Source organism: Meiothermus sp. (genome assembly GCF_037443965.1).
In the GTDB taxonomy this organism is placed as follows: domain Bacteria; phylum Deinococcota; class Deinococci; order Deinococcales; family Thermaceae; genus Meiothermus.
The window spans coordinates 1-54,771 of record NZ_JBBINI010000026.1 but is presented as its reverse complement, the minus strand read 5'-3'; the positions used below and the strand labels follow the sequence as shown (position 1 = coordinate 54,771).

Genomic DNA, 54,771 nt, shown 5'->3' with positions numbered 1-54,771 from the left:
AAAAGGCCAGGCGGTACTCGAGGGGCCGCGCACCGGGGAGGGCAAAAGCCTGCTCACATAAAGCTCCGCGATAGGTATGGTAGACCAGCATCCCCTCGCCTATGGCATAGAACAGCGCTCCTTTACCCACGTTGTCTATGTTGAGCACCAGGGCATCGGGTGGAATCCGCCCCGAACGCGCCAGGTATTCGGCACCCTTGGCCCCCACCTCCTCGCTGCCGGTCAGGGCCAGGATCACCCGGAAGTCTGGCAGGGGGTTTTGCGCCAGCTCCTCAAACAACCCCACCGCCACCGCCACCCCGGTCGCATTGTCGTTGGCCCCGTTGACGTAAGGCTCGCGCAGCTCCCGCAGGGTCAGAAGGGCCGCCTGCACCAAAAAATAGAGGCCCAATACCTGCGAAACCCAGGGCAGCAGAGCCCCAAAGGGCAAGACCGTTGCAAAAGCAGCATTGGCCAGAAAATTGCGCCGGAAAAACTGCACCTGCCGGGGATGGTAGAGAAAAAAGGTTTTGGCCGTGTCATAGTGGGCCATCAAGACCAGGGTTTTGCGGCCCTGGCCGGTCTGAGTGAGCAAATTTTGCGAAGGGTAGCGGTCAAACCAGCTCCGCCAGGGCACCCACCAGCCGGAGAAATGCGCCCAGAAGCCATACGTTCCCAGCAGTGCCAGCCACCATAGACCCAGCCCTCCACCCAAGGCGAGCAGCAGGCTGATCAAAATCAGCTCGGGGCCGTAGCTACGGGGTGCTTTGAAGGGCTGAACTTCCACCGGATGACCCGAAATTTCCTGTCCCTCGGCGGCCAGCCGGGGCCGCTCGAGGTAGGCTTTGAGCTTGGCTGCTGCCAACGCCTCCTGGGCGGTAGCACTCCCGCGGTGCGGCAAGGCACAAAGTTCTTCCCACAGTTGACGCACGTCCATAGCATAAGGCCGAAGACGAAATACAAACCGCCAGCGGCGTATCGCTTTCGGCCCAGCACTCGTCCTAGCGGGCATAGTCGCTACCGGCAGCCGTAGCTGCTACGGGTACTGCACCCTGGGGTTTGGCAGTTGGGTCTCAGGGTTTGACAAACTTACTATGGCAGAGCTTAAACTTGGGCACATGGGCAAGAAACGGCGGGAGGAAAAACTCAAGCGTAAAGGACAACAGCGTACCCCCCTTTCAGGCCGGGACATGCTGCGCATATTTCCCAGCCTGTTGCTGCGGGCGTTTATTGTGGTCATGCCCCTAACCCTGCTGATGACCATTCTGGGCGGCAGTGGGGTCACGTTGTTCAACAATTTCTGGGTGCAGATGGGGGCTTATCTAGCGGCCTACCTCGTGTTCAATAAGTTCATCTTTGGCCCCATCCGCAACTATCGTCCAGCACAAACCAATCCGCCCAAAGCAAAGTAATACGCATTCCGGCAGTTTCGTTCACTTCTGAAAGCCTAAAAGATACTGCCGGAATGCACCCTTGCTCCCTTCGGTCGGCTTGAACCCCCCACCTTTGATTACACCCAAAGGTGAAGGATTCAGGCGGAAGCGGAATAACTGGGCTAAATGCGCTTGGCGTCGGCCCAGAAGCCTTCCAGGTCGTAGTATTCGCGGGCATCGGCGCTCATCAGGTGCACCAGAACCGTGCCGTAGTCGAGGAGCACCCAGCGCGGGCTGGGGCCTTCGACCTTGTTGGCGCGGATGCCTTCGTCTTCTTGTAGTTTTTCGCGCACGGCCCGCTCGAGGGCTTGCAGGTGCGGCTGGGAAGTCCCGGTGGCGATCACGAAGTAGTCCAGCGAGTCGGAAACGCCGGTCAGATCCAGCGCCATCACATTCTCGGCCTTCTTGTCTTCCAGGGCTTCTTTGATGTGTCCAATCAGGGTTTTGGGTTCAATGGTTTTGACCATTCGTCCTCATTGTACATGAGCCAGGCCCATATCCTGGCTGCTTTGGGCCTAAGGGTTCGTCAAAAAGTCTTCGTGCAGCTTCGCCAAGCCTCATGGTAGAGGCTCTGCTTATCGCGCACTTCACAGACGCTGCCGCCCGGTGGGTAGCCTAGAAAACCGCTTCTGCGTGGCCTTGAGCGCCGGTGTGCTCTTAAGCAACTACCCTATTATACGCATTTCGGTAGTATCGTTCACTTTGACAAGCCTAAACGATACTACCGAAATGCTTTTTTACTCCCTTCGGTCGGCTTGAATCCTTCACCTCTGACTGCGTCCTACGGTGAAGGATTCAAGCGGAAACGGTATTACCCAAGGTTGCTTCGGCGCCTGGTACAGCAATAAAGGAGAAACCGCGCCTACTGCCTGACCTCGGGAATATATTCAAATTCGTGCCGTCCAAAGCGCACCGTATCGCCCGCCCGCACCCCGTTGGCCTTCAGAACCTGTTCAACCCTATAGCGCTTGAACAGTTCCTGCAAATAGCCCGAGGCTTCCATCAGGTCACCCTTGAGCCGGTCGAGGTGGCGCTGCACCTGGGGGGCCTCGAGTTCAAATACCCCTTCTTCCGCTTGGGTCACCTTGATGTATGCGGTTAACTCGGGTTTGGGTTTGGGCTCTGCCATGGTTGGTTTGGGCGCTGCTTTCACCAAGGCGAAAAGAGCCTCCACCAGTTCAGATAGTCCCTGGTGGGTCTGGGCAGAGGTGGGCAGCACCGGCAACCCGGTTTTGCCCAACTCGCTTACCAGGGCCTGTACCTCTTCAGGCAGCAACAAGTCGCTTTTGTTGAGGGCGATGAGGGCTTGGCGGGAAAGCAGTTGGGGGTCGTAGGAACGCAGTTCGGCCTGTAAGGTTTGTAGGGTCTGCACCGGCTGGTCGGCAACATCCAGCACGTAGAGCAAGACTCGAGTGCGGGCGATATGGCGCAGGAACTCCAGCCCCAGGCCCTTGCCTTGCGCGGCCCCTTCGATAATGCCGGGGATGTCGGCCATGGTGATGCGCTCGAGGTCGCGCTCAATTACGCCCAGGTTGGGGGAAAGGGTGGTGAAGGGGTAGCTGGCAATTTTGGGCTGGGCATGGGTCAGGGCGGCCAGCAGGCTACTCTTGCCGGCGTTGGGATAGCCCACCAGCCCCACATCGGCCAGGAGCATCAGCTCGAGGCGGAGCTTGCGCTTCTCCCCTTCCTCGCCGGCCTCGGCAAACCGGGGTGCTTGCCGCGTGGGGGTCACAAAACGGGGGTTGCCCCAGCCACCCTTCCCTCCCTTGGCCGCCACAAAAGTCTGGCCTTCCTCGATCAGATCGGCCAGCAGTTCGCCGGTCTCGGCATCGTAGACCCGGGTTCCCCGCGGTACCTCAATAACCAGGTCTTTGCCCGACTTGCCAAACAGCCCTTTACCCATCCCGTGTTGACCGTTTTCGGCTTTATACACCCGCTTGGAGAGGTTGGAAAGCGAGTCCACCTGGGCCAGCGCCCGCAGAATAATCGAACCCCCATCGCCCCCATCGCCGCCGTCGGGGCCACCCTTGGCGATAAAGCGCTCCCGCCAGAAGCTAATGCAACCATCGCCCCCGCGCCCGGCGGTTACGGTAATCTCGAGGATATCCCTGAACATAGCTGAATGCTAAATAGTGAAGGCCGAAAGCTAAGGCAAGCTGCCTTTGGCCTTCAGCCTTGGGCTATTGGGGCTTAATCGCCAGCCTTGGACAGTTCAGCCGCCTTGACCCGGATAAAACGGCCCATACGACCCTTGTCGGCGAACTCCACCACGCCATCCACTAGGGCAAAAAGCGTGTAGTCGCGGCCCTGCCCCACGCCTTCGCCGGCCCGGAACTTGGTGCCGCGCTGGCGTACCAGCACGTTACCAGCCTTGACCACCTGACCTTCAAAACGCTTGACCCCCAAGCGCTTGGCCTGGCTGTCACGCCCGTTTTTGGTTGAACCTAGACCCTTCTTATGTGCCATAGTGTGCTCCTTCAGGGCGCTGATAGCTCATAACAGATGGCTAGAAGCCATCGGCTATCAGCAACTAAGCGCGAATCTCCTTCACCACAATCTCGGTATAGGGTTGGCGGTGGCCTCGCTTGCGACGGTAGTGAATTTTGGCCTTGAACTTGGCGACCACCACTTTCTTACCCTTGCCGTGATCCACCACCTCGGCTACCACTTTGGCACCGGGTACCGTGGGGCTACCCAACACCGTCTTCTCGCCCCCCAGCATCAAGGCATCGAATTCCACTGTATCGCCAGGGTTGGCCTCGAGCTTCTCTACACGCAGCTTGCTTCCAGCTTCTGCGCGGTATTGTTTGCCGCCCGTTTTGATAATTGCGTACATAACCACACTCTCCAGTTAGCCGTCCGGGATCTAGATGCAATCCAGCAAACGGCTCGGGTCTTTTGACCCAGCCAACTGTCAACTATAGCGGCTATGGCGAATTGTTTCAAGAGCTTGGGTTCCAGGCCTGAAAAAGCAATCCGCTGCCTGGGCAATTGATTGTGCTTACGATGGATCGTACTTACCTCATTTATGTTGCTCGGCAGAAGCCACCTACAGCTCGTCAATACCTACTCCCGTACAGGAACAGAAATGTGGCAAACGCGATAGGCCGACCCCCTATCTCACAATTTCACTGTGCAGACACCCAAAACCTGGGGTTAAAAGTCTATGACTAGCCATAATCTTGTAGCACTTTCCGGTGCCTGGAATACTTTATCGCGGTTCCTACAATTACGCTGCAGGCGGTGCGGAGTAATTTATCCAATATAGTAAAAACCGCTGTACTGGGTATTCGTGGAACCGCTCTAAGTTGGCCTATCGTCCTGTCAACTGCCTTGGCCCATTAAGAATCTGGTAATCAATACTCGACACAACCATACAATGACACCCGGCTCGTTGCATCGTTGCCAAATCTGAACCAAGAAACCCCTACTCTAGCTCTATACTTCGCCCAAACAGGGGCCTATGATTTCTTTTCAACGTTTGTCGCTCGATCAGGTTCCTTGGGATGCCCTCGAGGCCTTTCCAGATCGGGTTATTTTTCAAACCCGACCCTGGCTCGAGTTCCTCCGCCGTACCCAGGGAGCCCAGCCAGTGGTCGCGGCCATACAAGAAGATGGGCAACCGGTTGGCTACTTTACCGGTGCCATCCTCAACAAATATGGGCTCAAAATCCTGGGGAGCCCCTTCAAGGGTTGGGCAACTTCCTATATGGGCTTTAACTTGTCAAAAGGTGTGGCTCGTTCAAACTATCTGGAAGCCCTGGCAGGCTTTGCCTTTAGGGATTTGGGGTGTGTGCACCTCGAACTCGTAGACCGTCACCTCTTTGCAAATCAGGTCACATCTGGCTACACCCAAAGCCAGTACATCACCCACGAAATAGATCTGCGCCAGAACGAGGACACTTTGTGGGGCCGTATGAGCCGCAGTTGCCGGGCCTCCATTCGCAAGGGGGAGAAAAATGGTCTGGTGATCGAGGAAGCCAGCGATCTGGACTTTGCCCAGGACTACCACGCCCAGCTCAGAGCTGTGTTTGCCAAGGTTGGGCTGGTACCTACCTACTCCCTGGAGCGTGTGCAAGAACTCATCCGTTGTTTGCAACCCACCGGAAACCTGATGCTGCTGCGCGTACGCACCCCCGAAGGCAAGTGCATTGCCACCGCTATTTTCCTGGCCTACAAGGGCTATCTGTATAGTTGGGGCAGCGCCAGTTGGCCCGAAGAAAACCACTGGCGGCCCAACGAGCTTGTAGACTGGTATGCCATGCGCAAGTGGAAAGCCAGGGGAATGCACACCTACGACCTGGTAGGCCTGGCCGACTACAAGCGCAAGTACGGTTCCCAGGATGTCTCGATCCCCTACCTGATGCGCCCCCGTTTTGGCTGGGTGCTGCACCTGCGCGAGGCCGCCAGACAAGCCCTGCTGATACGCCAGCGGCTCACGGGTAGGCTGGGAAAAACACCTTAAAATGATTTTTTTCTGGGCTGCGCCTTTACTCGAGCGCCTCCACCAAGCCCACCGTTTGGTTGTCCTGGTTGTAGGTAATGCGCAGCACGGGGCGAACCCCCTGCAATACCTGGGGCAGCCAGTAGGGCACGTCGGCCCACATCTGATCCAGGGGCAGTGCATCAAGGCCAAACCACTTAGGGCAAACCTCGCTGGATTCCTCGGGCTCGCCATCCCAGAACTCGAGGCGAAAGACGTGCGCCAGGCGGTTCCAGTCCGGAGAGGCCGGAAACACAAACTCCAACCGGGCCGCATACCAGAGGTTGTGGGGTTTGGCCATCAGGCGCGACTCCTCCAAAAGCTCGCGGATGGCCGCCATCACCAGGGTCTCACCCGGCTCGAGCTTGCCGCCAAAACCCACGTACTTGCCCGCTCCAAACCCGGTTTTCTTTAACCCCAGCAAGATACGGTGCTGGGGCCGATCCAGCGGCAGCACCAGCACATTGGTCAGCATCACTCCCTCGAGGCCTGACGCTTGCGCAGCAGGGCCTGAAAGGTTTTCATGGCCCCCAGTGCGTTGGGAAACCCCACAAACAGCGCCGACTGGATGATGGTCTCGCGTACCTCCTGCTCGGTCGCACCGTTGCGCAGGGCCCCCTCCAGGTGGGTGGCAATCTCCTTGGGCGCGCCCAGGGCAATCAGGCTGGTGATGGCCAGCAGTTCGCGGGTCTTCAAGTCCAGGCCGGGGCGGGCCAGCACCTCTTCGTAGGCGAAGTCGCGGATGTAGGCATACAGGTCGAGGTCTACCTCGCCCAGGTTTTGCTCGATGGCTTCGAAGTTATCCCCCCAGATGGCCTTGCGAATGCTCATGAGGGCCAGTTTCTAGGTTCCATGGGCCGGGCGTCAAGGGCCCAGCGCTACAACCAGTCCGCCCGGCCCGTAGCGTATTCGATCACCCAGGCCAGATCACCCACCGCATTGGGGTTCTGCCGATACGGGTCGAATAGGATGGGCCGAACCCCGGCGGCCTTGGCTCCGGCAATGTCATCCTCCGAGTCGCCCACGTGGATGGCCTGCTCGGGCTGCACTTGCAGATGGCCCAGCACGATCTGGAAAAACCGCGGGTCGGGCTTGGCTACCCCCTCCAGCGCCGAGACCCCCACATAGTCGAAGAAATCGGCCAGGCCTATGGCCCGCAAAACCCCCGGCAGCGTCCAGTCCCAGTTGGAGACCACCCCCAGCTTGAACCCCAGGCCCTTCAGCTCACCCAGCACCTCTTTGGCCCCCGGCGTGAGCGGCCAGACGTGGGGGCTCTGCCAGTGTTCTTTCAGGTAGTCGGCCACCTCGTCGGCGTAGGCCCCCAGCCCGATGCCGTTCATAATCTCCCAGTGAAAGGCCCGCCAAAACGAGAGGGCCGTGGCCTCGTCGGTGGCGCTCATGTGATGGTCGGAGTAGTGGGCGTAGGCGTCTTGGATGGCTTGGGGGAGGCTTTGTAGGTCGGCTCGGTGGGCAAGGCCCTTGGCTTGCAAAATAGGCCATAGCCAGTACCTGGGGTGTCCTAGGATTAGCGTATCGCCCACATCGAACAACACCGCACGAATCATGGCTCCAATACTAACCCAGCAGGATGAAAACTTCGGAAAGCTGGCGGTTGCCCCTGCCCGCAGGGCGTGATAGGCTCATGGCGTTGTTCACTAGATTGTCCTGCGAGGCAATGACGAGCAGCAAGTGATCCCTGGTGAAAAAACCCGAATCCCGTCTCCTTTACCCCACCACGGAGACGTGTGGTGCCAGATCGAAACCCGGTCTGGCGGTCGTCTGTACCGATAGGCTATGATTGAACGTTATCAAACCCCAGAAATGAAGGCGCTGTGGAGCGAGGCCCGCAAATACCAGGTGTGGGCCGAGGTCGAAATTCTTGCGATGGAAGCCTGGGAAAGCCTGGGACAGATTCCGGTTGGCACAGCCCAGCGGTTGCGCGATGCCTTGCAGCAAAAGCCGATTGATGCGGCTTTTGCTCGACGGGTAGACGAAATCGAGACCGAAACCCGACACGACATCGTGGCATTTACCCGTGCCCTCACCGAATGGATAGGGGGCGATGCCGAAAGTAGGAGCGCAGACGTAGCCCGCTGGCTGCACCTGGGTCTGACCAGTACCGATGTGGTGGACACTGCCCAAAATGTCTTGCTGACCGAAGCCCTGGGCTTGGTCAAGCAAGAACTCGAGCAAACCAAATACGCTCTGAAAACCCTGGCGTTGAAGTACAAGCACTTGCCTGCTGTAGGACGCACCCACGGGGTACATGCCGAGCCCACCAGCTTTGGCCTGCGCTTCTTATCGTTCTACGCGGCCTTGCTGCGGGATACGGAACGCTTGGAAAAAGCCCGTAAAAGCATTCAGGTCGCGATGATTTCAGGTTCGGTGGGAAACTATGCCCACGTGGAACCGGCGGTAGAGCAGTGGGTTGCCCAGAAGCTGGGCTTTCAGATAGAGCCGGCCTCGACCCAGGTCGTGCCGCGTGACCGGCATGCCGAACTGATGGGTGCGCTGGCAATTTTGGGGGCCAATATCGAGCGAATTTGTGTGGAATTGCGCCACCTACAACGCACCGAGGTATTGGAAGTCCAGGAACCCTTCGGCTACAAACAGACCGGCTCTTCCTCCATGCCGCACAAGAAAAATCCGGTAGCCCTAGAGAACCTCTCGGGGCTAGCCCGGCTGCTGCGCTCCAACCTGCAAGCCGAGCTGGAAAATGTGGCCCTCTGGCACGAGCGGGACATCTCCCATAGCTCGGTAGAACGGGTCATTCTGCCCGATTCCACCACCCTGGCCCACTACATGCTGAGTCGTCTGAAGCGGATTTTGAATGGTTTGGTGGTCTACGAAGAAAACATCGCCCGAAACCTGCACCTGACCAGGGGGCTGGTTTATTCGCAGCGGGTTCTGGGTTTCTTGATTGAGTCGGGTATGGACAGAAGCACCGCGTACGAGGTAGTACAGCGCAATGCCCTGCAAAGCTGGGAAGGTGGCCAGGAGTTTAGAGCGTTGCTGGAAGCCGATCCCGAATGCACCCTGAAGGGCCAAGCGCTGGCCGCGGCTTTCGATCCCAGCTATTTTCTACGGCATATAGAGGTTATCTATGCACGCTTTGGGCTTTAGGGCAGTTATCGCAAATGCCCCGCAGGCAGGCAACCATTTGCCAGTGGGGGTAAGTGTTTATAGGAAAGGTAAATGGGGATAGTATGAAGTGACCGACCATCCTTCGAGGCGCACTTTCGAATGTGAGGTTTTGATGGAAAAACTGTACGAGGGCAAAGCCAAAATCATCTATCCTGGCCCAGCGTCTGGCACTGTCCGGGTGTTCTTCAAGGACGATGCCACCGCTTTCAATGGGCAAAAGCGGGCCCAGATTGCCGGCAAGGGGGTGGTCAATAATCAGGTTTCCTCGGCGCTGTTCCGCTACCTGGAAGATCAGGGCATTCCCACCCATTTCATCCGCCAGCTTTCCGAAAACGAAATGCTGGTGAAAGAGGTGCAGATCGTTCCGTTGGAGGTGATTGTGCGCAACCGCACCGCCGGAAGCTTCTCCCGGCGCTACGGGGTGGAGGAGGGAAGGGAACTGCCCTATCCGCTGGTGGAATTTTCCCTCAAAAACGATGCCCTGGGCGACCCCTTAATCGAGGGCGATGCGGCGCTGGCGCTGGGATTGGTCAACGGAAGCGAACTATCGCGTATCAAGGAGTTGGCCCTGAAAATCAATGCTTTGTTGAAGGACTATTTTGCCCAGCGCAAACTCGAGCTAATTGACTTCAAGCTCGAGTTTGGCAAGCTGCTACACTCTGCGGCCCCCACCGACGAGCGCGGTGCCATTGTGTTGGCCGATGAAATCTCACCCGACACCATGCGCTTGTGGGAGTTTGGAACCGGTGAAAAAATGGACAAAGACCGCTTCCGCCGCGACCTGGGCGGGGTGGAGGAAGCCTACCAAGAGGTGCTGCGGCGGGTGCTTTGGCCGGAGCAACCTTCGACCTGAGACCCGTGACGTGTGACGAGCGACCTGCTATGAAATACCATGCAACCCTTCTGATTGAGCTCAAAGACGGTATCCTCGACCCCCAGGGGCGCGCCGTGGAAAGTGTGTTGAAGAGCCTGCAGTACCAGGCCGAGAACGTGCGGGTAGGGCGGGTATTGGAGATGGAACTCGAGGCGGCCAACGAGTCGGAAGCCAGGGTCACTGCCCATCACATTGGCAAGGCTCTGGCCAATCCAGTGATGGAAGTGTTCGTGGTCGAAGCGATAAAGGAACTGGCATGAAAGTCGCGGTGATTCAGTTTCCTGGCTCCAACTGCGACCAGGACGCGGTGTGGGCACTTCAACAGGTGGGGCTCAAAGCCGAGCTGGTCTGGCATACCGCGACCAAGCTGGAGGGTTTTCAGGCCGCCCTCCTGCCCGGTGGGTTCTCGTACGGCGATTACCTGCGGGCAGGTGCTCTAGCCAAGTTTTCGCCGGTGATGCAGGAAGTGCGTCGCATGGCCGAACGCGGCAACCCCGTGGTGGGCATCTGCAATGGTTTTCAGGTGCTCACCGAAGCAGGGCTGCTGCCGGGGGCGCTGCTGGCCAACACCAACCTGCACTTCACCTGTAAAGAGGTGTTTTTGCGGGTCGAGCGCACCGACCTGCCCTTCACGGCTGGCTACAAACCAGGGCAAGTTTTGAAGATTCCCATCGCCCACGGCGAGGGTCGCTACTACGCCGATAGCGAGACCCTTGAAAGGCTCGAGCAAAACAACCAGGTGGTCTTCCGCTATGCGCCAGATCCCAGCCCTAACCCATCGGTAGGGGAAGGTTTTAACCCGAACGGTTCCCTGAACCATATTGCAGGCATCGCCAATGAAGCAGGAAATGTGCTGGGTATGATGCCCCATCCCGAACGGGCTGTGGAAAGCGCCTTAGGTTCTGCCGACGGACTGCCATTTTTTACCAGCCTCAAGCAAGCCCTCGAGGTAGTGGCTTGAGGCTGGTCATACACGTTTTATGGAGGTAATGGCATGACACTCCGAGCGATCACCTTCGACTTCTGGGGCACCCTCTTCACCGAAGGCCCGGAATACGCTGGCCATGTCAAAAACCTGCGCAATGAAATCTTGCTGGACGCCGCCTCCGAAGCTGGCGTACCCGCCGAGCCCGCTGCCGTGATGGAGGCCTGGCGGCAAGCCGCCCTCGATTTCGATACGGCCTGGATGGCCGAGCAGGTGATGACCCCCTTTGACCGGGTTACCCGTATCTTTGGCTACCTGGGCCTGCCTTACGATGAAGGTCAGGTAGCCCTCACCACCCAGCGCATCGTCGAAGCGGGCCTTCAGGGCAGCCTGATCCCACTGCCTGGGGTGCTCGAGGCCCTGCCCAAGCTGGCCCAACGCTATACCCTAGGCATCGTTTCGGACACCGGCGTTTCGACCGGGCGCATTTTGCTCGAGCAACTGGGGCGCCACAAGCTACGTGACCTTTTCAGTGGCTTTTCCTTCTCCGACGAGACCGGGGTGGTCAAACCCAAGCCCGAGGCCTTCTGGGTGGCCCTAGACGAGATGGGAGCCAAACCACAGGAGGCTTTGCACATTGGTGACATTCCCCGCACCGACATCGCCGGAGCCTTTCAAACCGGCTACCCCTACGCCGTACTCTACACCGGGCACATCCACCGCAATGGGCAGCCCGAGCCCACCGCCCGCATTGGCAATCACCTGGAACTGATTTCGCTGCTAAAAGATGTGATCGGACAACCTCCGAGGGCCATGTAATGGAAGAAACCCTCCACCCCCTGAAAGAAACCGGCATCCCGCTGAGCGAATACCAGGAGATCGTCCGCCAGTTGGGGCGTGAACCCAACCGGCTGGAACTGTATCTGTTCAAGGTGATGTGGAGCGAACACTGCTCCTACAAAAACTCCCGCCCCTTGCTGCGCCTTCTACCCAAAGAAGGCCCTTCGGTTTTGCAGGGCCCCGGCGAAAACGCAGGGGTGGTGGATATCGGTGAAGGTTGGGCAGTGGCCTTCAAAATCGAGAGCCACAACCACCCCTCCGCCGTAGAGCCGGTACAGGGTGCGGCCACCGGCGTGGGGGGCATCATCCGCGACATCATGGCGATGGGCGCCCGGCCCATTGCCCTGCTGAACTCGCTGCGCTTTGGCAAACTGGAAGGCCCTGAAAGCGACCGCACCCGCTTCCTGGTGCGGGGGGTGGTAGAAGGCATCGCCCACTATGGCAATGCGATTGGCGTACCCACGGTAGCGGGGGAGGTCTACTTTCATCCCGACTACCAGGACAATCCCCTGGTCAACGCCATGTGTGTAGGCCTGCTGCGGGTGGACGAGCTTAAGAAAAGCCGTGCCTCACTCTCGCGTCCAGTTTACTATGTGGGCTCCAAAACTGGGCGCGACGGCATCGGGGGGGCAGCTTTTGCTTCGGAGGAACTCTCCGAAGAAAGCGAGTCCAAACGCCCCAGCGTGCAGGTAGGCGACCCCTTCATGGGCAAGCTAACCCTGGAAGTGACCTTGGAGGCCATCCGGCAAGACCTGGTAGAGGGCGTGCAAGATATGGGGGCTGCGGGGCTCACCTCCTCGCTTTCGGAGATGGCCCACAAGTCGGGGCTGGGCCTTGAGTTAAACCTCGACCTCGTACCCAAACGCGAAAGCGGCATGAGCCCGCTGGAGCTGATGCTTTCCGAGTCACAAGAGCGCATGGTGTTGGTGCCCCGTCCAGGCAAGGAGCAAGAACTCGAGGCCCTCGCTCTTCGCTGGGGTCTGGATGCCGTTCCAGTAGGCACCATGATCGCCGAGCCGGTGTTCCGCATTGTTTCGCAGGGCCAGATAGTGGCCAATGTGCCCACCCGTGCGCTGGCTGACTCGCCAACCTATGTGCGCGAAGGCCAGGAAAACCCGGCTAAGGTTGCGCTGAGGGCGATGGACTTGAGTCAGTTGCCTATGCCGCAAAACCTCGAGGAAGTGCTTCTACAACTCCTAGCTTCACCGAACCTGTGCAGCCGGGCTCCAGTCTTCGAACGCTACGACCATCAGGTTGGCACCAACACTGCCCTCGTCCCTGGCAAAGGCGACGCAGCCATCGTGAGGGTTAAGGGGACAAACCGTGCCGTTGCCGTTAAGGTGGATGCCAATCCCCGCTACAGCAAGCTCGCGCCCCGCTTAGGGGCCATGCACGCCCTGGCTGAGGCCGCCCGCAATGTGAGTGTGGTGGGGGCGCGGCCCCTGGCCTACACCGATGGTCTCAACTGTGGCAACCCAGAAACACCCCACGGCTACTTCGAGCTTTCCGAAACCATCCAGGGCCTGGCGGAGGCCTCGAGGGCCCTGGGCCTTCCGGTGGTCTCGGGCAACGTCTCGCTCTACAACGAAGGCCCCAACTACCGCATTCCCCCCACGCCCATGGTGGGGGTGGTGGGGCTGTTGGAGAACCTCGAGCACCGCGCCGAGATGGGGTTTAGAAAAGCAGGTGAGTTTATCGTGTTGATCGGCAACAAGGAGGGCAGCTTTGGGGGTTCCGAATACCTCTGGGTAGCACACCGCCTCGAGGCCGGAAGCCCTCCTCCCCTCGACCTAGCTCATGAAGCCAAAGTCCAAGCCGCTATCCGCGATCTCATCGAGCGGGGCTGGGTCCAAACCGCCCACGATGTAGCCGAAGGCGGGCTGGCGGTGGCCTTGGCCGAAATGTGCTTCCCCTACGGTCTGGGTGCCACCATCGAGATTCGTAACCCAGCCCGGCCCGATGCCCTGCTGTTTGGCGAGGCTCCGGGCCGCATCCTTTTCACGGTAGATCAAGCTAAGCTGCAAATGGCGGTGAAGGTATTGGAAACATTCGGGCTCGCTCACAAAATCTTAGGCCAGGTTGGGGGCGATCAGCTCACCATCCTGATGCCCAAACAACGCCTGCAATGGAGCCTCGAGTCGCTACGTGCAGCTTGGGCAAACACCTTGCGGGAGGTGCTGCCATGAGGTCTAGCCAGAAGCAGAGAGCCAAGAGCAAAGAGCCCATAGTGGAATCTGCCCATAGCCCTACGCCCTCAGCCCTCAGCGACGCTGATAAGCCCCGCGAAGAATGCGGCGTCCTCGGTCTGTGGTCGCCCGAGCCGCTGCCTGTGGCCCATCTGCTGCAACTAGGGCTTTTTGCTCTGCAACACCGGGGGCAGGAAGCAGCTGGCATCTGTGTTTCCAACGGGCTGGATCTGGTAATCGAGAAAGACCTGGGGCTGGTAACCCAGGTCTTCGACGAAGCCCGGATGGAGCGGCTGCAAATCGAGGGGGCTAACCTGGGGATCGGGCATACCCGCTACTCCACCACGGGTTCCAACCTACGCTTCAACGCCCAACCCCTCAATGTACGAAGCTCCAAGGGGATTCTGGCCATTGCCCACAACGGCAACTTCGTCAACGCACTGCAAATCCGGCAGGAGCTTCTAGAACACGGTGCAGTTTTCCAGACCACCAACGATACGGAGGTGATGATTAACCTCATCGCCCGTTACGCCAAGCTTAACCTAGTTGAAGCGACCGCCCGGGCCATGCGCGAGTTGACCGGCGGTTTTAGCGTGGTGCTGATGGATCGGCACACCGTGCTGGCCCTGCGAGACGGCAATGGCGTGCGTCCTCTAATCATCGGTAGGCTACCAGGTGGCGGCTGGGTCTTCGCCTCCGAGCCACCGGCCCTCACCCTGATGGGGGCGGCCTTTGTACGCGACATACGGCCGGGCGAGCTGGTCTGGGTGGAGTCGGGGGAGTTGCGCTCCTTGCAGGTGCTCGAGCCCCACCCCACCCCCTGCGCCTTCGAATGGATTTATTTTGCCCGGGCCGACGCAACCCTGGACGGCATCCCCACCCACCCCGCGCGCATCCGCATGGGCGAGGTGCTGGCCCAGGAAGCCCCCGCCGAGGCCGACCTGGTGGTGCCGGTGCCCGACTCCGGGATTGGGGCGGCCATCGGCTACAGCCGGGCCTCGGGGATTCCTTTCGACTACGGCCTGCACAAAAACCCCTATGCGGGCCGCACCTTTATTCAGCCCACCCAGGAGATGCGCGACCTGAAGGTGCGGCTCAAGCTGGCTGCCACCCCGGTGGTCGCGAGCCAGCGGGTGGTGCTGGTGGACGACTCCATCGTGCGGGGCACCACCTCCGGGCGCATCGTGCAACTGCTGCGCGAGGCTGGGGCCGCCGAGGTGCACGTGCGCATCTCCTCGCCGCCCATCAAGTTCCCCTGCTACTACGGCATTGACACCGCGGCCCGCAAGGAACTGGTGGCCTCGACGCACTCTGTAGAGCAGATCCGCCAGCTCATCGGGGCCGACTCGCTGGCTTTTTTGAGCGAGTCCGGGGTGCGGCAGGCCATTGGGGGGCCGGTCTGCCTGGCCTGCTTCAATGGGCAGTACCCGGCCGGCCAGCCCGAGGAAGAGGTGCGCAAAGAGGCGCTCGAGCAGGCCTGATTACGTGCTATCCTATCCAGCGTGAAACGGGTTTTTTCTGGCTTTCAGCCCACCGGCGACCTGCACATCGGCAACTACCTGGGTGCGATGGTCAACTACATCGCCTTAGGCGAGAAGCTCGGCCAGGACGCCATTTACTGCATTGTAGATTACCACGCCCCCACCAACCCGGCGGCCTACGACAAAGACCTCCTGCGCCAGCGTACCTTCGATGCGGCGCTGGTGAACATCGCAGCCGGGCTCGACCCCAACAAGGTGATTCTCTTCGTGCAGTCGCACGTGCCCGAGCACACCGAGCTGGCCTGGATTTTCACCACCCAGACCCCCTACGGCGACCTGACCCGCATGACCCAGTTCAAAGACAAAGCCGCCAAGCTCGAGTCGGTTCCGGCGGGGCTCCTGATGTACCCGGTGCTGATGGCCGCCGACATTCTGATTTATAAGGCCGACACCGTGCCGGTGGGCGACGACCAGACCCAGCACCTCGAGCTCACCCGCGAGATTGCCCGCCGCTGGAACCAGGAGTACGGCGAGACCTTTCCGGAGCCGGAAATCTACCTGAACCCCCACGCCCCCCGCGTGCCCGGCATTGACGGCAAGGCCAAGATGTCCAAGAGTGTGGGCAACACCATTGGGCTTCTGGAGGACGAGGAGAGCATCTGGGCTAAAATACGCACCATGCCCGACGACCCGGCCCGCATCCGGCTCTCCGACCCCGGCGACCCCGAGCGCAGCGTGGCATTCAAGTTTTTGCAGTACTTCGCCCCGCCCGAGCTGGTGCAGGTGCTGCGCGAGGAGTACCGCCGACGGGGTATCGGCACTTTAGTGGTCAAGCAGCTTCTCATGCAGGAAATGATGAAAACCCTGCGGCCCATCCGCGAACGCGCCGAGGAGCTACGGGCCCACCCCGACCGGGTGCTGGGGGCCCTCGAGGAAGGCACCGCCAAAGCCCGCCGCATCGCCCAGGCCACCATGGAAGAGGTGCGCGACAAGTTTGGGCTGCTCCGGCCCAGGGGCCGGACTTCCGGAACACCAGCACCCGTAAAAGTGGCCTCCAAGTAAACCGTGATTACCCTACGCTTCGAGCAATTCAGCGGAACTCCCAAGGAGCTTTCCGAGCAGGTACGCAAGGGCAAGATTGCCGCCAAAGACCTGCCGGTGCTGGCCCTCACCGAGCAGGCCCTGGCCCAGGTACAGGCCCTGGGACTTTCCGAGCGGAGCGAGCTGCTGCCCATCCTGGCCGAGCTGGTGCTCTTCAAGCTGCGGGCCTTTGCCAAGCGGCCCCAGGTAATGCTGGCCGATGACGAAGAACTCCCCGAGGAGAGCGGCCCGGCTTTCCTCGAGACCCTAATGGCCCTTGAAGAAGCCATCGCCTTTCTCGAGCAACGCTCGCGTGAACGAGCCCGCGTGCTGGCAGTACCCGCCTCACCCCTCCCCAAAGATCGCCGCCTGCGCCCCATGCCCCTGCAAATGCTGGTGCGGGCCGTCGAACCCTTTGCAAGGCGGGCCGAGTTACTGCTCGAGCCCGAGACCTTTGGGTTGCGCGAAGCCTGGGAGCGCATCAAGGGCTTTTTGTGGGGCCTGCGCCGGGCCCTGTTTGGACAACTGCCGCTGCGGGGCTGGAACGAGCAAACCGTGGCGTTTACCGCACTCCTGGAAGCCAAAAAGCAGGGCGAGGTGGAACTACGGCAGCAAGAGAATTTCGGGGCGCTCGAGGTCGAGCTCAAAAGCGGCCACTAAGTTGCGCCAGGGTAGATGGGCCAAACCTGCGGAATCGGCAAGGCGTACCTGGCGCAATTCCCCACTGATCTTTGGGGATCGGATCTCATACCGTTTCCGCTTGAATCCTTCACCGCCCGCCGCAGTCAGAGGTGAAGGATTCAAGCCGACCGAAGGGAGTAGAAAAGCATTTCGGTAGTATCGTTTAGGCTTGCCGAAGTGAACGATATTACCGAAATGCGTATCACATTTCAACTATGGAGACACTTAGTGCTTCGCCAGGTGAGGACACGCCATCCCAGTCTGCCACCCTAAGGGGGTTGTCCCACTGAATAGGGGGTATCTAACTGCTTGTTCACGAGAACTACACCGAGGGCTGCTGCCTGATTCATTATTTGGGAATCGGCACATCGGCCTGGAGCTTCATTTTGTCGTCAATGGTCTCGACGTGGATTTCCAGATTCTTCTCATCCGGAAAATACCGCTTCAGCACGGCCATCAGGTCTTGTTTGAGCTGCTCCACCATACCGGGGCTCAGGTGGGCGCGGTCGTAGGCCAGCACCACCTTGAGGCGGTCTTTCAAAGTATCCTTGCTTTTGCGCTGCCAGGGCCGCATCATCTACCCCCAAACAGCCGCCGCAGGGTGCCCAGAAAACCCGGCGAGTCGTTCAGAGGGGCAAAAGGCACGTCCTCGCCCCGCACCCGCTGGGCAATCTCGACAAAAGCCTTGGCCGCTCCGCTGCCGTTCTTGAGCACCAGCGGCTCCCCCTGGTTGGAGGAAACGAGCACCCCTTCGTCTTCGGGCACGATACCAATAGGCTTGATGCCCAGGATTTCCACCACATCCTCCACCGAGAGCATGTCGCCGCGCTGCACCATCTTGGGGCGTAGGCGGTTGATGACCAAAAAGTTCTCGCGGATTTCGCGGGCTTCCAGCATCCCGATAATCCGGTCGGCGTCGCGCACGCTCGAGACCTCCGGGTTCACCACCACCAAAGCCCCCTCGGCGGGGGTGGCGGCGGTCTGGAAGCCTTTTTCGATGCCGGCGGGTGAGTCAATGAGCACCCGGTCGAAGCCTTCCTCTTCTAGCAAGGCCTTGACTATCTGGCGGAACTTTTCGGGCTCGAGCGCCTCCTTGTCCCGGGTCTGCGAGGCGGCCAGCAGGGCCAGCCCCTCGATGCGCTTGTCGCGGATAAGGGCCTGTCGCAGCTTGCACTTACCCTCGATCACGTCAATCAGGTCGTAGACCACCCGGCCTTCCAGCCCCATCACCACATCCAGGTTGCGCAGGCCCACATCCACATCCACCACGGCTATTTTTTCGCCTAACCTGGCTAATCCTGCGCCCACGTTGGCCGTGGTGGTGGTCTTCCCTACCCCACCTTTTCCCGAAGTGACCACAATTGCACGGGCATTCACGCTAAATCCTCCAATGATTCTAGCCAGACAGGCTTGGACTGCTAAAAGCTGGGACTAGTATACGGGCAACGGGGCCATATGTCAGGCTAAGGTTCGCCCTTGGTTAAGACTGCTGGCTTGCAGCAATCCAGTCCAGACCCTGCTGTCCAAACCATCTACCCACTACCTGTATGCCCACCCTCTCGCACAGGTACAAAACTCTCTACTCACCGCCCGAAGCGGATTGAATAGTAAGGACTGGATGAGGCGAACCCAAGCGTTACAATCAGTATATGTCCGACCCCAAGAACCAGGAATCAGGTCAAGGCGACCTCAAACCAGACTGGAAAGACTTTATTGCATTGGTGATTGCAGCCTACTCGATTCTGCTACCCCCGTTGTTTTTGATTATTGGGGCAGCGGTGCTGGTATTGGTGGTGCTGTACGTGGTCTTCTAAACCATCCGGCTTTGGGGTCTCCCTCAGAGTATGGCGCTATCACCCAGCCCCGGCCTTGGTTTTTAGCCCATTTGGCTTTTGGATGCAAAGTTAGGACGAGGAGGGCTTATGCAAGCCACAGTTGAACACCTGTTCGAGTCGCTGCCCGAGGGATACAAAGATCGTCTGGGTCGCCCTGGACAGTATCCCTTCACCCGTGGGGTCTACCCCAAGATGTATACCGATCGCCCCTGGACGATGCGGCAGTACGCAGGCTTTAGCAGCGCCGAAGAATCCAACGCCCGTTACCGCTACCTGCTTTCGCAAGGCCAGACCGGGCTTTCGGTGGCTTTCGACCTACCCACCCAGCTCGGAATGGATCCCGACCACCCCTTAAGTGTGGGTGAAGTGGGTAAAGTAGGGGTTTCGATTGCTTCCATCGAGGACATGCGAACCCTGTTGGACGGTATTCCCCTGGATCAGGTCACCACCAGCATGACCATCAATGCCCCGGCCAACATGCTGCTATCACTCTATTTATTGGTAGCGGAAGAACAAGGCGTGACCTGGGACAAGGTAGGTGGCACCATCCAAAACGACATCCTGAAGGAATATATCGCTCGCGGTACTTATATTTTCCCACCCAGCCCTTCTATGCGGCTGATTACCGATGTTTTTGCCTTCTGTGGAGAAAAGGTGCCCAAGTGGAACACTATCAGCATCTCGGGTTATCACATCCGCGAAGCAGGCTCCACTGCCGCGCAGGAAATTGCCTTTACTCTCGCCAACGGCAAGGCCTATGTTCAGGCGGCCATTGAAGCCGGATTGGATGTGGATGCCTTTGCGCCCAGGCTTTCGTTCTTCTTTGCTTCGCACAACGACATCCTCGAGGAGGCCGCCAAGTTTCGCGCAGCCCGGCGCATGTGGGCCCACATCATGCGCCAGGAGTTCAATGCCAAAGACCCCAAGAGCTGGATGCTGCGCTTCCACACCCAGACCGGGGGCTCCACCCTGACAGCTCAAGAGCCCCTCAACAACGTGGTACGCACGGCCTACCAGGCCTTGGCAGCGGTATTGGGCGGAACCCAGAGCCTGCACACCAACGCCTACGATGAAGCGCTGGGTCTTCCCACCCAAAAAAGTGCCTTGCTGGCCTTGCGTACCCAGCAAATTTTGGCCTATGAGGCTGGTGTGACCCATGCAGTAGACCCTCTGGGGGGCAGCTTTTACGTGGAGCACCTGACCGACCAGCTCGAGGCGCAGGCGCAGGGCTACCTCGAGCAAATTGCCAAGTTGGGAGGAGCCGTTGCGGCAGTAGAGGCGGGCTTCTTCCAGCAGGAAATCGAGGAATCGGCCTGGGAATTCCAGCGTCAGGTGGAGAGTGGTAAGCGGGTAATTGTGGGCATCAACCAGTTTAGTAACCCCGACTCCCCGCTCAACGAACACACCCCGGTGCAAAAGATCGGCGACGAACTGGGCAACCGCCGCAAGGCCCAAATTCAAGCCTTCCGGGCCAAACGCGACGGGCAGGCGACAGGCAATGCATTGGAAGCTCTGCGCCAAGCCGCCAGAGGCCAGCAGAATCTGATGCCTTATATTCTGGATGCATTCCGCCGCCAGGCCACCCTGGGCGAGATTTGTGGCGTTCTGCGTGCCGAATGGGGTGAGTACCAGCCTTCGTACTGAGAGGCAGAGAGGAGAAATAGTATATACGCAATGTGCTGTGAACTATGAACTAAAGACCTCCGGTGACAGTCTTTTGCTCCCCCTTTTCTCTTCCCATTGCTCACTCCTCCGTTACTTAAGCCTCCCTTTAGCCAGCCTTCACACCAGACCCCAACCCAATTGGGCCTAATGGTTGAAGAATGGCTTGGCTGAGACCTTGGTGGATCATGGGTGGGGTTGCCGCCCTTGCGGCCTTGGTGGTTGGTGGTGGCCTGTGGGTGCGAAGTAAGGGCATCCCTCAGCCTGGGCGTACCGACTCCCAAAGCCCTTACCGTACCTATACGGCCACCGGACAGGTCATGAACGTGAAGGCCCTGGGAGCCAATGGCTGTACGGTACAGGTCAAGCTACATCAATGGGTATCTGTGAGTGATGGCTTCACTTTGGCCGAGATGCCCCAAAGGGGACAGCTTTACACTATAGGAGCTAATGCCGAGCAGTGCATGGCTTTACAGGTTGCCCTGGCTTCACTGGGCGATCCCGAAGACCTCGAGAGTCCCCGCCACATCTACTACAAAGCGGCCCAGTTGCGCTCGGGGGAGTGGCACATGGCCGAAAATCCCTCAGCCCCGGTCGGCTGTGGGGGTTTGTAACCAGCTAGAGCGGTTCCCACCAATACCCAGTACAGTGGTTTTTGCCGTACTGGGTAAATTACTTCGCACGCGGTGAGGAGTAATCGTGGGAAACGCGACTAGAGCCTTAACTCGTATAGCGCCACGTGCAGGGGGTAGCCCATACGGGTCACCCGCTTCTCCCCCACATAGACAAAGCCCAGGCCCTCGTAAAAGCTGCGCAGCTTCGCACGATTAAAGTCGGTGTCTAGGCGCAAGAAGGACAAACCTTCCGCCCTGGCCCGCTCCTGGGCCCAGGCAAGCATGGCGGCGGCCACCCCCTGCCCGGCAACCTCTCGCCGAACCGCCACCTTGTGCACAAACGCCGAGATTCCGGCGGGAACCTCGGGCCAGAAGAGGGGGTCGGCGTACTGGTAGATGAGCGTGCCCACCGCCCACCCCTGCCAATAGGCCAGGAACAGCTCGCCCTGCCGGGCCACCGGGCGGAGTAGTTTGGGGGTGAGCTCCTCGAGGTGCCAGAGGGTCTCGCCCCGTGCCATGAGCCACCGGGCGGCTTCGCTGAGGATATCAGAAGCCACCTCGACTTCCTCCACCGAAGCGGGCCGCATCTCCACCCTCAATCCCGCCCCCTGGGGTCGAGCACATCCCGCAGGGCGTCGCCCAGCAGGTTAAAGGCCAGCACGGTGAGCAGAATGCCCATGGCCGGCGCGGTGGGGGCCCAGATGGCCTCGGCGATATAGCTGCGGGTCTCGGAGACCATGGCCCCCCACTCCGGGGTGGGCGGCTGGGCCCCAAAGCCGATAAACGACAGGCCCGCAGCGGTCAGGATGGCCCCGCCCACATCGAAGCTGGCCTGCACAAAGACCGGCGTGAGGGTGTTGGGCAGCAGGTGGCGCAGCATCAGGCGCCCCTGCGAGGAGCCCAAGGCCCGCGCTGCCTCCACAAACTCGCGCTCCCGCAGGGCCAGCACATTGGCCCGCACCAGCCGGGCGTAGATGGGCCAGCTTACCAGGGCCACCGCAATGATGGTGTTGTTGAGGTTGGGCCCCAGCGCGGCGGCAATGGCCATGGCCAGAATGAGCGAGGGGAAGGCAAAAAAGATATCGGTCACGCGCATCAGCAGGTTGTCCCAGCCCCCCCCCAGGGTGCCGGCCAGCAGCCCCACCGCTACCCCAATCAACACCGCCAGAATCACCACGCCAAACCCAACCCGCAAGGAGATACCCGCGCCGTGGGCCACCCGGGCCCAGACATCGCGGCCCAGTTGGTCGGTGCCAAGCCAGTGTTCTGCCGAGGGCGGCTGCAGGCGCTGGGCGATGTTCTGGCTGATGGGGTCGGGCGCGATGACCGGTGCCAGCAGGGCCACCAGCACCAGCAAGACCAGCAAGAATAGCCCAATCAGGCCCCCTGGGTTGCGCAAAAAGCGGCGCAGCGGGCGGGATGGGCGTCCGGCAGGAACTACAGCAGCCATGGGTACTCCGTCGGGTTAGGCATAGCGGATACGAGGGTCGAGAAAGGCATAAAGCAGGTCCACGATCAGGTTGATGAGGGCATACACCAGCCCCACCAGGAGCGTAACCCCCATCACCGCGGGGAAGTCCAGGCTGGTGGCCGACTGGGTTACGTAGCGCCCGATGCCGGGCCAGCTAAAGATGGTCTCGGTCAGCACGGCACCGGAGAGCAGACCGCCCAGCAACCCACCCAACAAGGTGAGCACCGGCAGCGAGGCGTTTTTGAGGGCATGGCGAAAGATCACCCCCCTGCCCGGAACCCCTTTGGCTCGAGCGGTGCGGATGTAGTCCTGCGAGAGCACCTCGAGCATGGTGGCACGGGTCATGCGGGCCAGAATGGCCGCCGAAAACAAACCCAGCACAAACGCCGGCAGCACCAGGTGGCGCAGTGAGTCTACGAAGGCTGCCCAGTCCCGTGCCAGAAGGGCATCCAGACCCATCAGGCCGGTGAGCCTGGGCGGGGGAAAGGTAAACCCATCTAGCCGCCCCTGCACCGGCAGCAAATCGAGCTGTCGGGCCAAAACATACTGCAGTAACACCGCCAGAAAAAACACTGGGGTGGCTCCACCGATGAGGGCCAGGATGCGCACCGTCACGTCGGTGGCCTTGTTCTGTTGCAAAGCGGCCAGGATACCAGCGGGCACCCCCAACAACAGGGTCACCAGAAAAGCCGCTACAGAGAGCTCGAGGGTGGCAGGAAAAAACTCCTTCAGGTCCTCGACCACCGGCCGCTGGGTGCGCAGCGAGTTGCCCAGGTCACCGGACAGCAGGCGGCCCATGTAAATCAGGTACTGCTGCCAGATGGGTTTATCTAAACCGTAACGTTCCCGAAATTCCCTAATCTGCTCCTCGCGGGCGTTGTCCCCCAGGGCAGCAATGGCGGGGTCAATCGGCACCACGTTGGCGATAAAAAAGGTAGCAAACGTGACCCCCCAGACCACAAAAACCACGAAGAAAAGGCGGCGGAAAAAGTATGAAAGCATATGCAGGGTTTAGGGTTCGGAACCCAGGGCCCCACCGGCACCCTGCGCCCCGAACCCTAGGGTTGACTTAGGGCAGTTTGCTGATGTTCTCGAAGCGCACCTGGCCCTGGGCGTTGCGCACGTAGCCCTCGACTTTGACCGAGAGGCCCAGCGGAACTGCAGGTTGGTAAAGCACAGCGTAGGGACCGTTTTTGAGCACGTAATCGGTCAGGAGACGGTAGAGGGCAACCCGCTTGGCCGGTTCGGTTTCCAGGGCCGCCTGGTTGGTTAGCCGGATGGCCGTGGGATCGTTCCAGACGTTGCGCCAGGCCAGGCTGCGGGCCTCGAAGTTGGCCCAGGGGGTGGCGTTGCCGTCGGGGTCGGGGAAGTCGGGGCTCCAACCGACCAGCACCATCTGGTGGTTCTGGGCCCGGTAGGTGCGCAGCACCTCGGCGTTGGCAATGGCCTTGACGTTGGCCTTGAGCCCACTCTTGGCAAAGTCGGACTGGATTTTGGCGGCAATGTCCGCGCAGGGAATGCCCCCACCGCAGATACCCGTGCTCACCAGAAGTTCGAACTCGAGGCCGTTGGGATACCCCGCCTGGGCCAACAGGCGCTTGGCCCGGGCCGGGTCGAAGGTGTAGGGGGTACGGGGGTCGTAGCCCAGCAGCCCTTTGGGGATGAGGGTCTGGGTCTTGGTGCCGTTGCCCTGCACCAACCCGTTCACCAACTCATCCTGGTTGATGCTATAGCGAACCGCGTCGCGCACCAGCTTGTTGGCAAAGGGGCTGCCCTCCTTGACGTTCATGCCCAGGTAGTTGAGGCGCAGGCTGTCGGCCTTGAGGGTTCTGAAGCGGTTGTTACCGGCCAGGGCCCGCAAGGCTTCCGGGGTGAGCCCCTCGGCAATATCAATCTCGCCCGACTCGAGCGCCGTGCGCAAAACAGCCGGTTCCTTGATTTCCCGCAAGATAACCCGCTGCAGCTTGGGCTTGATACGGGCGTTGGGGTTGGCCTCCAACAACACCTGCGAACCCCGATCCCAGCGCACCAGGCGGAAGGGGCCCGAGCCAGCGGAGTTGTTGGTGAGCCATTCTTTGCCAAAGTCGTTGCCCTTGGCGTTTTTCTGCACGGTCTCGGAGTCCACAATGCCGCCGATATTAAAGGTCAGAATCGAAAGGAAGGAACCCGGCGAGGCGGTTTTGGGGATGCTGACCACCACCGTATAGTTGTCCACGGCCTTGGTGGCCCCCGGCTTCAGTTGGGCAATCTCGGTGAATAAGAAAGAACCTGGCCCCTTGATTGCAAGCGCCCGTTCAAAGGTATACACCACATCCTTGGCTGTCACCTCGTTGCCGCTGGAAAACTTGCTGCCCCGGCGTAGACGGAAGGTAATTTCCCAAGAATCCCGGCCCCGATCTACCTTCCAGCTTTCGGCCAGTCCTGGCTTAAGCGTGGAGAGGTCGGCCCCCTCATACTTGACCAACGTTTCATAGAGATTGTCGGTAACCAGGCCACCGGAAAACTCGTAGGAAACCTGGGGATCCATGGTGATCAAGTCGGACCAGTCCCCGCCATAAATCAGGGTCTGGGTGCGGTCTTGGGCTAGGCTACCGCCAAGGCTGAGGGCTGCTATCGCTGCAACTAGTTTGAAAAGCTTCATTGAACCTCCTTTCGATATGTCGCAAACAATACCGATAAACACACAGTAGGTCAAGACACAGAAATAACCCGAGGCACTACACTAGGCCTAATGCCTTGGGATATCCTGAAAACCTTCGCCTGGCTGAGTTTGACCGCTTTTGGGGGCCCGGCGGCCCATTTTGCCATTTTTCAGCGGCTGCTGGTCGGGGAAGGAAAATGGGTAAGCAAAGAGCAATATTTGAAGATGCTGGCCGCCGTAAACTTGATTCCTGGCCCCAACTCCACCGAAACGGCGATGTTGCTGGGTCATGCCAAGGGTGGACAGTGGGGTTTACTGTTGGCTGGTTTTGGTTTTATTGTCCCAGCAGCCCTGGTGACTTTGGCCTTGGTAGCACTGTATCGGGAGATCGCCTCCCTTCCGCTCATACAGGGGGTTTTCCTGGGACTCAAGCTGGCCGTGGTGGCCCTGATTGTCCAGGCCCTCTGGGATCTGCTACCCCACCCGCAAAAACAGCCCCAAACCTGGATGCTGGCCCTGGCCGGGCTGGCGATGGCGGGGCTGGGTTTAGTGGAATGGGCTGTGGTGTTGCTGGTGGGCTTACTGATGGTGCTGGGCAGAAGCACAAAAATGCTGAGCGTGGAACCCCTCAGCCTGTTCTGGTTTTTTTTGCTGGTGGGCTCCACTCTGTTCGGCTCGGGCTATGTGTTGATCGGGCTGATGCAGGAGATGGTAAGCCGGGGCTGGCTGGGCTCGAGCGACCTCCTGAACGCCCTGGCCCTGGGTCAGATCACACCGGGGCCCCTGCTAACCACAGCCACGGCGGCAGGCTACCTGGCAGCAGGCATCCCTGGAGCGGTGCTCTCAACCGCTGGCATTTTTTTACCCTCGTTCATATTTACCTTTCTGGTGGCCGGCCTCCTGCACCGCTGGCAGGGGCATCCCATCGCCGAGGCCTTTTTGCAGGGAGCTTCTGGAGCGGCCCTGGGACTCATTGCCTGGGCCCTGTGGCTACTCGGACGCGAAACTTTGGTGGGCTGGGCAGAGCTTCTTGGGGCTTTGCTGGCGCTCGGGCTTCTGCTGCGCAAATTTCCCCCTATTCCCTTACTGGGACTTTTTGGGCTGGGTGGCGCACTGTGGAGCGCTTGGGTGGTGGGCTAGACATCGCACTTTTTGGCAAACGCCCAGAGGGATCGAACCCCATTCCAGCAATCCGGACACGGGTTCCCACAACTGCATCAAGCAGCGGAAAACGCTTGATGGCAACCCTAGATAACCGCTGTCATACCGTTTCCGCTTGAATCCTTCACCGCCCGCCGCAGTCAGAGGTGAAGGATTCAAGCCGACCGAAGGGAGTAGAAAAGCATTTCAGTAGTATCGTTTAGGCTTGTCAAAGTGAACGATCTACCGAAATGCGCATCAAAACAGAATCCGAGAGTGTCTACCCTCGGATTCTGACTGTTTTGGGCTTGGTGGAGCCGAGGGGATTCGAACCCCCGACCTCTTGAGTGCGATTCAAGCGCGCTCCCAACTGCGCCACGGCCCCAAGCGTTGTTTAGTGTAGCCGGGAGCCGTTCGGCTGTCTAGCCTTCCTTGACCCGCACCTCGATCCGGCCCCGGCGGTCGCGCACTTCCAGCTTGGCCTTGGCCCGACCTCTGCGGTACTCGGACTTGTAGCGGCCATCACCGGCCTGATATTTGACTCTTGTCCAGCCGCGGGCCACCAGGTCGCGGTGGTGGTAGGCGTACACCTCGGCCGCCCGGCTGCTGCGGTAGACCACCACAATCCCCTGGGGTTCAGGCATCCGCTCCACCACCACGAGGCCCGGAACCAGGGCAATACGGATGTCGGCGCTGATGGTGAGAGTGGGTGGGGGCGGGGCCTCGAGCGTCACCCGGATCTGGGCCAGGGCTATTGAGCTCAACACGAGCACAGCAACAAACCATTTCATGGCTTCTACCATAAGCCTGTGGAGCCCATGCCCATATGTGAAGGACGTTAAGAGAAGCCTTAGGTTCGGGTCTGGCAGCACTCAACCAGAGGCATAGGGAATGGGCTGCTAGAATAAAACCCAATGAACGATGTCTGGGATATGCTGAACGAGCCCTTCCCACAAGAGGAGCTGCAATGGCGCATTGAGGCCCTGTCCAAAGACAAGAGGCAGGCCCTGGTGACCCCGTATGTAGATGCAAGCGCCGTGCTAGACCGGCTCGACGAGGTGGTAGGCACCCAGGGCTGGCAGGACAGTTACCAGGTGCTGCACACACCCCCGCCAGGAGCAGGCGGAACCTACGCCGTCAAGTGCCGGCTAACCGTGATGGATGTTTCCAAAGAGGATGTGGGTGAGGGCGATAGCCTCAAGGCGGCTTTTGCCGATGCCCTAGCGCGGGCTGCGGCCAAGTTTGGCGTGGGACGCTACTTGTACCAGGACAAGCAGTGGGTGGATCACGACCCCGACACTGGCCAGTTCAACCCGCCCCGTGTAGAAGTGGGGGCTCCGGTGTATCGAGGCCGACCTGCCGGGGTTCCGGCCTCGGCTCCCGAAGCCCATAGAGCAAGCACACCTCCCACAGCCGAGGCCAAACCCGAACCCCAGGAGCTGATTGACCGCCTGATCGAACGCCTCAAAGAAGCCGGGTTGGGCAGGCAGGCGGCTCAGATTGTGATGAAATATGGGGGGTATGGCAAACAACCCGACGAAACCCGTAAACTCTACGGCGAGTTGCGGGCTTTACTGAAAGGTCAGGCTTCTTGAGCAAAGGATACCAGTGATTAAGGTTATTGCCATCGGAGACCTGCACGCCGACTTTCCCAAGTTGTGGCGGGCTTTGAAGAACTCGTTTGCCGTGGGGGAAGACTGGCTGCCTTCCGACCCCCTCAAGCGGGGCACCTACCGGGTGGTGATGATGGGCGATCTGGTGCATCCCAAGCTACTGGCCGACTACCGCCGCCTGACCGGGCTCGAGGACTACGACCCCAACAACCCCGACCACATGCGGATGGCAGCCAGGGCCCAGATTCGAGAACTGATGCGCATCAAACGCTTTCAGGAGGCCGCCCCCGAGCACATCACCATTCTGCTGGGCAACCACGACCACGCGGCCATGACCGGCGATCTGGTGCTGGGCAACGCCCACCTCGAGCACAAAGAGTTTCACCCCGAGTTGGGCGGGGTGGAGTTTCCCGAGGATTTGAAAAACTGGTTTCAGACCTTTCCGGCTCAAATCAATTTGTACGGCGTCAATTTCGCCCATGTGGGGCCGGTGCCGTGGCTCCAAACCTACGATGAAATGTTCTATAGCGGGCGTGAAGCCAAGGAATGGTGGCTCAACAACGCCGATTATGTCGAGCGCATGGGTCACCGCTTTGGTGTATATGGTCACACCGTGATGAAAAATGGCATCTTGATCAAGGACAAACTAGCTCTAATTGATGCCCTTGACCAGGATCAGTATCTGGAACTAATTCTCGATGACGACAAGCTGGACTGGGAAATTGTGGAAATCCCGCCTGTGGGTGCAACCATTCAGTAAAGAGGGGAAAAGCTACCACATAAGGTCGAAAGTGATCGCCGGTTTTTCCCTCTTCCCTGACCTTCTATCGTGAACCTTACCTCACCCAAAGTTGTTCGGGATCTACTGAGCCGCTATGGCCTACGTGCCGACAAGCGTTTCGGACAGAATTTTCTGGTCGAGCGGGGCTATCTGGGGAAGATTGTCGAGGCCGTTGACTTTGAGCCAGGCGAGACAGTCTACGAGGTAGGGCCTGGCTTGGGAACCCTCAGCAGAGCCTTGGCCGAAGCAGGTGCGAAGGTAATCAGCCTCGAGATGGATTGGCGGCTGGAAGCCGTCCATAAAGAGACCCTGGCCGGGCTCGATGTACAGGTTATCTGGGGGGACGCGCTGGCCTTTGACTGGAGGGCGTTGCCCCCCCAGGGCCTATTCGCTGGTAATCTGCCCTACAACATCGCCACCCCCCTCATCACCCTATTGCTCCTTTCAAACCGCTTCCGCCGCATTGTGGTGCTGGTGCAGAAAGAAGTTGCGCTGCGCATGACCGCCCGGCCCAGCACCCCCGAGTATGGTCTACTCTCGTTGCGGGTTCAGTACCATGCCCAGGCCCGGCGCATTGTAGATCTGCCTCCAGGAGCTTTCTTTCCGCCCCCAAAGGTAACCAGCTCGGTGGTTTGCCTCGAGCCCAACTCCAAACCCGACCATCCGGCCTTGTTTCGCCTGATCGAGGCGGCCTTTGCCCAACGGCGCAAGACTTTGTTCAACGCGCTCAAGGCAGGGGGTTATGCCCCCGACCGAGTTGCACAGGCCCTGCTGACCCTTAATCTTTCGCCCCATGTGCGCGGCGAAGCACTGAGCTTGCAGCAATTTGAACAATTACTCGCTAAAATCAGCTAAGCCTTCTCCTTGATAGCGATTTCTCATATGGTTGAGGTAGGCTATCTTATATCAGTTCAACATGCAGCTAAACTGTGGTAAATCCTGCAAGTGGGAAACGGGGGCTGGGAGGCCGGGATGCGGTTTTTTGTCGTAGGGGATGTATCGGTTGACTTAATCTACTTTCTCGAGCGAATCCCAGAGCCAGGCGAGGAGGTTCCGGCTCAGCGGGCCCTTATGAAGCCCGGGGGCGCGGGAGGAACTCTGGCTGCACACCTGGCCAGCCTGGGCAACAAAGCCTATCTGGCCAGCCGGGTGGGGGACGACCCTTTCCGAAGCGTGGCCTTGTGTCAGTTGGAAAAAGTGGGGGTAGACCTCAAATACCTGCAGGTAGATCCGGAGCAGACCACCTCTTCCATCCTGATTTTGCTGGTTCCAGGGGGCGAGCGCTCGATGATCTCGGCAGGAGGTGCCAGCCGCTTTCTGGACGCAGCCGAGTTCAAGGCCAAGGCACTGGATCAGATAGATGCAGTGGTGTTTTCGGCCTATGCCTTCGTGGGAGGCCCACAGCGACAATATGCGATCAATGCCTTAGATGCTGCCCGCAGACGCGAGTTACCCATCTTTGCCGATCTTGGCACAGGCGCAGTGCGGGCTGCCGGCAAGGAGTTGCTGGACATCCTGCGTGGTGTGCCTTACCTGCTGATGAACCAAGTGGAGCTATTGGCCCTGACCGGCACATCTTCCATCAGCGAGGGGGTAAACGAACTCAAGGGCTGGGGCCTCGAGACCGTCATCGTGAAGGTGGGAGCACTGGGTTCGATTGTCATCACCCCCACCCGGCAGGAACTGGTAGAACCCTATCCCCTCGAGGAGGTCGTAGACACCACCGGCTCGGGCGATGCTTTCACCGCTACCTTTGCCCATGCCATTCTGCAGGGCAAAGACCCCTTTGTGGCCGCCCGCCTAGGCAATCTGGCCGGCTCGCTGGCCGCCACTGCTATAGGTGGGCAGGGTCGCCTCATTACCCAGGACGACCTTTTGCAGGCCCGGTAGGCTTTAGCCAGCCAGTACAGAGCTTTGCCGGCAATTTCACCCCGACGGCTAGCTTTCAAAAGTGAACAATACTGCCGGAATGCACTCCTACTCCCTTCGGTCGGCTTGAACCCTTCACCTTTGATTACACCCAAAGATGAAGTGTTCAAGCGGAAGCGGTATTAATCGCCGAGGTTCAAGTATCACGCGCTCGAGTCTGCCTTGCTTGTAGACTCATATTTGCAGTGCTCAACCACACAAACACAGCTACAAGCACCACGCTGTGCATGCGTGGGTTGCACAAGAGGGGTGATAAATGAGGCGCGTAGCTGCAGCATGGCTCTTGTTTATTGGTCTGGCTTTTGCCCAGTCATTGCCTGAAGTGCCCGCAAGCGAAGTCCAGGCCTTTGTGGCCCAGGCCCAGCGGGGCGGGCGGGCGGTGTTGCGCGCAGGCATCTATCGGCTTACCCAGCCGCTGACTCTAAACAATCCCGTCGAGTTGGTTGGAGCAGGAAGCAATCAAACGGTGATCACTTCCACAGCAGAGGGGTATGTGGTCAGCTTTCGCGGAGGCGGTAAGTCCAGCGCAACCGGCCTTGCATTTGAGTATCAGGGCAAGGCCCAGGCCTACGTGGTTGATGTTCAGGCAGGCGATGTCACTTTTTCCGATGTGGTAGCGACTGGAGCTGTCCGTGACGAGGCCAGCCGCCGGGGCGGTTCGGGGATTATCGTACGCAACAACAGCGTGGTGTTCATAAACAAAAGCGCGTTATTCAAGAACGGACTCGAGGGCGTGGCCGTGTTGGATAAGAGTCAGGTTGTAATCAAGGACAGCGATCTTTCAGAGAACGTTGGAAGCGGCCTATCCTTATACGACGATAGCGCCGGACAGGTAGATAACACCCTATTCGAGCAGAACAAAGCCAGCGGCATAGAACTGTTTGACCAGAGCAGGCTAACCCTGGAAAACAGCGACCTCCAAACGAACGGCGAGTTTGGCTTGTATGTGGCGGATGCCGCCAGCGCGACAGCCAGAGAGAACTCCATTCAACAAAATACCTTTAGCGGCGTGCTGGCTCGAGACCAGGCCCAGGTGACCCTGGAAAACAACGACATCCTGAGCAACAAAGAGGCTGGCATTTTTTGTTTGGGTCTGGCCACAGGCTTCATCCGCAATAACCTGATCGAGAAGAACGCAACCAACGGCATCAGCGTTAGCGAGAAAGCCCGTGTGCAGGCCATCAACAACCTTGTTCGCGGCAACGCCGAGTTTGGGCTTTTTGCTGATAAAGAAGCGGTAGTAACCGCCTCGCAGAACACCATCGAGTCCAGCGGCTACAGCGGCATTTTAGCCCGCGACAACGTACAGGCCATCCTCGAGCGCAACCTTCTGCAAAACAACGGCGAACACGGGATTTACTTCGTGGGCAATGCGGGGGGCCGGGCCCAGGGCAACGAATGCAAGCAGAACAAGCTCACCGACCTCTATCTGGGAAAGACCAGCCAAACTACCCTGGGCGAGAACGCCTGCAAGCTCGAGCGGCAGCCGTAGGCTATCGCACTCTTCACAGCCGTTGCCTCCCGGACGGGAGGCAACTGTGCTGTACTGGACTCATACGCATTTCGGCAGTATCGTTCACTTCGGCAAGCCTAAACGATACTACCGAAATGCTTTTCTACTCCCTTCGGTCGGCTGGAATCCTTCACCTCTAACTGCGGCGGGCGGTGAAGGATTCAAGCGGAAACGGTATCAGCAATCGAGTTTTGAGTGGCTCAATAAATGTGAAGAGTGCTCGAAGTTGGGCCAGGGTAGATTGGCAAAACCAGCGGAATCGGCAAGACGTACCTGACGCAATTCCCCGCTGATCTTTGGGGATCGGATCTCGCATTTCAACTATGAAGACACTTACAGGCCGGATGTAAAATACCGCCGAATGGCCTCGAGCAAAGCCAACCCCACAGCCCCGCTTTTTTCCGGGTGAAACTGGGGAGCCACCACGTTGCCCTGGGCAAAAAGCGCGGTAAAGCAGGTGCCGCTGTAGTCGGTGATACCTACGCTGCCTTCCACCAGCGGGGCGAAGTAGGAGTGCACAAAGTAGAAGTAGCGGTCCGACAGGTGCTGGAAGTGGGCGCTGTACTCCACTGTATTCCACCCCATCTGCGGCACCCGCGCTGCCCGGAAGCGGGTCAGCCGGCCCCGCACCAAGCCCAGCCCGGCGGTTTCGGGGGCTTCCTCGGAGCCTTCAAACAGAATCTGCATACCCACGCAAATGCCCAAAAAGGGCTTGCCCCGGGCAATATGCCGGCGTACCCCCTCCTCGAAGCCGGAGGCCTGGAAGGAGCGCATGACCTGCCCAAAATGGCCCTGCCCCGGCAGCACCAGCAGGTCGTGGGCACCCACCTGACGGGGGTCATCCGAGACCGTGACCCGGTAGCCCGTGGCTTGCAGGGCCTTGGCGGCACTGTGCAGGTTGCCCGAACCGTAGTCAATCAGGAGGGTCTTCATGGGGCTACAGCACTTCCTTGGTGCTGGGCAGGTCGGGCCGGGTGAGGCGGGTGGCCTGGTAGAGGGCCCGGGCCAGGGCCTTGAAGGCGGCCTCGAGCACGTGATGGGCTTCCCGGCCGGCCAGGAGCCGCAGGTGCAGGGTGAGGCCCGCGTGGTTGCACAGCCCCCGCAAAAACTCCCGCAGGTGGTAGGCATTGAGGCCCCCGGCGCTGCCTTCGATGTTCAGTTCTTCGGGCGCAAAGGCCAGGTGGCTGCGCCCGGACAGATCCAGCACCACCTGTACCAGGGTTTCGTCCATGGGCACGGTGGCCTCGCCGTAGCGTTCGATTCCCCGGCCCTCCCCCACCGCTTGCCGCAGGGCCATTCCTAACACGATGCCCACATCCTCCACCAGGTGGTGCACGTCCACCGCCAGGTCGCCGGTGGCTTCGACCTCGAGCCCCAAGCGCCCGTGCCGCTGCAAAGCCAATAGCATGTGATCCAGAAAGCCCAGGCCGGTCGAGATATGCCCGCCCGGGGCCGCATCGAGGTGCAGGCTTAGCTTGATCTGGGTTTCGGCGGTGCTGCGCTCGATGGTGGCGCTACGCATGGGGCACCTCGGTTAGGGAAAAGGCGGCTTCCAGGAAGCGCTGGTTCTCCTGAGGCGTGCCCACCGAGACCCGGATGCACCCCTCGAGGCCCGGATAGTGATCCTGCCGCCGCACCAAGATGCCCTGGCGCAGCAGCCCCTGATAGGCCGCGGCCGCATCGGGTGTGCGCACCAGGAGGAAGTTGGTCTGGCTTTCGTACACCCGCCAGGTGGGGTGCTTTTGCAGGGCCCGAAACAGCTTCTCCCGCTCGGCCACCAGGGTCTGCACAATCCCCTGGACATAGCCGGGCGCCTCCAGCACCGTCAGGAGAATCTGGGCGGTGTGGGCCGGCAGGCCAAAAGGCGGGACGAAGTTCTGCACCACGTTGCACACCTCCGGCGAAGCCAGTAGGTAGCCGGCCCGGATCCCCCCCAGGCCCCAGGCCTTGGAGAAGGTGCGCAGAAGGGCCACACTGGGGTTGGCTCGAGCCAGCGACGAGTAATCCGTGCCTGAAAACTGGTGGTAGGCCTCGTCTATGACCAGCAGCCAGCCTGTCCGGGCGGCTTTGTCGGCCAAACGATACAAGTCTGCTTCGGCAAACAGCCGGGCCGTGGGGGCATGGGGGTTGGGCAGAAACAGTAAGCCCGGAGGGGTGTCCATGGCCTCGAGCAGAGCCTGGGTCGGCAGGGAGAAGCCGCTCTCGAGCGGAATTGCTTGGTAAGGCGTGGCCGACATTTTAGCGGAAAAGGCGTAGTGCGGAAACGAAGGGGCGGTATCCACTACACCGTTGGAAGCCTGCACTAGGGCTTGAATAAGCAGGTTGGAGCCCGGCGCGACCACCAACCCCTCCATGGGCCAGTTCAGCCAGGCGGCCAGCTTTTCCCGCACGTCCTCGGCGTGCAGATAGGGATAGCGATTGAAATCCAGGTGTTGCAGGCGCGCCAGAACCCGCTGCTTGAGCTCGGCGGGTAGGTCGTAGGGGCTCTCGTTCTGGTCGAGCTTGATGGGTGCTTCTACCTTTTTGTAGGGGTAGCTGGGCAGTCCCTGTAAATGGGGCTTGAAGGCCTTCACCCCCCGATTGTCGGAACTCATGGGCTGCACGTCAAGGGTGTGCAGCCGTGAACCCAGCGCCAATGCAGGCCGGCTGGGTTCTTTAGGCTAAGGCCATGCGAATCGCGATGCTGTGCTATCCGGGCCTGGGGGTGGACGATTGCGTGACCTCGCTAGCCACGGCCATAAACCCCGAAGCCATCAACGGGGCGGCGAATGTGTTCCTGTTGGCCTCGGAGCACGAGGGGTTTGGGCAGTCGGGCCTCGAGGCGCTGGCCACCCGGGTGGGTGGGGTTCCCGAATGGCTCACCCCCGAGGTGGGTAGATTGGTGGAGTATGGCGATCTGGAGGCCTTTTCCCAGGCGGTGGTGCAACTGCCGACTTCACCCGACCTCAAGCAGATGCGTGCTTCAGCCCGAAGCTATGCCCAGACCTACTTCAACCCAGAACGCATCACCATGCAGTACGAGGAGGTTTATCCCTTGGCTGTGCGGGACAAAACCGATTGATACCGGTTCCGCTTGAACCCAACACCTTTGGATGTAATCAAAGGTGAGGGGTTCAAGCCGACCGAAGGGAGTAGGAGGGCATTCCGGCAGTATCGTTTAGACTTTCAAAAGTGAACAATACCGCCGGAATGCGTATGAAGTTTGCACAAAACTAAAGAAATTGTGCCTTGACGGCAAAATCCCCAGGGCCTTAGATTAGCAGCAGGTCGTCAGGCAATTTCATTTATCTGGCTTCAACCCATGGTCTGTGGAAAAACTGGGACGACCTTCATCCAGAACAGGGTTGAGAACTGGGAGGTTTGTATGTTAGAGGGATTCAAAAAATTCATCATGCGTGGAAACGTGCTCGACCTGGCAGTGGGTGTGATTATCGGGGGTGCTTTTGGGGCCATCGTCAACTCGCTGGTAGCGGATGTCCTCAACCCCTTGATAGGCATGATTTTTGGCGCACCCGACTTTTCGGCCATTAAGCTCGGAGCCCTTAACATCGGCAAGTTTCTAAATGCCGTGGTGAGCTTCTTAATGGTAGCTTTTGCGCTCTATTTCTTCGTGGTCACGCCCATGAACAAGCTGCAGGAAATGAGTAAAAAAGATGAAGCCCCTCCTGCTCCGCCGGAAGACATCGTGCTGCTGCGGGAAATCCGCGATGCCCTAAAAAAATAACCAAGAAACCTGGATAGCTGGGGCAGTGCCCCAGCTACCGCTTTACTGAAGGGTTCCCTTCAAGAAACGTTTTTGCAAACAGGACGGCGACTAAGCCCTGGCTGCAGGTTGCACTTTGTTACGCCTGGCTTTTTTGGGAGTGGTTGTGGACATTCTGCGCTCGAGGGCCCCCATTCCCCCTACCAGGGTCCAGCCCAGAACCTCGTCCAGGGTGTCGGCGAAGTGGAACTTGAGGTTCTGGCGCAGATAGGCCGGAATATCGGAAAGGTCGGGCTGGTTCTGCTTGGGCAGAATCACTTCGCGGATGCCGGCCCGGCGTGCCCCCAGCACCTTTTCTTTAACCCCGCCAATAGGCAAAACCCGTCCCGTGAGGGTGATTTCGCCGGTCATGGAAACATCGTTTCGCACCGGCGCTTCGGCCAGGGCCGAGACCAGGGCAGCGGTAATGGCGATGCCTGCCGAAGGGCCTTCCTTGGGCACTGCGCCGGCTGGAACGTGAATGTGCAGATCGGAGTTATCGAACTTTTCCAGCGCAATGCCAAAACGCTGGGCGTTCTTTTTGGCATAGGAAAGCGCGGCGCGGGCCGATTCCTTCATCACATCGCCGAGTTGCCCAGTCAGAATCAGGTTGCCTTTACCTGGCATGGCCGACACCTCGATAAACATGATGTCGCCACCCACCGGCGTGTAGAACATCCCGGTCGCCACCCCCACCTGTGGGGCTCTGGCCTCGGACTCGGGCTGGAAGCGGGCCGGGCCTAGATATTTCTCCAAATCGTTGTCGGTGATGCGAACCCGCTTCTTACCGCTTTCCAGAATGGCCCGGGCCGACTTGCGCAACAGCGTTCCGATCTCACGCTCGAGGTTGCGCACCCCGGCCTCGCGGGTGTAGTGGGTAATCAGGCGCATCAGGGCCGCCTCGGTGATGTGCACCTGGTTTTCCTTGAGCCCGTTCTCGCTCATCTGCCGGGGCAGCAGATACCGCTTGGCGATCTCGAGCTTCTCCTGCTCGATATAGCTGGTAAACTCGATCAGCTCCATGCGGTCGAACAGGGGGCCTGGGATGTTCTCCGGGAAGTTGGCGGTGCAGATGAACAGCACCTCGCTCATGTCGAAGGGAACCCCCAGGTAGTGGTCGGTGAACTCTTTGTTCTGCGCCGGGTCGAGCAGCTCGAGCAGCGCTGCCGCGGGATCGCCCTGGTAGGAAGCACCGAGCTTGTCCACTTCGTCCAGAAGAATCACCGGGTTTTTGCTTCCGGCCTGCCGAATACCCTGAATAATGCGTCCTGGCAAGGCCCCAATGTAGGTGCGACGATGGCCGCGAATATCGGATTCATCTCGCGCACCGCCCAACGAGATACGGTGGTATTTGCGGCCCAGGCTTTTGGCAATAGACTTGGCAATGGAGGTTTTCCCCACCCCGGGCGGCCCTACAAAGAGCAGGATAGGCCCTTTGGACACCTCTTCGGGGGGTATCTCTCCCTTTTTCTGGCGCTCCAATTTCAGCTTGCGAACCGCCAGGTATTCCAAGACCCGATCCTTGACTTTTTCCAGACCATAGTGGTCTTCCTCCAGAATTCGCTGGGCTTCTTTTAGGTCAATCTGGTCTTCGGTGCGGACATTCCAGGGCAGATTGGTAATCCAGTCCAGATAGGTACGCACCACACTGGCTTCGGCAGAGTCGGGATGCATGCGGGCAAAACGCGAGAGCTCGCGCTCCACTTCGGGCAATACGTTCTGAGGTAGCTTGAGCGCGGCGATTTTTTCGCGAAACTCCTCCACTTCCATCTCGCCCTCTTCGCCGTGCAACTCGCGCTGGATGGCTTTCATCTGCTCGCGTAAATAAAACTCGCGCTGGTTTTTGTCAATTTCATCCTTAACCTGCTGTTGAATGCGGCGCTGGGTCTCCATCAAGTCCAGCTCCGCATCCAGCAAGACCGCGATGCGCTTGAGACGATCTACTACCGAGGGCGTGGCTAGAATTTGCTGCTTGTCTTCCAGCTTGAACTCGAGGTGAAAGGCAATGTAGTCTGCCAGTTGCGAGGCATCCTCGAGGTTCACGACAAACTGGGCCACCTCGGGTGAGAGGTACTTGCCTTCCTTCAAGAGGCTCTCGAAGCGCTCTTTGACCTCGCGGAACAAGGCCTTGACCTCGGTGGCCTTGCCTTCAATTTCCGGTAGCCGCACCACACTGGCTTCCAGGTATCCAGCTACCTTGTGATACTGCCCGACGCGGACCCTGGCAAAAGCCTGCACCAGCATCTGCACCGAGCCATCGGCATTTTTGCGCATCCGCAACACATTGCAAGCGGTGCCCACTTCATACAGATCATCGGCACCCGGCTCTTCGACTTCCTTGTCACGCTGGCTCACGATCAAGATGACCCGTTCCTGAGCCAAAGCAGCATCAATTGCACGAATCGAAATGGGCCTGCCCGCATCAATCGGCATCACCATGCTGGGATAGATCACCGAGCCGCGCACCGGGCATACAGGAAGGGTATCTGGAAGATGTGTATTGGGTTTATCGGCTTTTTCGCTCATCAGGATTCCCCTTCTATATCGCAAGTTTACAACTTAGACCCTCAACCAGCCATGGCTTGATTTTTTGCTAAACACCGGGATTAGACATGAGTCTACCTTTATCAAGTTTAGTGAATACCATTATGGCAATAAGAACCCCCGCCACAATGCTTGAACCGGTTTTACTGGCAGAATAAGTGTCCGCCCGAAAACGCCCATCTTAACTAAATACGGACTTGCTAGCTTAAAAGGCTGGTCGAAAATGGAGTTGGGGTAGATAGCAAAGCGTGCAAGCTTCCAGAAGCACAACCTAGTATGCTGATAAAGATGCAAGTGGTTGTGGTCTGGATATTGTTGATGCTTTGGGTCTTTTCCCCCATACCCACGGGAAACTCGTTGGTTGAGAGGGGTCTGCCCGGTTGGAATTCGGTGCTGGCACAGCGTAGCGGAGGTGGGGTTGGAGGTCGAGGTGGATTTTCCACACCCAGTCCAGCCCCCTCCATTCCCAGGGTCAATCCCTCTCCATCCCCTTCCCTGCCCCTGCCAACCCCCCGCAGCTATCCAACCTACCCAACCTACCCCCGCGACTACTACCCTCCCAATTATCCCAGCTACCCCAGCACCCGACCCCCTATCTACATCAATCCCGGTACGGGCTATGGATTCGACCTCATCGCGATCCTCTTCTTAGGGGGAATTCTTTTGGCTAGCTTTTCGATGATTCGCGGGCTTCAACGGGCCGGGACTGGCGTGGCTGTCGGCGGTGAGCCCGAAAGCACCGTAGCACGGCTTCGGCTGGCCACAATTTTCACACCGGAACTACAAGCCAACCTGCGCTACATGGCCCAGGCCGCCGATACCGAGAGTGTGCGTGGCCTGGCCGACCTCATGGACAATGCCGCCGTGCTTCTGCTTCGCGATCAGGCCGGATGGCGTTTTGGTATGTACGAGGTCTGGACAGGAAGCCTCCAGAAAGCGGAAGGGCAGTTCGACACCTGGATGACCGAGACCCGTTCCGAGTTTGTCGAGACCTATCGGCACTTTGAAGGTAAAGAGGTGGTTCAGGCCGGATATCAGTCCAAGGCCGAGCCCGATGGGCGCTATATCTTGGTCACGCTGCTGCTGGCTGTCAGCGGTGCGATTCCCCCCGTCGCCTCCCCTTTGCGGGCTGCCAGTGCACGTCAGGCCCTGATGGCCCTGGCCTCCTCGAGCCCGGTCAATACCCTAGCAGCCTATGTCGCCTGGACACCCGAGGCCGAGGGTGAAGCCCTTACCGAGCAGGAACTGCTTATGGGCTGGCCCAAGCTCGAGCTGCTCTAGGCGGCAGCGGACAGTGCCTTTACGGCTGCCGCCACCTCATCGTAGGGCGGCTCCTGCGCCGGAACCTCGGCCACCCAGGCCCAGACAATCCGGCCCGTGCCATCCACCACATAGGCCGCCCGCTGCGAAAAACCTGGCAGGCCCCGCAGGCTGATCTCCAGACCAAAGGCCCGGGTCGCTTCTTTGCCATAGTCGGAGATGAGCGGAAAAGCCAGATTTAGTGCTTTTGCATAGGCCCCCAGCGTCCAAGGGGTGTCCACACTCAGGCCGTATACCTCGGCTCCGAGATCGTTGTACGCAGCCAAACCATCCTGGAAGGTGCAGAGTTCTCGCTCGCAAACCCGGGTATGGGCTGCCGGGAAAAACAGCAGCACCAGGGGCTTGCCCTTCATCAGTTGGGGCAATCGCTGGGCCTCGACAGCGGTGTTGTAGACCGTCACATCGGGGAGGAAGTCGCCAACTTGTATCGCCATAACCTACCTAAAGTTACCAAAGAAGCGTTCCATCGGGTAGGAATATACCCCCCTAACCCCCACCCGATCCACTATTCGCCTGACCTGAAGATATTAGACTTGGAGATATGGTAGTCAATCGCCGCAAAACGCCGACGGTCTGGGTGGGCAAAGTACCCAAGGGAGGCGATCATCCAGTCGTCGTGCAGTCCATGACCAATACCGACACTGCCGATATCGAGGCCACCGTGGGTCAGGTCTGGGCCCTGGCCCGCGCCGGCTCTGAAGTCGTGCGTATGACCGTCAACAACGACGAAGCCGCCAAAGCCGTGCCCGAAATCAAGCGTAGGCTGGCCGATCTGGGCACTGATGTACCTTTGGTGGGCGATTTCCATTTCAATGGACATATTTTGTTGCGCAAATACCCCGAGATGGCGCTGGCCCTGGACAAGTACCGCATCAACCCCGGCACTGTGGGCAAGGGCAAGCAGCAAGACCCCAACTTCCGCACCATGTGTGAGGTGGCTGTGGAGTACGGCAAACCGGTGCGCATTGGGGTGAACTGGGGCTCGCTGGATGCCGGGTTGCTCGACGAGATGATGGAGGCCAACGCGGCCCGCCCCGAACCCAAAGAGGCCCACCAGGTGACGCTGGAAACCATCGTCGAATCGGCAGTGCGCAGCTATGAATGGGCCCTCCGGTATGGCCTGACCGAGGACAAAATTATCCTCTCGGCCAAGATTTCCAATGCCCCCGACCTGTGGTGGGTCTACCGAGAGCTGGCCAAGCGCACCCCAGCGGTGCTGCATCTGGGCCTGACCGAGGCTGGCATGGGCGTGAGCGGGATTGTGACCAGCACGGCGGGTCTGGTTCCGCTGCTAACCGAGGGGATTGGCGATACCATTCGGGTTTCGATTACCCCAGCCCCCGGAGAGCCCCGCACCAAAGAAGTGGAGGTGGCTTTAGAAATCCTGCAATCCATTGGGGTACGGCAGTTCACCCCCAGCGTAGCCAGTTGCCCCGGCTGTGGACGCACCACCAGCACCTTCTTTCAGGAGTTGGCCTTGCAGGTTTCGACCCGCCTGAATGCCCAGATGCCTGTATGGAAAACGCAATACCCTGGGGTGGAAAATCTCAAGGTAGCGGTAATGGGCTGTGTGGTAAACGGCCCTGGGGAGTCCAAACACGCCGACATTGGAATTTCCCTACCCGGCACCGGCGAGGCCCCCCGTGCCCCGGTCTACATAGACGGACAGCTTGCCACTACCCTCAAGGGCGACCACATTGCCGAGGAGTTCATGGGCATGGTAGAGGAGTACATCCAAAAACGTTACGGTAAACAGCCAGCTTGATGGCTCGAGCGGGGACGCAAAACGGGGTAGGTTCAACTGCCTTTACACCACTCGAGGTCAAATTTAGTGTATCTATTTAGTTATTACAACTTAGTCTGTGTATAGTGGTTTGTATATTTGGTTTGTTGGGTGTAAAACTTTTTCGTTTGGTACTGGCAGTAAAAACACAGATAGGCCTATCCTGGTTTCGTAGGAGGAACCGCTGTGGAGACCACCCTGACCCAAACCAACAACCACCCTATGGGACAACCTTCGATGTCAACTGGGGTGGTACGCCCTGCCCGACTCGTGCTGAGCCGCCCACAACCCAAGTGCTCGGTCAAGACCATCTGGGACTGCTTTCGCGTCAGCAAAGCCTGGGGCGATGTGCTCGAGCTGTACGATCTGGGGCAGGAGTAATCCCGCTCGCATCAAAGGGAGGCATAGCCTCCCTTTTTTTGCCCGCATGTATATCTCATACCGTTTCCGCTTGAATCCTTCACCGCCCGCCGCAGTCAGAGGTGAAGGATTCAAGCCGACCGAAGGGAGTAGAAAAGCATTTCGGTAGTATCGTTTAGGCTGGTCAAAGTGAACGATACTACCGAAATGCGTATCAGAGTGGTTTTCACCCCCGAACCGAGGCCGGATACCCGTTCAACCATTCCGGCGAAGGCACAAACGCGCCCAGAAACTGGGCTTGACCGGTCAGTTCGATGGCCTCCCCTGCCCCTATCAGCAAGGTATCGCCCCAGGAGAGCGACCCTTCCAACCATTCCGCGCCTCCCACAATTAGCGTCAGCAGTAAGAAGCTGTCTTCGGGCGCTTGGAGGGTCAGCCTGCCCCGTAGATAGTGGCGCTCGAGCACAAAAGCCTCACAGGCCAGCAGGATTTCTTTATTGCAGGCTGGCAGCGGGGCAAGGTGTGGCAGTGGGGTGGGCTCGAGCCTGGCGACATCCAGCCCTTTCTCCAGATGCAGCTCACGGGGCCGTCCGTAGTCGTAGAGGCGGTAGGTCAGGTCGGAGCGCTGCTGTACTTCGTAGAGCAGCAGGCCGGGCCCCAGGGCATGAATGATGCCCGCAGGAACCGGAATCACCTGCTCCGATACCACCCATTCCCGCCGCAGGCAGTTCCAGACGGTACCCTCCTGGGCTGCTTTGGCCAGGCTTGCGCGCGCCATCGGCTCGAGTAGGCCATAGACTATTTCCCCCTCGCCCTCGAGGATGTACCAGGCCTCGGTTTTGCCGTGAAAACCACTGGCCGCCTCCACGGTGTGGGCATGGGCATCGTCGGGGTGTACCTGCACCGAGAGCCACTCAGCCGTATCGAGGAATTTGATGAGCAGGGGGAGCTCGAGGCCATACTTGGCATAAGGCGTCTTGCCGATGAAATCGGCTCCAAGCTGGGGCAAGACTTCTGCCAGCGTGCAGCCCGCCCACTGCCCCGAACGAATGGGGTTCTGGTCGTAGGCCAGCCAGAGTTCTCCAATGGGTTCTGCAGTTTGCAGGCCAAGGCGCTCGGCGATGCGAGCCCCGCCCCAGACCCGGGGCACCGGCTGGGCCTCGAGGCAAACCGCGGGAATGGTCGGTTTCATCCTGCCGATACTATCGCCAAGCCATCCAAATCACCAAGCCATCCTGGCCCATCCCACCCACCGGGCACGGATTGCAATGGTTTGACAAACCTGCATAAACCCAGCTTATATCGGTTCCGCTTGAACCCTTCACCTTTGGATGAAATCAAAGGTGAGGGATTCAAGCCGACCGAAGGGAGTAGGGGTACGTTCCGGCAGTATCGTTTAGACTTTCCAAAGTGAACAATACCGCCGGAATGCGTATTAGACTGTACACAAACTGAACCCGGTTCTGGTCTATGCCAAAGCTCAGTAGCGCCTTTGCCCCATTTCTCCTTTTCGCATTCAGGAGCATCCCAAAATGCGCATCCTAGCCCTTTCGGATCAGCTTCACCCCTTCATTCATCAGGAACGCTTTCCCAGCAACCTGCCCCCTTTTGAGCTGGTACTGGTAGCCGGTGATTTACCCGGCAGTTACATTGAGTTTGTGGCGACCAAGGTCACAGTTCCGGTGGTCTATGTGCACGGCAACCACAAGGAAGAATACGTGCAGGACTATCTGGGCAACCTGACCCCACCCGGCGGTGCCATCGAGGCCCACGGGCGCATTGTAGAGGTGGCTGGCCTCCGGATTGCGGGCTGGGGAGGCTGCCCCCGCTACAACAACCGCGAGATTGGACAGTACAACGAAACCGAAGCCCAGACCCGATTCTTATCCTGGTATCCGGTGCTGCTGGCCCGTCGTCTGGTCACCGGGCACGGGGTGGATATTCTGCTCAGCCATGCCCCGCCCCCCGGCCCCAATGCGGGCACCGACTTCCCCCATCGGGGCAGTACTGCACTCGGTCTATTTCACCGCCTGTACCGCCCAAAAATACACGTCCACGGCCACATCCATCTCTACGAGGCCCAGCCCAAACGGGAGTACACCAGCCCCGAAGGCGTCCGGGTCATCAACGCCTTCGAGTACACCCTGATCGAACTATGAACATCGCCAGAAGCCTGTGTGTCATCAGTGGGGCCAGCAGTGGGATTGGCAAAGCCACGGCCCTCGAGCTCGCCAAGCGGGGGGCCCGGGTGGTGCTGGTGGCCCGCCGAGAAGCCGAGTTGCGGCAGATGGCTGCTCAAATCCGCTCAGCAGGTGGAGCGGCCTGGGCCTTCCCCACCGACCTCAGCAAACCGCAGGAGGCAGTCCGCCTGGGCGAACAGGTGCTTGGGGAACAGGGCACCCCCGACATTCTGATTCACAGCGCCGGTGCAGGCGCGTGGCGTTTTCTGGACGAAACCCCCCTCGAGGACCTACAGCACCTGATGGACACCCCCTACTTTGCCGCGGCCTACCTCACGCGGGTTTTTCTGCCCGCCATGCTAAAGCGAGACCGGGGCTTTATTCTTTCGGTCTGCTCGCCGGCCAGCCGGCTGGTATGGCCGGGCGCTACCGGCTATGTGGCCGCCCGCTGGGCCTTGAATGGCCTCACCGAAGCCCTGCGCGCCGACCTCTACCACAGCAAAGTAAAGGTCTGTGCCTTTTTCCCCGGCAAAATTAGCGATAGCGAGTATTTCATCCGCAACACCGATACCGAAAACCGCATCCCCAGGGTGGGACGGTTCATACCCGATATCACCTCACGTCAGGCTGCACTGGGCATCGTGCGGGCCATCGAGCTCGAGGCCAGGGCCATGTTTGTACCCTGGCAGTTGCACATCTTCGACCTGCTGGCCCGAGTGTTTCCCCGGATTGCCGAACACCTGGCCTGGAATACCGGAGCCAGACGAAAGGGGCCTTAGAACAATTCCACGACTACACTGTTTAGGGCTCCTGCCCGTCCTCCCTCTTCCACTCCTCGTAGCTCACTCGAGGCATCTCGAACAGGTCGGTTGTGCGTACATAGCCACCCCTACCCCCCATGCGCCCAATCAGGCCGAGTTCCTGGGTCTTGAGGTGCAGTTTTGCCACATCGGCAACCAGCCGATCCTGTACAAAAGCCCCCAGCACCTCGCCAATCAACATCCGATTGCGGCCTATTTCCAGCACCGTGTGCAACCTGCACTCAAACCCTGCGGGGGCCTGGGCCAGGCGTGGCACCGCGACGTGCACCGAAGGTACCGTTTGCAGCCCAGCGACCTCGACTTCGCTGATCTCGGGTGGAAATTCCGTAGCGGTGATGTTCATGGCTTCGGCCAGGGCCTCGCTCACCAGATTGACCACAAATACCCCACTGCGCTTGATGTTGGCCGCGGTGTCTTTGGGGCGCGCAGGCGCATGGTTGCCCACGCCAATCACCAGCAAGGCCGGGTCGGAACCCATCGCATTAAAAAAGCTGAACGGAGCCGCATTGACGGAGCCATCCTGGTTGAGGCTGGTTACCCAGGCTATGGGGCGGGGTACGATCAGTCCGGTCAGAAGCTTGTAGCGCTCCTGCGGCTTTAAAAGGGCGAAGTCGAAGTCCACAGGCTCCAGTTTACCCAGCGCAGAAGCCCCTGCACGACCATCAACCGCAGTTTATTTGCCAGACCCGGTCGCGCTTTGTGGGTTATCGGGAAGCAAACCGGCCTAGGCCAAGTTCTGAGCCAACCAGGCTTGGGCTGCCGACAGTTCCTCGGGATAGAGCTGGTGGCCCCCCTGCTGCCAGCGCAGTTGTACCCGCGCACCCGCCTGTTCCAGGCGGTCTGCCAGGGCCTGCACCCGCGCGACAGGCGACCAGGCATCCTGCGTTCCAGCCGCCAGAAAGGCGGTTTTCCCGGTCAGATCGGGGAGTGGTGCCACCTCCAAAGGCAACACCGGACGCAGCAAAACCGCCCCTGCCAGTACCTCTGGATGCAAGAGCATGAGGGCCGCGGCCATGTTTGCGCCGTTGGAATACCCGAGCGCATAGACCTTTCCGGCATCCAGGCCATAGCGGCGGGTTGCATCGTGCACAAACCGGGCCAGGTCGGCGGCCTGGGCCTTGAGATCTTCCTCGTCGAAAACGCCCATGGCCAGGCGCTTAAAAAAGCGCGGGGCGACGTTTTCCAGCACTTTACCCCTGGGCGAAAGAAGCGCAGCCCCCGGCGCCAGTTGGTACACCAGCGGCACCAGATCGTGTTCGTTGCCGCCGGTGCCGTGCAATAGCAGTAGCGTGTGGCTCGAGGTTCCCGCCTCGAAACGGTGAATAAAAGACAATCCGGTCATATGAGGGTGCTAATGTTTGGGCAAGCCGGGGTTGGGGGCCTCGAGCTTGGGCAGCACCGCCTCAATTTGCGGGCGGTGCGGTTCCAGCCAGGGGGGCAGCACCAGCGCTTCCCCCAGTTTGGCGGGGTCTTCGTCCACGGCAAAACCCGGCCCATCGGTGGCCAGTTCAAACACCACGCCCCCCGGCTCGTTAAAGTAAACCGACTTGAACCAGAAGCGATCAATCTGCCGGGTGGCCGGGATTCCCGCAGCCAGAATTTGTTTGCGCACCTCCATCTCGTGTGCGGTGTCGTCTACGCTCCAGGCCAGGTGGTGAATGCTGCCGGTTCCCCACTGGCCTTTGGGAAGGTTGGGCAGTTCTTTGATGTCCACAAATCTACCCGACCCGCCGCCCGCCACGGTGTAGCGGCTCCAACCCGCCTCCTGCCCAGCAAACTCGAACCCCATTACACGGGTTAGAAAATCGGCGCTGGGGGCCAGGGCTTGTTGCCACAGTCGGGCCCCGTGCAAGCCCATAATCTGGCGGTTTTCCGGCACGTGGGTGCGTTCCCAGGGGCTGAAGGGACGGGGCGCGGTCTCGACCAGGGCCAGCTCGAGGCCATCCGGGTCGCGCAAGGGAAGGGCCTTCTCGCCAAAGCGCACCTCGGGAGCTCCCAGCCGCACCCCATAGCCCTGCAAACGGGCTTCCCAAAAAGCCAGGCTGCCCACGGGCACCGCCAGTTGCACCTCCACCGCAAGCCCGGTGCCCTTGCGGGCAGGGGCCATGCTTTCCCAGGGAAAAAAGGTCAGGTCGGTACCGGGACGCCCCTCTGCGTCGGCGTAGAAAAGGTGGTAGGTGCCTGGGTCATCCTGATTGACACTCTTCTTGACCAAGCGCAGCCCCAACACACCCGCGTAAAAATCCAGGTTGCGCTGGGCCTTGCCTGCTATGGCGGTGATGTGATGAAGTCCATTGACGGGTTTCATACCCGCTCCTTTCGCATAGTTACTATCATGCCGGGAAAGATACCCGGCCAACTGTAGCCTGCCAGTCAACATCCCAGGGGCAACCGGCTAGTTCGCCTTATCGGGATGAACTCCAGCCTCGGATAAAGCTATACCGGAGACACCCTGCCGATCATCGGGGGTTTCACTCGATGCGATAGATATCGAGACCGCCTCGGGCGCTTGTAGCGGCATGGGCGATGCATAGGTGATGGGCGGAAGCTTTTGCACAATCTGGGCCCGCATGGGCTCGAGCCATTCGGGCAGGCGCAGGCCGGTGCCCAGGTTTTCAAAGGGCTCATCGCGCGTAAAACCAGGAATGTCGGCGGCAATCTCAAACAGAATGCCCCCCGGCTCGCGGAAGTAAATCGAGCGGAAATACCGGCGATCCTGCACCGATGTAACCCGCACGCCCCTCCTCTGGAGCTGCTCCCGCAAGGCTTGCTGGGTTTCGTCGTCCGGCACGCTAAACGCAACGTGGTGCACGGTGCCCACGCCCCCTTTGGCAGCCATGAAACTGCCGGCTTCACGCACTTCGACGAGGCCAAAGCTGCTCGATTCCTGGGATGGGCCGAGGTAGCTGATGGCGTCCACCTGACCCACTCGCCGATAGCCCAGCGCCTCGAGCAGCCGCACCGAAGGCTCGGCCTGTGGTACCCACATCTGAACCGCGAAAATGCCCCGGATGGCATGTTCCTCCGGTACAGGGGCTCCCGCCCAGTATTGAAAAGCCGGTACGCTGGGAGCTGCCACCAACTCCACCGCGATGCCATCGGGGTCTTTGAAGGCCAACACCCTGACCTCTTCCGGCCCATCGGGGCCAGGAATCTCGCGGCACAAGGGGCCTTCATAACCAATCCCTTTCTCCATCAGGCGGTGCATCCAGTAACCCAGGCTGTGCTGTGGAATCGCCAGGCCGATACTGGCTACCTGATGCACCCCCGCCCGTCCGGGCAGGGCCCGTTGCCAGGGGAAAAAGGTCAGAATGGTGCCGGGCAGGCCCAGGCCGTCTCCGTAGTAGAAGTGGAAGGTCTCGGGGTCGTCGAAATTAACCGTTACCTTAACCAGGCGCAAGCCCAATACGCCGACATAGAAATCCAGGTTGCGCTGCGGGTGGCCTGCCATTGCGGTAACGTGATGAATTCCTCTGACCTTGTGCATGGTGTTTTCCTCAAAAAAAGCGCTGTACACGCCAAGACCCGCACTAAAGAGTTGCTCGACTTTGCACGAATCGAGCTCATTTACAGTACCCCTTGCCGGTGCAGCCCACCGCTCGATTGAGATCTACGATACTGCCTGGTTTTCCAAAAGCTGTGCAATTTGCCCCTCAAGCAGCAAAACCAGTGGTCTAGTAGCAAAGAGTTATGAACAAACCAAAGAGCTATTAACGAGCCAATCCTGCATCAAAGGCTAATTCTGTATCAAAAACCAAGCCCATGCGCTAGGTGGTTTGGTGAGTTAAGGATTGATACGCATTTCGGCAGTATCGTTCACTTCGGCAAGCCTAAACGATACTACCGAAATGCTTTTCTACTCCCTTCGGTCGGCTTGAATCCTTCACCTCTGACTGCGGCGGGCGGCGAAGGATTCAAGCGGAAACGGTATGACTTTGGGATTACCCCTGCCAATCCTGTAGCTCTAGGCCGCAACAGAAGCCTCTGCGGCAACGGCCTGCACTTCGATGGTGAAGTTGACCTCTTCGCCTACCAGCAAGGCCCCGAACTCGAGCACCTGATTCCAGGTCAAGTCCCAGTCTTTGCGGTTGATTGCGCCGGTTGCGGTGGCACCGGTGCGGGTCAGGCCCCAGGGGTCTTTGACCGGGGCATTGAGTTCGGCCTCGAGCACCACCGGCTTGGTGATGGTACGGATGGTCAGATCGCCGTAGATTTTGTAGCGGTTACCCCCCAGGGCTTCAATTTGCTTGCTCACAAAACGCAGCTCGGGGTACTGCTCGGCATCCAGAAAATCGGGGGAACGCAGATGAACATCGCGCTGGGCCTCACCGGTCTCGATGCTAGCCGCATCAATGGCAACCTCGATTTTGCTGGGCACACCTCGCTCGTTGGCCTCAATGGTCCCTGCAACCTTTTTGAATTGGCCGCGAACGGTGAAAATGCCCATGTGCCTGACCGAGAAGGCGACGGTGGTATGGCTGCTATCCAGATTCCAATTCATTTTGTTCTCCTTGGTCTGATCCAGGCTGCATACTTTGGATCAACAACTATATTATAAAATATAGTGTTATGATTAGTCAAGTATTTGAACAAAGAAAGCAGGTGTGGTATACTTCAGTTCGATGGCTAAGCTTGTTGCTCCAGAAACCTCTCAAATAGACCACAGCTTTTGCCCGGTCTATGAGGCGATCAATGTCTTGCAAGAGAAGTGGACATTGCACATCATTCGTACTTTGCTAGATGGCCCCAAGGGTTTCAATGAACTGTCCAGGGCCGTAGGCGGTTGCAATCCGGCCACCTTGGCCCAGCGGGTAGAGAAGCTGGAACACCTGGGGATCGTTTCCAAAACCATCCACTCCACCATGCCACCCCGCACCAGCTACGCCCTGACCGAGGCCGGTCAGGCCTTGCAAACCGTGATCGAAGCCATAGACCGCTGGGGACGGCAATACCTGCCGGAGCCAGTTGCCCTGTAGGAATTGGGTGTTGTGGGCAGCCCAGGTTTGTAGCCTGGGCTAATTTCTTGTCTTAATACTTCGAGGTGTCTCTTTTGCAGAACCATACCTATTTTGCAGTAGCCGAAACCTTATTGCACTTCCAATAATGTTCAGTTCTATTTATTAGAACTATTTCCAAAACGACTATATGGTCGCATTGTAATGCTGGTATACCTGCATTGGAAAAGACATAGGTACGCTTTAAATATGATTAAATCTGCAGAAAAGCCCCTCGAGGCAGTACTCGAATTGTTGGGCCAACGCGGTGTATATACCATTCTGCGTTCGCTCCAGGGCGGCTCGTTGCGATTTGGTGCGTTGCAGCAGGTGACTACCTTGCCTCCGCGGACACTATCGCTGCGATTAAAAGAACTCGAGGAGTTTGGCCTGATTAGCCGAACCGAATACAACGAAGTGCCCCCCCGGGTGGACTATGCCCTGACCTCCCTGGGCCGGGCTCTACAACCTGCCCTCGAGGCCCTTGCCCAATGGGAGCAAGAACAAAGCTAAAGCCTTGGTATGGTATGTTGCCAGGCCTAAAGCTTGATGGCGAAGCGCAACAACAGGTAGGCGGTGTTGAAGTCGAAGTTGCTAAAACCAAATTCGGGGTTGAAGGTCAGGTTGGAGAGGATATCGTAATTGGCCCCTGGGTAAATGGTCTGCGCAAAGGGACTGGGTACGATCTGGTCGAGGGAGATCCCCGCATACAGGCTGAGCATATCCAGGGCATAGCCAAACTCGAGATACCCATCTATGAGCCATGTAAAGCTACCGCCCGACGGTGCAATGGGCAGATCGGTAAACAGGCGCAGGCCACTGCTTAGGCTGGCTCCACCGCCCAGGTCATAGGCTAGATCCACACCAGCTTGGGGGGAGATACTGAAGCCAAAGCCGCTGGTAGGGGTAATGTCAATGCTAAGGGGAAGGCGCACTCGAGCATAGGCGCTCACGCTCAGGGGGCATCGCTTACCAAATCTACCCCGTACTGAACAAAAGGGCGAACCAGAATTCCAACTCCAAATGCCGGCGAGATGGGCACATCCAAACGACCCAACACGCCCGCCGTGAGGTTGGGCGCTAGGGTGGTGCTGTAGCTGGCCTCGAGGCGGGCACCCACACTGAACTGGGCTAGAGCAGGAACACTAAGACCTAAAACTGCGATGACGGCATAGATCTGCAAGCACCGATAAATGTTGGCGAATATTCTCTAGCACTTAATTTTCAGGATTTCTGGCATTGATGCATGACACAATCCATCAGCGGGGCAATTCATTTGAAGACCACCCTAGTGGGTTGGTAAGTTAAAGATTGATATGCAGTGAAGTTCCCAAAATGAAGCGCTCAAAGCAACTCCCAGATATTAAGGGAGCCAGATCCATCCCAGGAATCAAGTTATACGCATTTCGGCAGTATCGTTCACTTCGGCAAGCCTAAACGATACTACCGAAATGTTTTTCTACTCCCTTCGGTCGGCTTGAATCCTTCACCTCTGACTGCGGCGGGCGGTGAAGGATTCAAGCGGAAACGGTATTACCAGAGCACTAGCACAACACAGGTTCTCCAAGACAACAGAACACCCAACCTCGAAAGGTTGGGTGTTCTCTGATGGCCTTGGTTTAGAAGTCCATATCGCCGCCCATGCCACCACCCGCAGGCATGGCAGGAGCCTTCTTCTCTTCGGGCTTCTCGGCCACCACGGCCTCGGTCATCAGGATCAGCGAGCCGATGGACGAGGCATTTTGCAGGGCCGTGCGGGTCACTTTGGCCGGGTCTACAATACCCCACTCCATCATGTCGCCATACTCGCCCGTCGCAGCGTTGAAGCCGTAGTTCTTATCTTTCTTATTCAGAATGCCGTTCACCACCACGCTGCCTTCGTAGCCAGCATTGGCGGCAATCTGACGGGCGGGCTCTTCGACGGCGCGGAGCACGATCTTAGCCCCGGTGGCTTCATCGCCATCGAGCTCCTTGATCAGGTTCTTGATGGCGGGCACAGCACGCAGCAGGGCCACACCACCGCCCGGCACGATACCTTCCTCGACCGCGGCGCGGGCCGTGGAGAGGGCATCCTCGTAGCGGTGCTTCTTCTCCTTGAGCTCGGTCTCGGTGGCAGCGCCCACGCGGATGACAGCGACACCGCCGGCCAGCTTGGCCAGACGCTCTTGCAATTTCTCCTTGGCGTATTCGCTGTCGGAGGTCTCGAGCTCCTTCTTGATGCCGTTGATGCGGGCCTCGATGTCTTCCTTCTTGCCCTTGCCGCCCACCACGGTGGTCTCGTCTTTGTTGATGCGCACCCGCTCGGCGCGGCCCAGCATGGAGAGGGTGGCGTTCTCCAGCTTGAAGCCCAGCTCCTCGCTGATCACGGTACCGCCGGTGATGGCCGCCAGGTCTTTGAGCATCTCCTTGCGGCGGTCACCGAAGCCAGGGGCCTTGACGGCGGCGATGTTCAGGGTGCCGCGCAGGCGGTTGACCACCAGGGTCGCCAGGGCTTCGCCTTCGATATCCTCGGCGATGATCAGCATGGGCTTGCCAGTCTGGGCCACTTGCTCGAGCACCGGCAGAAGCTCACGCACGTTGGTAATCTTCTTTTCGGTAATGAGGATGTAGGGGTCGTCGAGTTGGGCTTCCATTGCGTCGGGGTTGTTGACGAAATAGGGCGAGATATAGCCCTTGTCGAACTGGTACCCTTCCACGAAGTTGAGTTCGGTGTCGAGGCTCTTGGACTCCTCTACGGTGATGACGCCCTCGCGGCCCACCTTCTCCATGGCATCGGCAATCAGGTTGCCAATCTCGGCATCGTTGTTGGCCGATACGCTGGCCACTTCGAAGATGGCCTTGCGGTCGTTGACCGGAACGGCGAGTTCCTGAACCGTCTGGATTGCTGCTTCAACTGCTTTCTCGATGCCGCGCTTGAGGTCGAGGGGGTTGGCGCCGGCGGCCACGTTGCGCAGACCTTCGCGGACGATGGCCTGGCCCAGCACGGTGGCGGTGGTGGTGCCGTCACCGGTGATGTCGTTGGTCTTGGAGGCAATCTCGATCATCAGCTTGGCGCCGATGTTCTCTAGGTGATCGTCTAACTCCACTTCCTTAGCAACGCTTACACCGTCTTTGGTGATGGTGGGGCTGCCGAACTTCTTCTCCAGCACCACATTGCGCCCACGGGGGCCTAGGGTCACCTTTACAGCGTTGGCTACGGCGTTCATGCCGCGCTCGAGGCCACGGCGGGAGGCTTCATCAAAAACCAGCATTTTTGCCATTGTGTTGCTCCTTTCAAAGTGTTTATTGTTGAGAGCTAACTTCTTCGATTATTTGCTACTGACCAACAGCGATTAGCCCTTACTTACATCACTGCCAACAGGTCGCGCTCGGAGAGGATGATGTACTCCTCGCCATCAAGTTCAATTTCGGTGCCGCCGTACTTAGCAAACACCACGATGTCACCCTCCTTAACATCCATCGGGATGCGCTTGCCGTCTTCGTAGCGGCCTGCCCCAACCGCAATCACTTTGCCTTTCTGGGGCTTCTCCTTGGCGCTGTCGGGCAGCACAATCCCTCCACGGGTCACCTGCTCTTCTTCTACACGTTGCACCACAACACGGTCTCCCAAAGGCTTGATGGCAGTCTTAGTTGGCATGTGTCCTCCTGTTTAGCTTCAGTTTGTGTATTGACACTTGACTGATTTGAGTGTCAACCCAGAAACATATTATTTTGGCTTATCCATGAGAATGTCAAGAGGACTAGCCCACAAGACCCAAAACAGTTGAGTCTGCTAATATCAAGTTCAGAATCTAGTCCTATACTAAAAAAGTGCGCTGGACTATATTTTTGAAATACTTGTTTTGGTTCGGCGGATTTCTGATTCTATCCTTCCCTCTATTGTTGTTTGGTATTAACACCTGGGTCGAGCGGGTCAGCCAGCCCTGGCTCTTCGCTGAGCCCGAGCAGGTTCCCCACAACCGGGTGGGCCTGGTTCTGGGCACCGGCCCCACCACGGTTCGGGGCCGCCCCAACCCCTACTTCGTGGGCCGTATCCAGGCAGCAGCCCAGCTCTACCGGGCTGGAAAGGTGGATTACCTGCTGGTTAGTGGTGACAACTCGAGCCGCTACTACGACGAGCCCACCGCCATGCGCAAGGCCCTGATAGCCCTGGGGGTTCCCCAAGAGCGCATCTACCGCGACTACGCCGGATTCCGCACCCTGGACTCGGTAGTGCGGGCCAAAGAAGTTTTCGGGGAGCAGCGCTTTACCATCGTCTCGCAGCGGTTCCACAATCAGCGGGCGGTGTTTATCGCCCGGCAGCGCGGCTTAGAGGCCATCGGGTTCAATGCCCCCGACGTGCCCGAGGGGTGGTCCAACACCTGGTTCCGCGAACCCCTGGCCCGGGTGCAAATGGCACTAGACCTGCTCCTGAATCGGCAACCCAAGTACCTGGGCGAACCAGTTCGCATTGGGGTAGACCCCGTTCAATGAGACTGTTCGGCCCGGCGTAGGAGGCCCCGACCGTCGAGCTTGCCGTTCCAGTCCCAAGCAAAACGATCGCTAAAGGGTTGGCTCGAGAGAAAAATGGGGTAAGTGGGCATTGGTAAGTTATGCCTTCGTGTGCTACTTGACCTACCCCAGGGGATGTAAAAAAGAGGGGGTGCTATGGAAACCCACAGAGAGCACCCCCTGTACTATCTTGACGCAGAAACCCTCCTGGTGGCTACCTACGTCTGGGTG

60 protein-coding genes and 1 tRNA gene (1 of these 61 only partly in view) are annotated in these 54,771 nt (G+C 59.0%); 30 read left to right on the top strand and 31 right to left on the bottom strand.

Going from position 1 to position 54,771, the window contains the following annotated elements; translation table 11 throughout:
• Positions 1–916, bottom strand: partial view of a M28 family peptidase gene (locus tag WKI89_RS13400; RefSeq protein WP_337870415.1) — the 5' portion only. Its footprint begins 173 nt before the window's first position; only the first 916 of its 1,089 coding nucleotides appear in the window; it begins with the start codon at positions 914–916; the stop codon falls past the left edge of the window.
• A gap of 181 nt (positions 917–1,097) precedes the next feature.
• Between WKI89_RS13400 and WKI89_RS13395 the strand changes: the two genes are divergently transcribed.
• Positions 1,098–1,391 carry a hypothetical protein gene (locus WKI89_RS13395; protein WP_337870413.1) on the top strand — a complete coding sequence of 98 codons (294 nt, stop codon included), beginning with the start codon at positions 1,098–1,100 and terminating at the stop codon, positions 1,389–1,391.
• Between the two features lie 143 nt (positions 1,392–1,534).
• Here WKI89_RS13395 and rsfS read toward each other — a convergent pair whose 3' ends face one another.
• The 4 genes from rsfS to rplU form a co-directional block, all read right to left on the bottom strand.
• Positions 1,535–1,879, bottom strand: coding sequence for a ribosome silencing factor (gene rsfS, locus WKI89_RS13390; RefSeq protein ID WP_337870412.1), 345 nt, complete (start codon positions 1,877–1,879; stop codon positions 1,535–1,537).
• 395 nt (positions 1,880–2,274) lie between these two features.
• Entirely contained in the window at positions 2,275–3,528 is a 1,254-nt protein-coding gene (obgE, locus tag WKI89_RS13385) for a GTPase ObgE (RefSeq protein WP_337870411.1), read from the bottom strand.
• A gap of 74 nt (positions 3,529–3,602) precedes the next feature.
• The gene (gene rpmA / locus WKI89_RS13380; protein ID WP_337870409.1) at positions 3,603–3,878 is read right to left on the bottom strand and encodes a 50S ribosomal protein L27; all 276 of its coding nucleotides are present in this window, start codon (positions 3,876–3,878) and stop codon (positions 3,603–3,605) included.
• A gap of 64 nt (positions 3,879–3,942) precedes the next feature.
• Entirely contained in the window at positions 3,943–4,248 is a 306-nt protein-coding gene (gene rplU, locus WKI89_RS13375) for a 50S ribosomal protein L21 (protein ID WP_337870407.1), read from the bottom strand.
• A gap of 627 nt (positions 4,249–4,875) precedes the next feature.
• Here rplU and WKI89_RS13370 point away from each other — a divergent pair.
• Positions 4,876–5,877, top strand: coding sequence for a GNAT family N-acetyltransferase (locus WKI89_RS13370; protein WP_337870406.1), 1,002 nt, complete (start codon positions 4,876–4,878; stop codon positions 5,875–5,877).
• Positions 5,878–5,902: 25 nt separating this feature from the next.
• Here WKI89_RS13370 and WKI89_RS13365 read toward each other — a convergent pair whose 3' ends face one another.
• Genes WKI89_RS13365 through WKI89_RS13355 form a run of 3 tightly spaced genes read right to left on the bottom strand, consistent with a single transcriptional unit; the run spans position 5,903 to position 7,460 of the window.
• A complete protein-coding gene (locus WKI89_RS13365) occupies positions 5,903–6,370 on the bottom strand; it encodes an 8-oxo-dGTP diphosphatase (protein WP_337870404.1) in 468 nt (155 codons plus the stop codon).
• Positions 6,370–6,726 (bottom strand): carboxymuconolactone decarboxylase family protein, encoded by a 357-nt coding sequence (locus WKI89_RS13360; RefSeq protein ID WP_337870403.1) that lies wholly within the window; start codon positions 6,724–6,726, stop codon positions 6,370–6,372. Before WKI89_RS13360 ends, WKI89_RS13365 begins: the two co-directional genes overlap by 1 nt.
• 47 nt (positions 6,727–6,773) lie before the next feature.
• Positions 6,774–7,460, bottom strand: coding sequence for an HAD-IA family hydrolase (locus WKI89_RS13355; RefSeq protein WP_337870401.1), 687 nt, complete (start codon positions 7,458–7,460; stop codon positions 6,774–6,776).
• Positions 7,461–7,689: 229 nt separating this feature from the next.
• Between WKI89_RS13355 and purB the strand changes: the two genes are divergently transcribed.
• From purB to WKI89_RS13310, 9 genes are all read left to right on the top strand, one after another.
• Positions 7,690–9,018, top strand: a complete 1,329-nt coding sequence (gene purB, locus WKI89_RS13350) for an adenylosuccinate lyase (RefSeq protein WP_337870399.1) — start codon at positions 7,690–7,692, stop codon at positions 9,016–9,018.
• Between the two features lie 133 nt (positions 9,019–9,151).
• A complete protein-coding gene (gene purC, locus WKI89_RS13345; protein ID WP_337870397.1) occupies positions 9,152–9,892 on the top strand; it encodes a phosphoribosylaminoimidazolesuccinocarboxamide synthase in 741 nt (246 codons plus the stop codon).
• A gap of 29 nt (positions 9,893–9,921) precedes the next feature.
• On the top strand, positions 9,922–10,173 hold the full coding sequence (purS, locus tag WKI89_RS13340) for a phosphoribosylformylglycinamidine synthase subunit PurS (RefSeq protein WP_337870395.1): 252 nt from the start codon (positions 9,922–9,924) through the stop codon (positions 10,171–10,173).
• Entirely contained in the window at positions 10,170–10,874 is a 705-nt protein-coding gene (gene purQ / locus WKI89_RS13335; RefSeq protein ID WP_337870393.1) for a phosphoribosylformylglycinamidine synthase subunit PurQ, read from the top strand. Before purS ends, purQ begins: the two co-directional genes overlap by 4 nt.
• 33 nt (positions 10,875–10,907) lie before the next feature.
• On the top strand, positions 10,908–11,657 hold the full coding sequence (locus WKI89_RS13330; protein ID WP_337870391.1) for an HAD family hydrolase: 750 nt from the start codon (positions 10,908–10,910) through the stop codon (positions 11,655–11,657).
• Positions 11,657–13,864, top strand: a complete 2,208-nt coding sequence (gene purL / locus WKI89_RS13325) for a phosphoribosylformylglycinamidine synthase subunit PurL (RefSeq protein WP_337870389.1) — start codon at positions 11,657–11,659, stop codon at positions 13,862–13,864. The genes WKI89_RS13330 and purL overlap by 1 nt, the downstream gene beginning before the upstream one ends.
• The gene (gene purF, locus WKI89_RS13320) at positions 13,861–15,345 is read left to right on the top strand and encodes an amidophosphoribosyltransferase (protein WP_337870387.1); all 1,485 of its coding nucleotides are present in this window, start codon (positions 13,861–13,863) and stop codon (positions 15,343–15,345) included. The genes purL and purF overlap by 4 nt, the downstream gene beginning before the upstream one ends.
• 21 nt (positions 15,346–15,366) lie before the next feature.
• The gene (trpS, locus tag WKI89_RS13315) at positions 15,367–16,407 is read left to right on the top strand and encodes a tryptophan--tRNA ligase (protein ID WP_337870386.1); all 1,041 of its coding nucleotides are present in this window, start codon (positions 15,367–15,369) and stop codon (positions 16,405–16,407) included.
• A gap of 3 nt (positions 16,408–16,410) precedes the next feature.
• Positions 16,411–17,085: a chromosome segregation protein ScpA gene (locus WKI89_RS13310; RefSeq protein ID WP_337870383.1), complete on the top strand. Its 675-nt coding sequence runs from the start codon at positions 16,411–16,413 to the stop codon at positions 17,083–17,085.
• Positions 17,086–17,455: 370 nt separating this feature from the next.
• Here the strand turns inward: WKI89_RS13310 and minE are convergent, their stop codons facing one another.
• Positions 17,456–17,683 carry a cell division topological specificity factor MinE gene (minE, locus tag WKI89_RS13305; protein ID WP_337870381.1) on the bottom strand — a complete coding sequence of 76 codons (228 nt, stop codon included), beginning with the start codon at positions 17,681–17,683 and terminating at the stop codon, positions 17,456–17,458.
• A complete protein-coding gene (gene minD, locus WKI89_RS13300; RefSeq protein ID WP_337870379.1) occupies positions 17,680–18,483 on the bottom strand; it encodes a septum site-determining protein MinD in 804 nt (267 codons plus the stop codon). The genes minE and minD overlap by 4 nt, the downstream gene beginning before the upstream one ends.
• Before the next feature lie 272 nt (positions 18,484–18,755).
• Between minD and WKI89_RS13295 the strand changes: the two genes are divergently transcribed.
• From WKI89_RS13295 to WKI89_RS13285, 3 genes are all read left to right on the top strand, one after another.
• On the top strand, positions 18,756–18,920 hold the full coding sequence (locus WKI89_RS13295) for a hypothetical protein (protein ID WP_337870378.1): 165 nt from the start codon (positions 18,756–18,758) through the stop codon (positions 18,918–18,920).
• A 108-nt stretch (positions 18,921–19,028) separates the two neighbouring features.
• Positions 19,029–20,585 carry a methylmalonyl-CoA mutase family protein gene (locus WKI89_RS13290; protein WP_337870376.1) on the top strand — a complete coding sequence of 519 codons (1,557 nt, stop codon included), beginning with the start codon at positions 19,029–19,031 and terminating at the stop codon, positions 20,583–20,585.
• Positions 20,586–20,791: 206 nt separating this feature from the next.
• Positions 20,792–21,217: a hypothetical protein gene (locus tag WKI89_RS13285; RefSeq protein ID WP_337870374.1), complete on the top strand. Its 426-nt coding sequence runs from the start codon at positions 20,792–20,794 to the stop codon at positions 21,215–21,217.
• Between the two features lie 98 nt (positions 21,218–21,315).
• On the opposite strand, the gene WKI89_RS13280 is transcribed toward WKI89_RS13285, so the two are convergent.
• The 4 genes from WKI89_RS13280 to WKI89_RS13265 all read right to left on the bottom strand — a co-directional run bounded on the left by WKI89_RS13280 (position 21,316) and on the right by WKI89_RS13265 (position 25,329).
• Complete coding sequence (locus WKI89_RS13280; protein ID WP_337870372.1) at positions 21,316–21,804, bottom strand: GNAT family N-acetyltransferase; 489 nt, start codon at positions 21,802–21,804, stop codon at positions 21,316–21,318.
• An 8-nt stretch (positions 21,805–21,812) separates the two neighbouring features.
• Positions 21,813–22,667: a nickel transporter permease gene (gene nikC, locus WKI89_RS13275; RefSeq protein ID WP_337870371.1), complete on the bottom strand. Its 855-nt coding sequence runs from the start codon at positions 22,665–22,667 to the stop codon at positions 21,813–21,815.
• 15 nt (positions 22,668–22,682) lie between these two features.
• Positions 22,683–23,690, bottom strand: coding sequence for an ABC transporter permease (locus WKI89_RS13270; protein ID WP_337870369.1), 1,008 nt, complete (start codon positions 23,688–23,690; stop codon positions 22,683–22,685).
• Positions 23,691–23,757: 67 nt separating this feature from the next.
• Positions 23,758–25,329 carry an ABC transporter substrate-binding protein gene (locus WKI89_RS13265; protein ID WP_337870367.1) on the bottom strand — a complete coding sequence of 524 codons (1,572 nt, stop codon included), beginning with the start codon at positions 25,327–25,329 and terminating at the stop codon, positions 23,758–23,760.
• Between the two features lie 90 nt (positions 25,330–25,419).
• Between WKI89_RS13265 and WKI89_RS13260 the strand changes: the two genes are divergently transcribed.
• Positions 25,420–26,469: a chromate transporter gene (locus tag WKI89_RS13260; RefSeq protein ID WP_337870365.1), complete on the top strand. Its 1,050-nt coding sequence runs from the start codon at positions 25,420–25,422 to the stop codon at positions 26,467–26,469.
• A 309-nt stretch (positions 26,470–26,778) separates the two neighbouring features.
• Here WKI89_RS13260 and WKI89_RS13255 read toward each other — a convergent pair.
• Both WKI89_RS13255 and WKI89_RS13250 read right to left on the bottom strand, forming a co-directional pair.
• Positions 26,779–26,854 (bottom strand) — tRNA-Ala (locus tag WKI89_RS13255).
• Positions 26,855–26,891: 37 nt separating this feature from the next.
• Positions 26,892–27,260, bottom strand: a complete 369-nt coding sequence (locus tag WKI89_RS13250; RefSeq protein WP_337870364.1) for a hypothetical protein — start codon at positions 27,258–27,260, stop codon at positions 26,892–26,894.
• A 123-nt stretch (positions 27,261–27,383) separates the two neighbouring features.
• Here WKI89_RS13250 and WKI89_RS13245 point away from each other — a divergent pair, with 123 nt between their 5' ends.
• From WKI89_RS13245 to WKI89_RS13225, 5 genes are all read left to right on the top strand, one after another.
• On the top strand, positions 27,384–28,064 hold the full coding sequence (locus WKI89_RS13245) for a Rad52/Rad22 family DNA repair protein (protein WP_337870362.1): 681 nt from the start codon (positions 27,384–27,386) through the stop codon (positions 28,062–28,064).
• A 16-nt stretch (positions 28,065–28,080) separates the two neighbouring features.
• On the top strand, positions 28,081–28,842 hold the full coding sequence (locus WKI89_RS13240; protein WP_337870427.1) for a metallophosphoesterase: 762 nt from the start codon (positions 28,081–28,083) through the stop codon (positions 28,840–28,842).
• Between the two features lie 66 nt (positions 28,843–28,908).
• Complete coding sequence (gene rsmA, locus WKI89_RS13235; protein WP_337870424.1) at positions 28,909–29,718, top strand: 16S rRNA (adenine(1518)-N(6)/adenine(1519)-N(6))-dimethyltransferase RsmA; 810 nt, start codon at positions 28,909–28,911, stop codon at positions 29,716–29,718.
• Positions 29,719–29,835: 117 nt separating this feature from the next.
• Positions 29,836–30,753: a carbohydrate kinase family protein gene (locus WKI89_RS13230; RefSeq protein ID WP_337870360.1), complete on the top strand. Its 918-nt coding sequence runs from the start codon at positions 29,836–29,838 to the stop codon at positions 30,751–30,753.
• A 295-nt stretch (positions 30,754–31,048) separates the two neighbouring features.
• Positions 31,049–32,284: a right-handed parallel beta-helix repeat-containing protein gene (locus WKI89_RS13225; RefSeq protein WP_337870358.1), complete on the top strand. Its 1,236-nt coding sequence runs from the start codon at positions 31,049–31,051 to the stop codon at positions 32,282–32,284.
• A 354-nt stretch (positions 32,285–32,638) separates the two neighbouring features.
• Here the strand turns inward: WKI89_RS13225 and hisH are convergent, their stop codons facing one another.
• From hisH to WKI89_RS13210, 3 genes are read right to left on the bottom strand one after another with little or no spacing between them, the layout of a single operon-like run.
• On the bottom strand, positions 32,639–33,238 hold the full coding sequence (gene hisH, locus WKI89_RS13220) for an imidazole glycerol phosphate synthase subunit HisH (protein ID WP_337870356.1): 600 nt from the start codon (positions 33,236–33,238) through the stop codon (positions 32,639–32,641).
• 4 nt (positions 33,239–33,242) lie between these two features.
• Complete coding sequence (gene hisB, locus WKI89_RS13215) at positions 33,243–33,827, bottom strand: imidazoleglycerol-phosphate dehydratase HisB (protein WP_337870354.1); 585 nt, start codon at positions 33,825–33,827, stop codon at positions 33,243–33,245.
• A complete protein-coding gene (locus tag WKI89_RS13210) occupies positions 33,820–34,878 on the bottom strand; it encodes a histidinol-phosphate transaminase (RefSeq protein ID WP_337870422.1) in 1,059 nt (352 codons plus the stop codon). Before WKI89_RS13210 ends, hisB begins: the two co-directional genes overlap by 8 nt.
• 95 nt (positions 34,879–34,973) lie before the next feature.
• Between WKI89_RS13210 and WKI89_RS13205 the strand changes: the two genes are divergently transcribed.
• A complete protein-coding gene (locus tag WKI89_RS13205) occupies positions 34,974–35,366 on the top strand; it encodes a hypothetical protein (RefSeq protein ID WP_337870352.1) in 393 nt (130 codons plus the stop codon).
• 303 nt (positions 35,367–35,669) lie between these two features.
• A complete protein-coding gene (gene mscL, locus WKI89_RS13200; RefSeq protein ID WP_337870351.1) occupies positions 35,670–36,029 on the top strand; it encodes a large conductance mechanosensitive channel protein MscL in 360 nt (119 codons plus the stop codon).
• A 90-nt stretch (positions 36,030–36,119) separates the two neighbouring features.
• On the opposite strand, the gene lon is transcribed toward mscL, so the two are convergent.
• Entirely contained in the window at positions 36,120–38,573 is a 2,454-nt protein-coding gene (lon, locus tag WKI89_RS13195; RefSeq protein ID WP_337870350.1) for an endopeptidase La, read from the bottom strand.
• 306 nt (positions 38,574–38,879) lie between these two features.
• On the opposite strand from lon, the gene WKI89_RS13190 reads away from it, so the two are divergent.
• On the top strand, positions 38,880–39,872 hold the full coding sequence (locus tag WKI89_RS13190; RefSeq protein WP_337870349.1) for a DUF1517 domain-containing protein: 993 nt from the start codon (positions 38,880–38,882) through the stop codon (positions 39,870–39,872).
• On the opposite strand, the gene WKI89_RS13185 is transcribed toward WKI89_RS13190, so the two are convergent.
• Positions 39,869–40,345, bottom strand: coding sequence for a redoxin domain-containing protein (locus WKI89_RS13185; protein ID WP_337870347.1), 477 nt, complete (start codon positions 40,343–40,345; stop codon positions 39,869–39,871). The two genes, WKI89_RS13190 and WKI89_RS13185, sit on opposite strands and share 4 nt — an antisense overlap.
• Before the next feature lie 107 nt (positions 40,346–40,452).
• Between WKI89_RS13185 and ispG the strand changes: the two genes are divergently transcribed.
• Together ispG and WKI89_RS13175 are read left to right on the top strand one after the other, a co-directional pair.
• The gene (gene ispG, locus WKI89_RS13180) at positions 40,453–41,676 is read left to right on the top strand and encodes a flavodoxin-dependent (E)-4-hydroxy-3-methylbut-2-enyl-diphosphate synthase (RefSeq protein ID WP_337870344.1); all 1,224 of its coding nucleotides are present in this window, start codon (positions 40,453–40,455) and stop codon (positions 41,674–41,676) included.
• Positions 41,677–41,880: 204 nt separating this feature from the next.
• The gene (locus WKI89_RS13175) at positions 41,881–42,075 is read left to right on the top strand and encodes a hypothetical protein (RefSeq protein WP_337870342.1); all 195 of its coding nucleotides are present in this window, start codon (positions 41,881–41,883) and stop codon (positions 42,073–42,075) included.
• Between the two features lie 205 nt (positions 42,076–42,280).
• On the opposite strand, the gene WKI89_RS13170 is transcribed toward WKI89_RS13175, so the two are convergent.
• Complete coding sequence (locus tag WKI89_RS13170) at positions 42,281–43,246, bottom strand: type I phosphomannose isomerase catalytic subunit (protein ID WP_337870340.1); 966 nt, start codon at positions 43,244–43,246, stop codon at positions 42,281–42,283.
• Positions 43,247–43,586: 340 nt separating this feature from the next.
• Here WKI89_RS13170 and WKI89_RS13165 point away from each other — a divergent pair, with 340 nt between their 5' ends.
• Positions 43,587–44,213, top strand: coding sequence for a metallophosphoesterase (locus WKI89_RS13165; RefSeq protein ID WP_337870337.1), 627 nt, complete (start codon positions 43,587–43,589; stop codon positions 44,211–44,213).
• Positions 44,210–45,013 (top strand): SDR family NAD(P)-dependent oxidoreductase, encoded by an 804-nt coding sequence (locus WKI89_RS13160; protein WP_337870335.1) that lies wholly within the window; start codon positions 44,210–44,212, stop codon positions 45,011–45,013. The genes WKI89_RS13165 and WKI89_RS13160 overlap by 4 nt, the downstream gene beginning before the upstream one ends.
• A 22-nt stretch (positions 45,014–45,035) precedes the next feature.
• Here the strand turns inward: WKI89_RS13160 and WKI89_RS13155 are convergent, their stop codons facing one another.
• From WKI89_RS13155 to WKI89_RS13135, 5 genes are all read right to left on the bottom strand, one after another.
• Complete coding sequence (locus WKI89_RS13155; RefSeq protein WP_337870333.1) at positions 45,036–45,677, bottom strand: flavin reductase family protein; 642 nt, start codon at positions 45,675–45,677, stop codon at positions 45,036–45,038.
• Between the two features lie 102 nt (positions 45,678–45,779).
• On the bottom strand, positions 45,780–46,397 hold the full coding sequence (locus WKI89_RS13150) for an alpha/beta hydrolase (protein WP_337870331.1): 618 nt from the start codon (positions 46,395–46,397) through the stop codon (positions 45,780–45,782).
• Positions 46,398–46,406: 9 nt separating this feature from the next.
• On the bottom strand, positions 46,407–47,363 hold the full coding sequence (locus WKI89_RS13145; RefSeq protein WP_337870330.1) for a ring-cleaving dioxygenase: 957 nt from the start codon (positions 47,361–47,363) through the stop codon (positions 46,407–46,409).
• A gap of 87 nt (positions 47,364–47,450) precedes the next feature.
• Positions 47,451–48,542, bottom strand: a complete 1,092-nt coding sequence (locus WKI89_RS13140) for a ring-cleaving dioxygenase (protein WP_337870328.1) — start codon at positions 48,540–48,542, stop codon at positions 47,451–47,453.
• Between the two features lie 477 nt (positions 48,543–49,019).
• On the bottom strand, positions 49,020–49,556 hold the full coding sequence (locus tag WKI89_RS13135; protein ID WP_337870326.1) for a YceI family protein: 537 nt from the start codon (positions 49,554–49,556) through the stop codon (positions 49,020–49,022).
• Positions 49,557–49,677: 121 nt separating this feature from the next.
• Here WKI89_RS13135 and WKI89_RS13130 point away from each other — a divergent pair, with 121 nt between their 5' ends.
• Both WKI89_RS13130 and WKI89_RS13125 read left to right on the top strand, forming a co-directional pair.
• On the top strand, positions 49,678–50,031 hold the full coding sequence (locus WKI89_RS13130; RefSeq protein ID WP_337870324.1) for a helix-turn-helix domain-containing protein: 354 nt from the start codon (positions 49,678–49,680) through the stop codon (positions 50,029–50,031).
• 228 nt (positions 50,032–50,259) lie between these two features.
• Positions 50,260–50,562: a helix-turn-helix domain-containing protein gene (locus tag WKI89_RS13125; RefSeq protein WP_337870322.1), complete on the top strand. Its 303-nt coding sequence runs from the start codon at positions 50,260–50,262 to the stop codon at positions 50,560–50,562.
• 26 nt (positions 50,563–50,588) lie between these two features.
• Here the strand turns inward: WKI89_RS13125 and WKI89_RS13120 are convergent, their stop codons facing one another.
• The 4 genes from WKI89_RS13120 to groES all read right to left on the bottom strand — a co-directional run bounded on the left by WKI89_RS13120 (position 50,589) and on the right by groES (position 53,686).
• Positions 50,589–50,984, bottom strand: a complete 396-nt coding sequence (locus tag WKI89_RS13120) for a hypothetical protein (protein WP_337870320.1) — start codon at positions 50,982–50,984, stop codon at positions 50,589–50,591.
• A 20-nt stretch (positions 50,985–51,004) separates the two neighbouring features.
• Entirely contained in the window at positions 51,005–51,232 is a 228-nt protein-coding gene (locus tag WKI89_RS13115; RefSeq protein ID WP_337870318.1) for a hypothetical protein, read from the bottom strand.
• A 436-nt stretch (positions 51,233–51,668) separates the two neighbouring features.
• Positions 51,669–53,309, bottom strand: a complete 1,641-nt coding sequence (gene groL / locus WKI89_RS13110) for a chaperonin GroEL (RefSeq protein ID WP_337870316.1) — start codon at positions 53,307–53,309, stop codon at positions 51,669–51,671.
• An 83-nt stretch (positions 53,310–53,392) separates the two neighbouring features.
• A complete protein-coding gene (groES, locus tag WKI89_RS13105) occupies positions 53,393–53,686 on the bottom strand; it encodes a co-chaperone GroES (RefSeq protein WP_337870314.1) in 294 nt (97 codons plus the stop codon).
• Positions 53,687–53,877: 191 nt separating this feature from the next.
• Between groES and WKI89_RS13100 the strand changes: the two genes are divergently transcribed.
• A complete protein-coding gene (locus WKI89_RS13100; RefSeq protein WP_337870312.1) occupies positions 53,878–54,522 on the top strand; it encodes an ElyC/SanA/YdcF family protein in 645 nt (214 codons plus the stop codon).
• The last annotated feature ends 249 nt before the right edge of the window (positions 54,523–54,771 follow it).

What these genes read in the sequence shown, in the direction of transcription:
- WKI89_RS13395 (WP_337870413.1), top strand. Translation starts at nt 1,098, where the DNA reads ATGGGCAAGAAACGGCGGGAGGAAAAACTCAAGCGTAAAGGACAACAG.
- rsfS (WP_337870412.1), bottom strand. Translation starts at nt 1,879, where the DNA reads ATGGTCAAAACCATTGAACCCAAAACCCTGATTGGACACATCAAAGAA.
- obgE (WP_337870411.1), bottom strand. Translation starts at nt 3,528, where the DNA reads ATGTTCAGGGATATCCTCGAGATTACCGTAACCGCCGGGCGCGGGGGC.
- rpmA (WP_337870409.1), bottom strand. Translation starts at nt 3,878, where the DNA reads ATGGCACATAAGAAGGGTCTAGGTTCAACCAAAAACGGGCGTGACAGC.
- rplU (WP_337870407.1), bottom strand. Translation starts at nt 4,248, where the DNA reads ATGTACGCAATTATCAAAACGGGCGGCAAACAATACCGCGCAGAAGCT.
- WKI89_RS13370 (WP_337870406.1), top strand. Translation starts at nt 4,876, where the DNA reads ATGATTTCTTTTCAACGTTTGTCGCTCGATCAGGTTCCTTGGGATGCC.
- WKI89_RS13365 (WP_337870404.1), bottom strand. Translation starts at nt 6,370, where the DNA reads ATGCTGACCAATGTGCTGGTGCTGCCGCTGGATCGGCCCCAGCACCGT.
- WKI89_RS13360 (WP_337870403.1), bottom strand. Translation starts at nt 6,726, where the DNA reads ATGAGCATTCGCAAGGCCATCTGGGGGGATAACTTCGAAGCCATCGAG.
- WKI89_RS13355 (WP_337870401.1), bottom strand. Translation starts at nt 7,460, where the DNA reads ATGATTCGTGCGGTGTTGTTCGATGTGGGCGATACGCTAATCCTAGGA.
- purB (WP_337870399.1), top strand. Translation starts at nt 7,690, where the DNA reads ATGATTGAACGTTATCAAACCCCAGAAATGAAGGCGCTGTGGAGCGAG.
- purC (WP_337870397.1), top strand. Translation starts at nt 9,152, where the DNA reads ATGGAAAAACTGTACGAGGGCAAAGCCAAAATCATCTATCCTGGCCCA.
- purS (WP_337870395.1), top strand. Translation starts at nt 9,922, where the DNA reads ATGAAATACCATGCAACCCTTCTGATTGAGCTCAAAGACGGTATCCTC.
- purQ (WP_337870393.1), top strand. Translation starts at nt 10,170, where the DNA reads ATGAAAGTCGCGGTGATTCAGTTTCCTGGCTCCAACTGCGACCAGGAC.
- WKI89_RS13330 (WP_337870391.1), top strand. Translation starts at nt 10,908, where the DNA reads ATGACACTCCGAGCGATCACCTTCGACTTCTGGGGCACCCTCTTCACC.
- purL (WP_337870389.1), top strand. Translation starts at nt 11,657, where the DNA reads ATGGAAGAAACCCTCCACCCCCTGAAAGAAACCGGCATCCCGCTGAGC.
- purF (WP_337870387.1), top strand. Translation starts at nt 13,861, where the DNA reads ATGAGGTCTAGCCAGAAGCAGAGAGCCAAGAGCAAAGAGCCCATAGTG.
- minE (WP_337870381.1), bottom strand. Translation starts at nt 17,683, where the DNA reads ATGATGCGGCCCTGGCAGCGCAAAAGCAAGGATACTTTGAAAGACCGC.
- WKI89_RS13295 (WP_337870378.1), top strand. Translation starts at nt 18,756, where the DNA reads ATGTCCGACCCCAAGAACCAGGAATCAGGTCAAGGCGACCTCAAACCA.
- WKI89_RS13290 (WP_337870376.1), top strand. Translation starts at nt 19,029, where the DNA reads ATGCAAGCCACAGTTGAACACCTGTTCGAGTCGCTGCCCGAGGGATAC.
- WKI89_RS13285 (WP_337870374.1), top strand. Translation starts at nt 20,792, where the DNA reads ATGGGTGGGGTTGCCGCCCTTGCGGCCTTGGTGGTTGGTGGTGGCCTG.
- WKI89_RS13280 (WP_337870372.1), bottom strand. Translation starts at nt 21,804, where the DNA reads ATGCGGCCCGCTTCGGTGGAGGAAGTCGAGGTGGCTTCTGATATCCTC.
- nikC (WP_337870371.1), bottom strand. Translation starts at nt 22,667, where the DNA reads ATGGCTGCTGTAGTTCCTGCCGGACGCCCATCCCGCCCGCTGCGCCGC.
- WKI89_RS13270 (WP_337870369.1), bottom strand. Translation starts at nt 23,690, where the DNA reads ATGCTTTCATACTTTTTCCGCCGCCTTTTCTTCGTGGTTTTTGTGGTC.
- WKI89_RS13265 (WP_337870367.1), bottom strand. Translation starts at nt 25,329, where the DNA reads ATGAAGCTTTTCAAACTAGTTGCAGCGATAGCAGCCCTCAGCCTTGGC.
- WKI89_RS13260 (WP_337870365.1), top strand. Translation starts at nt 25,420, where the DNA reads ATGCCTTGGGATATCCTGAAAACCTTCGCCTGGCTGAGTTTGACCGCT.
- WKI89_RS13250 (WP_337870364.1), bottom strand. Translation starts at nt 27,260, where the DNA reads ATGAAATGGTTTGTTGCTGTGCTCGTGTTGAGCTCAATAGCCCTGGCC.
- WKI89_RS13245 (WP_337870362.1), top strand. Translation starts at nt 27,384, where the DNA reads ATGAACGATGTCTGGGATATGCTGAACGAGCCCTTCCCACAAGAGGAG.
- WKI89_RS13230 (WP_337870360.1), top strand. Translation starts at nt 29,836, where the DNA reads ATGCGGTTTTTTGTCGTAGGGGATGTATCGGTTGACTTAATCTACTTT.
- WKI89_RS13225 (WP_337870358.1), top strand. Translation starts at nt 31,049, where the DNA reads ATGAGGCGCGTAGCTGCAGCATGGCTCTTGTTTATTGGTCTGGCTTTT.
- hisH (WP_337870356.1), bottom strand. Translation starts at nt 33,238, where the DNA reads ATGAAGACCCTCCTGATTGACTACGGTTCGGGCAACCTGCACAGTGCC.
- hisB (WP_337870354.1), bottom strand. Translation starts at nt 33,827, where the DNA reads ATGCGTAGCGCCACCATCGAGCGCAGCACCGCCGAAACCCAGATCAAG.
- WKI89_RS13205 (WP_337870352.1), top strand. Translation starts at nt 34,974, where the DNA reads ATGCGAATCGCGATGCTGTGCTATCCGGGCCTGGGGGTGGACGATTGC.
- mscL (WP_337870351.1), top strand. Translation starts at nt 35,670, where the DNA reads ATGTTAGAGGGATTCAAAAAATTCATCATGCGTGGAAACGTGCTCGAC.
- lon (WP_337870350.1), bottom strand. Translation starts at nt 38,573, where the DNA reads ATGAGCGAAAAAGCCGATAAACCCAATACACATCTTCCAGATACCCTT.
- WKI89_RS13190 (WP_337870349.1), top strand. Translation starts at nt 38,880, where the DNA reads ATGCAAGTGGTTGTGGTCTGGATATTGTTGATGCTTTGGGTCTTTTCC.
- WKI89_RS13185 (WP_337870347.1), bottom strand. Translation starts at nt 40,345, where the DNA reads ATGGCGATACAAGTTGGCGACTTCCTCCCCGATGTGACGGTCTACAAC.
- ispG (WP_337870344.1), top strand. Translation starts at nt 40,453, where the DNA reads ATGGTAGTCAATCGCCGCAAAACGCCGACGGTCTGGGTGGGCAAAGTA.
- WKI89_RS13170 (WP_337870340.1), bottom strand. Translation starts at nt 43,246, where the DNA reads ATGAAACCGACCATTCCCGCGGTTTGCCTCGAGGCCCAGCCGGTGCCC.
- WKI89_RS13165 (WP_337870337.1), top strand. Translation starts at nt 43,587, where the DNA reads ATGCGCATCCTAGCCCTTTCGGATCAGCTTCACCCCTTCATTCATCAG.
- WKI89_RS13160 (WP_337870335.1), top strand. Translation starts at nt 44,210, where the DNA reads ATGAACATCGCCAGAAGCCTGTGTGTCATCAGTGGGGCCAGCAGTGGG.
- WKI89_RS13150 (WP_337870331.1), bottom strand. Translation starts at nt 46,397, where the DNA reads ATGACCGGATTGTCTTTTATTCACCGTTTCGAGGCGGGAACCTCGAGC.
- WKI89_RS13145 (WP_337870330.1), bottom strand. Translation starts at nt 47,363, where the DNA reads ATGAAACCCGTCAATGGACTTCATCACATCACCGCCATAGCAGGCAAG.
- WKI89_RS13140 (WP_337870328.1), bottom strand. Translation starts at nt 48,542, where the DNA reads ATGCACAAGGTCAGAGGAATTCATCACGTTACCGCAATGGCAGGCCAC.
- WKI89_RS13135 (WP_337870326.1), bottom strand. Translation starts at nt 49,556, where the DNA reads ATGAATTGGAATCTGGATAGCAGCCATACCACCGTCGCCTTCTCGGTC.
- WKI89_RS13130 (WP_337870324.1), top strand. Translation starts at nt 49,678, where the DNA reads ATGGCTAAGCTTGTTGCTCCAGAAACCTCTCAAATAGACCACAGCTTT.
- WKI89_RS13125 (WP_337870322.1), top strand. Translation starts at nt 50,260, where the DNA reads ATGATTAAATCTGCAGAAAAGCCCCTCGAGGCAGTACTCGAATTGTTG.
- groL (WP_337870316.1), bottom strand. Translation starts at nt 53,309, where the DNA reads ATGGCAAAAATGCTGGTTTTTGATGAAGCCTCCCGCCGTGGCCTCGAG.
- groES (WP_337870314.1), bottom strand. Translation starts at nt 53,686, where the DNA reads ATGCCAACTAAGACTGCCATCAAGCCTTTGGGAGACCGTGTTGTGGTG.